This is a genomic window from Alistipes sp. CHKCI003 (assembly GCF_900021155.1).
In the GTDB taxonomy this organism is placed as follows: domain Bacteria; phylum Bacteroidota; class Bacteroidia; order Bacteroidales; family Rikenellaceae; genus Alistipes; species Alistipes excrementavium.
Window position 1 is genome coordinate 1 of sequence record NZ_FCNT01000075.1, and the last position, 57,671, is coordinate 57,671.

Annotated in this window: 40 protein-coding genes (1 of these 40 running past the window's edge); 19 read left to right on the forward strand and 21 right to left on the reverse strand. The window is 59.8% G+C overall.

All coding sequences use genetic code 11. The features are described 5' to 3' along the window. Positions 1-154 precede the first annotated feature (154 nt). The 4 genes from BN3659_RS13180 (at position 155) to BN3659_RS09640 (ending at position 4,684) form a co-directional block, all read left to right on the forward strand. Positions 155-1,933 (forward strand): BamA/TamA family outer membrane protein, encoded by a 1,779-nt coding sequence (locus BN3659_RS13180; RefSeq protein WP_253181075.1) that lies wholly within the window; start codon positions 155-157, stop codon positions 1,931-1,933. A gap of 348 nt (positions 1,934-2,281) precedes the next feature. Continuing rightward, a complete protein-coding gene (locus tag BN3659_RS13185) occupies positions 2,282-2,446 on the forward strand; it encodes a hypothetical protein (protein ID WP_171847745.1) in 165 nt (54 codons plus the stop codon). 33 nt (positions 2,447-2,479) lie between these two features. Continuing rightward, positions 2,480-3,856: a fimbrillin family protein gene (locus BN3659_RS09635; protein ID WP_141682552.1), complete on the forward strand. Its 1,377-nt coding sequence runs from the start codon at positions 2,480-2,482 to the stop codon at positions 3,854-3,856. A 120-nt stretch (positions 3,857-3,976) separates the two neighbouring features. Continuing rightward, the gene (locus tag BN3659_RS09640; RefSeq protein ID WP_091536546.1) at positions 3,977-4,684 is read left to right on the forward strand and encodes a DNA/RNA non-specific endonuclease; all 708 of its coding nucleotides are present in this window, start codon (positions 3,977-3,979) and stop codon (positions 4,682-4,684) included. Positions 4,685-5,352: 668 nt separating this feature from the next. Here the strand turns inward: BN3659_RS09640 and rpsU are convergent. Together rpsU and BN3659_RS09650 are read right to left on the reverse strand one after the other, a co-directional pair. Further along, positions 5,353-5,544: a 30S ribosomal protein S21 gene (gene rpsU / locus BN3659_RS09645; protein ID WP_091536547.1), complete on the reverse strand. Its 192-nt coding sequence runs from the start codon at positions 5,542-5,544 to the stop codon at positions 5,353-5,355. A 41-nt stretch (positions 5,545-5,585) separates the two neighbouring features. Next, positions 5,586-6,674, reverse strand: coding sequence for a helix-hairpin-helix domain-containing protein (locus tag BN3659_RS09650; RefSeq protein ID WP_091536549.1), 1,089 nt, complete (start codon positions 6,672-6,674; stop codon positions 5,586-5,588). A 168-nt stretch (positions 6,675-6,842) separates the two neighbouring features. Here BN3659_RS09650 and BN3659_RS09655 point away from each other — a divergent pair, with 168 nt between their 5' ends. Beyond that, positions 6,843-8,531 carry a SulP family inorganic anion transporter gene (locus BN3659_RS09655; RefSeq protein WP_091536550.1) on the forward strand — a complete coding sequence of 563 codons (1,689 nt, stop codon included), beginning with the start codon at positions 6,843-6,845 and terminating at the stop codon, positions 8,529-8,531. A 353-nt stretch (positions 8,532-8,884) separates the two neighbouring features. On the opposite strand, the gene BN3659_RS09660 is transcribed toward BN3659_RS09655, so the two are convergent. Further along, on the reverse strand, positions 8,885-11,065 hold the full coding sequence (locus BN3659_RS09660; protein ID WP_171847746.1) for a glutamine synthetase III family protein: 2,181 nt from the start codon (positions 11,063-11,065) through the stop codon (positions 8,885-8,887). Between the two features lie 502 nt (positions 11,066-11,567). Then, complete coding sequence (locus BN3659_RS09665) at positions 11,568-12,065, reverse strand: hypothetical protein (RefSeq protein WP_141682553.1); 498 nt, start codon at positions 12,063-12,065, stop codon at positions 11,568-11,570. 252 nt (positions 12,066-12,317) lie between these two features. Between BN3659_RS09665 and BN3659_RS09670 the strand changes: the two genes are divergently transcribed. Next, entirely contained in the window at positions 12,318-14,168 is a 1,851-nt protein-coding gene (locus BN3659_RS09670; RefSeq protein ID WP_091536555.1) for a methylmalonyl-CoA mutase family protein, read from the forward strand. A gap of 16 nt (positions 14,169-14,184) precedes the next feature. Then, positions 14,185-16,323: a methylmalonyl-CoA mutase gene (scpA, locus tag BN3659_RS09675; protein ID WP_091536557.1), complete on the forward strand. Its 2,139-nt coding sequence runs from the start codon at positions 14,185-14,187 to the stop codon at positions 16,321-16,323. An 830-nt stretch (positions 16,324-17,153) separates the two neighbouring features. Here scpA and BN3659_RS09690 read toward each other — a convergent pair. The 11 genes from BN3659_RS09690 to BN3659_RS12900 all read right to left on the reverse strand — a co-directional run bounded on the left by BN3659_RS09690 (position 17,154) and on the right by BN3659_RS12900 (position 32,775). After that, complete coding sequence (locus BN3659_RS09690; protein WP_091536561.1) at positions 17,154-18,296, reverse strand: iron-containing alcohol dehydrogenase; 1,143 nt, start codon at positions 18,294-18,296, stop codon at positions 17,154-17,156. Positions 18,297-18,586: 290 nt separating this feature from the next. Continuing rightward, a complete protein-coding gene (locus BN3659_RS09695; RefSeq protein WP_091536563.1) occupies positions 18,587-20,620 on the reverse strand; it encodes a peptidylprolyl isomerase in 2,034 nt (677 codons plus the stop codon). A gap of 90 nt (positions 20,621-20,710) precedes the next feature. Further along, positions 20,711-21,976, reverse strand: a complete 1,266-nt coding sequence (locus tag BN3659_RS09700) for a hemolysin family protein (protein ID WP_091536565.1) — start codon at positions 21,974-21,976, stop codon at positions 20,711-20,713. A gap of 12 nt (positions 21,977-21,988) precedes the next feature. Then, on the reverse strand, positions 21,989-22,984 hold the full coding sequence (gene lptC / locus BN3659_RS09705; protein WP_091536566.1) for an LPS export ABC transporter periplasmic protein LptC: 996 nt from the start codon (positions 22,982-22,984) through the stop codon (positions 21,989-21,991). A 4-nt stretch (positions 22,985-22,988) separates the two neighbouring features. Next, positions 22,989-24,326, reverse strand: a complete 1,338-nt coding sequence (locus BN3659_RS09710; protein WP_171847747.1) for a tetratricopeptide repeat protein — start codon at positions 24,324-24,326, stop codon at positions 22,989-22,991. Between the two features lie 33 nt (positions 24,327-24,359). Next, positions 24,360-25,703 (reverse strand): OmpP1/FadL family transporter, encoded by a 1,344-nt coding sequence (locus BN3659_RS09715; protein WP_171847748.1) that lies wholly within the window; start codon positions 25,701-25,703, stop codon positions 24,360-24,362. Further along, entirely contained in the window at positions 25,678-26,421 is a 744-nt protein-coding gene (locus BN3659_RS09720) for a type III pantothenate kinase (RefSeq protein WP_091536568.1), read from the reverse strand. Before BN3659_RS09720 ends, BN3659_RS09715 begins: the two co-directional genes overlap by 26 nt. A gap of 12 nt (positions 26,422-26,433) precedes the next feature. After that, on the reverse strand, positions 26,434-30,189 hold the full coding sequence (mfd, locus tag BN3659_RS09725) for a transcription-repair coupling factor (RefSeq protein WP_253181074.1): 3,756 nt from the start codon (positions 30,187-30,189) through the stop codon (positions 26,434-26,436). Then, positions 30,189-31,739, reverse strand: coding sequence for an Rne/Rng family ribonuclease (locus BN3659_RS09730; protein WP_091536569.1), 1,551 nt, complete (start codon positions 31,737-31,739; stop codon positions 30,189-30,191). The genes mfd and BN3659_RS09730 overlap by 1 nt, the downstream gene beginning before the upstream one ends. A 375-nt stretch (positions 31,740-32,114) precedes the next feature. Then, positions 32,115-32,387: an HU family DNA-binding protein gene (locus BN3659_RS09735; RefSeq protein ID WP_091536571.1), complete on the reverse strand. Its 273-nt coding sequence runs from the start codon at positions 32,385-32,387 to the stop codon at positions 32,115-32,117. A 49-nt stretch (positions 32,388-32,436) separates the two neighbouring features. After that, on the reverse strand, positions 32,437-32,775 hold the full coding sequence (locus tag BN3659_RS12900; protein WP_141682554.1) for a hypothetical protein: 339 nt from the start codon (positions 32,773-32,775) through the stop codon (positions 32,437-32,439). A 79-nt stretch (positions 32,776-32,854) separates the two neighbouring features. Here BN3659_RS12900 and porX point away from each other — a divergent pair, with 79 nt between their 5' ends. The 6 genes from porX (at position 32,855) to BN3659_RS09765 (ending at position 39,564) form a co-directional block, all read left to right on the forward strand. Beyond that, positions 32,855-34,405, forward strand: a complete 1,551-nt coding sequence (gene porX / locus BN3659_RS09740; protein WP_091536573.1) for a T9SS response regulator signal transducer PorX — start codon at positions 32,855-32,857, stop codon at positions 34,403-34,405. 2 nt (positions 34,406-34,407) lie between these two features. After that, positions 34,408-34,824 (forward strand): tRNA (adenosine(37)-N6)-threonylcarbamoyltransferase complex ATPase subunit type 1 TsaE, encoded by a 417-nt coding sequence (gene tsaE / locus BN3659_RS09745; RefSeq protein ID WP_091536574.1) that lies wholly within the window; start codon positions 34,408-34,410, stop codon positions 34,822-34,824. A 322-nt stretch (positions 34,825-35,146) separates the two neighbouring features. Next, positions 35,147-35,557 carry an SRPBCC domain-containing protein gene (locus tag BN3659_RS09750; protein WP_091536576.1) on the forward strand — a complete coding sequence of 137 codons (411 nt, stop codon included), beginning with the start codon at positions 35,147-35,149 and terminating at the stop codon, positions 35,555-35,557. A 638-nt stretch (positions 35,558-36,195) separates the two neighbouring features. Then, positions 36,196-37,623, forward strand: a complete 1,428-nt coding sequence (locus BN3659_RS09755; protein ID WP_091536577.1) for a C10 family peptidase — start codon at positions 36,196-36,198, stop codon at positions 37,621-37,623. A gap of 14 nt (positions 37,624-37,637) precedes the next feature. Next, a complete protein-coding gene (locus tag BN3659_RS09760; RefSeq protein ID WP_141682555.1) occupies positions 37,638-38,453 on the forward strand; it encodes a hypothetical protein in 816 nt (271 codons plus the stop codon). A 256-nt stretch (positions 38,454-38,709) separates the two neighbouring features. Then, a complete protein-coding gene (locus tag BN3659_RS09765; protein ID WP_141682556.1) occupies positions 38,710-39,564 on the forward strand; it encodes a hypothetical protein in 855 nt (284 codons plus the stop codon). Positions 39,565-40,363: 799 nt separating this feature from the next. On the opposite strand, the gene BN3659_RS09770 is transcribed toward BN3659_RS09765, so the two are convergent. Beyond that, positions 40,364-40,963, reverse strand: a complete 600-nt coding sequence (locus BN3659_RS09770) for an NUDIX hydrolase (RefSeq protein ID WP_091536662.1) — start codon at positions 40,961-40,963, stop codon at positions 40,364-40,366. Between the two features lie 126 nt (positions 40,964-41,089). On the opposite strand from BN3659_RS09770, the gene BN3659_RS09775 reads away from it, so the two are divergent. After that, positions 41,090-43,252 (forward strand): S9 family peptidase, encoded by a 2,163-nt coding sequence (locus BN3659_RS09775; RefSeq protein ID WP_091536582.1) that lies wholly within the window; start codon positions 41,090-41,092, stop codon positions 43,250-43,252. Between the two features lie 263 nt (positions 43,253-43,515). On the opposite strand, the gene BN3659_RS09780 is transcribed toward BN3659_RS09775, so the two are convergent. Continuing rightward, positions 43,516-44,403 (reverse strand): hypothetical protein, encoded by an 888-nt coding sequence (locus BN3659_RS09780; protein ID WP_091536584.1) that lies wholly within the window; start codon positions 44,401-44,403, stop codon positions 43,516-43,518. A 15-nt stretch (positions 44,404-44,418) separates the two neighbouring features. Beyond that, positions 44,419-45,210 carry a hypothetical protein gene (locus tag BN3659_RS09785; RefSeq protein ID WP_091536586.1) on the reverse strand — a complete coding sequence of 264 codons (792 nt, stop codon included), beginning with the start codon at positions 45,208-45,210 and terminating at the stop codon, positions 44,419-44,421. A 462-nt stretch (positions 45,211-45,672) separates the two neighbouring features. On the opposite strand from BN3659_RS09785, the gene BN3659_RS09790 reads away from it, so the two are divergent. Genes BN3659_RS09790 through BN3659_RS09810 form a run of 5 tightly spaced genes read left to right on the forward strand, consistent with a single transcriptional unit; the run spans position 45,673 to position 53,868 of the window. Continuing rightward, entirely contained in the window at positions 45,673-47,430 is a 1,758-nt protein-coding gene (locus BN3659_RS09790; RefSeq protein WP_091536587.1) for a fimbrillin family protein, read from the forward strand. A 28-nt stretch (positions 47,431-47,458) separates the two neighbouring features. After that, positions 47,459-48,271: a DUF4493 domain-containing protein gene (locus BN3659_RS09795; RefSeq protein ID WP_091536589.1), complete on the forward strand. Its 813-nt coding sequence runs from the start codon at positions 47,459-47,461 to the stop codon at positions 48,269-48,271. A gap of 12 nt (positions 48,272-48,283) precedes the next feature. Then, positions 48,284-50,071 carry a DUF4493 domain-containing protein gene (locus BN3659_RS09800; RefSeq protein WP_091536591.1) on the forward strand — a complete coding sequence of 596 codons (1,788 nt, stop codon included), beginning with the start codon at positions 48,284-48,286 and terminating at the stop codon, positions 50,069-50,071. Between the two features lie 13 nt (positions 50,072-50,084). Next, positions 50,085-52,220, forward strand: a complete 2,136-nt coding sequence (locus BN3659_RS09805; RefSeq protein WP_091536593.1) for a DUF4493 domain-containing protein — start codon at positions 50,085-50,087, stop codon at positions 52,218-52,220. Between the two features lie 16 nt (positions 52,221-52,236). Then, the gene (locus BN3659_RS09810) at positions 52,237-53,868 is read left to right on the forward strand and encodes a PCMD domain-containing protein (protein WP_091536594.1); all 1,632 of its coding nucleotides are present in this window, start codon (positions 52,237-52,239) and stop codon (positions 53,866-53,868) included. Between the two features lie 672 nt (positions 53,869-54,540). Here BN3659_RS09810 and BN3659_RS09815 read toward each other — a convergent pair. The 3 genes in view from BN3659_RS09815 to pssA are tightly spaced (at most 45 nt apart) and all read right to left on the reverse strand, a layout consistent with a single transcriptional unit that may run on beyond the window. Beyond that, complete coding sequence (locus tag BN3659_RS09815; protein ID WP_091536596.1) at positions 54,541-55,224, reverse strand: transglycosylase SLT domain-containing protein; 684 nt, start codon at positions 55,222-55,224, stop codon at positions 54,541-54,543. A 45-nt stretch (positions 55,225-55,269) separates the two neighbouring features. After that, on the reverse strand, positions 55,270-57,390 hold the full coding sequence (locus BN3659_RS09820; protein WP_317041654.1) for a putative porin: 2,121 nt from the start codon (positions 57,388-57,390) through the stop codon (positions 55,270-55,272). Between the two features lie 34 nt (positions 57,391-57,424). Further along, on the reverse strand, positions 57,425-57,671 hold the end of the coding sequence (gene pssA / locus BN3659_RS09825) for a CDP-diacylglycerol--serine O-phosphatidyltransferase (protein ID WP_091536598.1). 503 nt of this gene lie beyond the right edge of the window; only the last 247 of its 750 coding nucleotides appear in the window; the start codon falls outside the window, past its right edge; its stop codon occupies positions 57,425-57,427.

Sequence of the window (57,671 nt, forward strand, 5' to 3'; positions counted from 1 at the left end):
GGCAACCGCCCCGCCCGACCGGACATCCGCCGCCGCAACCCGCGAAGAGGCCGACACCCTCGACATCACCACTTGGGAATACCTCTGCCGCTACCGCGACAGCACGGGCGGCGGCATTTCACATCCCGATACGCTTTGCATCTCCGTTGCGGGCATCCGGCTCCACACGCTCGAAAGCGTACCCGCACTCGGCCGGTCCGGACGCTACGCGCCGGACACGACCATCCTCCAGCGGGCCGAGCGCAACCGGCGTCTCTACGACAGCATCGCCGCCAAAACGAGCCGCCGGGCCGTGCCGCGCCTGCTCTACAAGATGCTTTTCGTCCGCCCCGTACTCGACACGACGGACAACGGGCGCGTGCTCGACGAAGACCGCCTCTTCGAGCCCTATGCAGGCAAGACCATCGGCGAAATCGCCATTGCACGCGAACAGGTCTTCTCGCCCGACGGCAACTGGTTCGAACGCACGGGCAACAACGTCCACGTGCTCACGCGCGACCGCGTGATCCGCCGCGACCTCCTGTTCCGTCCGGGCGACAAGGTAGACCCGCAGATTCTGGTGCGCAACAAACAATTGCTCCGCTCGCGCGCCTACATCTCCGACGCCGAACTGGAAATAGTGCCCGATCCGCTGGACACGGCGATCGTCAACATCGTGGTCCACACCCGCGACAGCTGGACCATCAGTGCCGACGCCGGATTCCACAGCGAGGGCCGCACCATGTTCTCGGTGTACGACGCCAACATCCTCGGCACGGGCAACAAACTGAGCGTCAAGACCCACTTCGACCGCAACGACTTCGGCTACGGAGGCAACATCGTGGAATACGAAATTCCGAACCTCTTGGGGACCTTCTACACGGCCGCCTTCTCCGCGGGGCGCGATTTCTACAATTCGGAGCTCAAGCTCGGCCTCGGCAAAGAGTTCATCAAACCCACGGACTACGAAGTGGGCGCATCCTACGAAGAGGTGAAGGAGAAGTACTACCTCGTCGACCGCGACACCTCGGAGCTGGGCAAAATCCACGCGGTCGACATTTGGGGCGGCCGCTCGAAATACATCGCACCGATCCGTTCGAGCGTCTACGTTACGGGCCGTTACAGCCGGGCCCATTTCAGTCTGCGGCCCCAAGTCGGTCCGGAGTACAACCCCGCCTTCCACAATACGGACAACCTGCTGTTCGGCGTCGGCCTCTACCGCGAAAAATTCTATTCCGCCAATCTCGTCTACGGATACGGTACGCGCGAATACCTCGCCACGGGTTACAACGCCGAGCTGGTCGGCGGCTACTCGTGGGGCGAGTTCGACGAGCTGATGTACCTCGGCGCAGGGCTCAAGGCCGGCAGCTTCAGACCTTTGGGCTATGTGATGGGCGGCATCTCCTTCGGCAGCTACATCGACCTGAGCACCGGAGCATGGCGGCGCAGCGCCGTGGACATCGACCTGAGGTGGTTCTCGAACCTCTTCGTTTTCCGCCGCAACCGCATCCGCCAGTTCCTCTCGCTCAACTACACACAGGGTTGGAACCGCTACTCCGGAAGCGAGGAGGTGCTGCGTTTCACGCGCGAAAACGGGCTCCGCTCGCTGCGCGAAGACGTTACGGGCATCAACCGTGCAGTGCTCAACACCGAAACCGTCTTCTTCACCCCCTACCAGCCCCTCGGCTTCCGGATCGCTCTCTTCGGATTCGCCGATTTCGGTCTGCTGGGCTACCATGCCAACCCCTTCCGGAACGAATTCTTCGCGTCGTTCGGCATCGGCATGCGGATCAAGAACGAACGACTGATTTTCAACGCCATACAACTCGAACTCGGCTTTGCGGTCGGAAAACGGGGCTGGCTCGACAGCCGCTATGTGCGCGTCTCGAATCAGACCCGCATGGAGCAGTACCGCTATCTGCCGACCCGCCCCGAGATCGTCGGGTTCCGTTGAAAACGGCTTTCCACCCAACACCGCTGCTGCGGATCGCTTCGAGAGACTGTGCGGCCGCACAACTTCGTCCGGCGGGTCCGCCGCCGCAGGCTCTCCGGGCTCCGACAACATTTTCCGATAAAAAATCCGAATCGTATCATTTATGGATATACCCTTTGCAATTCGCGGAACTCTGTATATATTTGTATAATAATTAGGACATTCGCCGGAACAGTCAGGCACGATCGGCATCGGTACGGATCGATTTCACAGTATTTTAACGGGTTCGATTTGCAAGCCTCGCTGTCAACCGGTAATTTCGACGGACGGAACACGACGTATAACACACTTTTTACTAATAAATTACCCATGGAAAAATTCACCAAGCAAGGGGGGGGGAATAACGGTTATTCCGCTCCCGCGATCGAGGCCCTCGCAGTCTCGACGGAAAAAGGATTCGCAGCCAGCACGGGCGATCTGCCCATCACGGATTGGGGCACCGGAGAGGTAGACTGGTGGAGCAGCGAAGAGTAAACGGAGTATCGGACCTGAAAATCGTACATGAAAATGAAAAAATCGTTCATCGTGATGGGTCTGATGCTCGCCGCATCAGCCCTCACCAACTGCTCGAAAGACGACACGGCCGCCACGGATGCGTCCGATCTCCGGCAAGGATTCACGCTCCGCGCCGAGTACACGCCCATCGCATCCGACACGCGCACCACGCTCGATCCCGCGACGGGCAAAGTCGCATGGGACGCCGAGGACGAACTGCTCGTATTCTGCCGCGAAACGGGTACCGAACCCGCTTCATGGGAGCAGTACAAGTTCACGACGACAGAGGAGGCAGCCGCTCAGGGCATCTTTACCTGCCCCGACATCGCAATCGACCCTGCCAAGTCCTATGACTGGTATATCATGAGCCCGTACAGCAGCTACGTCAAAAATCCGCTCGGAGAATCGAACAGCGGAACATTCCAGATCGGCAACCAGACGCAGGACAATGCGGCTCCCACGGCCCATCTGACCAACGCAGATCTCATGACGGGTGTCATAACCGGCGTGGCGGGCGACCGGCAGCCCGTCGTAACGCTCGCACACCGAGCGACTCTGATGAAGTTCACCATCGTCAATAAGGAGACCGAAGCCATCACACCGGCAACGGTCGAGTTCGAGGCTCCCTCGAACGTTCTCGTCGGCGGCCGCTTCGCAGTAGATTTCGCAACCGGCGTCCTGACGGCAGACACTAAATGGACTTCGACCAAACTGACAATTGAAAACGCCCCTGCCATCGAACCGAACGGCACCTACGACATCTATATGATGATGCCGCCTTTCACGCTCGCCAGCGGCGACAAATTCAACATCACCGTAACGACGGACAAAGGCATCAGCGAACAATCCCGCACCATGATCCAAGAGGTGAAGTTCGAAGCCGGCAAGATGAACACCGCAACGATCGACGTTACGTTGCCGAAACCGGAAGAAGCTTCCTACACGCTTCTCACCGATATTTCGGAACTGACCGTCGGCAGCAAAATCATCATCGCCAATCTCGAAGCGGGCAAGGCTCTCGGCGCGCAGAGAAGCAACAACCGAGAAGGGGCGGCCGTTACCATCTCCGGAGGAAACCTCATCGAAAATCCTGCTGCTACGGTCAGTGTGCTGACCGTGGGCCAAGGTACGACCAACACCGGCTATTTCACGCTGAACGACGGCGACGGATATCTCTATGCGGCCGGCAGTTCAAAAAATTATCTGAAGATAGAAAATAAAGTAACTGTCAATTCCGAATGGGAGATCACGATCGCAGCCGATGGGATCGCCACCATCAAAGCGACAGGCAGCAACAACCGTAATTGGATGCGTTTCAACTCGGACAGCGATTTGTTCTCCTGCTACAGGAGTGGTCAGAAAGACGTCTATATCTTCAAGAAAAACTGAACTTCGGGCGGCGGTTCCGGAGAGGACGGCACTGAGGAGCCGCCCTTTCCGGACCCCGATCCCAACCCGGGAAGCGAAGCCGTATTCGGAAAATCGTGGGCCGAACTGCCGGCCGAAGCAGTGAAAGCGGGCGACTATTACTACGCCTACCACATGCGGGCCGATGCGGGCACGATCCGTAATTTCACCGTCTGTTACAGCAAGCAGAGAGGATGCCCCGTCTGGGTCGCCGCACCCATGCACAACTGCTACAAAGGCAGTTCGGGACGCAACGAATCCTACAAGCAGGATCCCGCGCTCGAAGCGCTCGGTTGCACGCAAATCGGCAAACGAAGCGGCTACACACGAGGCCACCTGCTCGGTTCGAGCGACCGCACCGTGAGTGCAGCCACCAACAAACAGGTATTCTATTATTCGAACATCGGACCGCAGCTCTCCGACGGCTTCAACACCGGAGGAGGTGCTTGGAACAACCTCGAAAGCCTCGTAGACGGTCAGTGGTGCGCCGATACGCTCTATCAGGTGATCGGCTGCCATTGGGCGAACGACGAGAAGGTGTCGAGCGGAACGGTGATTCCGACCCATTATTACAAAGTCCTGCTGCGGACCAAAACGGGCCGGACGGGCAAGGCGGTCGCCGACTGCCGGGCCGACGAACTCAAATGCGCAGCCTTTCTGCTGGAACACAAGGCACAGCCGGGGCTTAAACCGAATGCCTCGATGCTGATCGCAGTGAGCGAACTGGAACGCATGACGGGAATCACCTATTTCCCCAACGTGCCGAATGCTCCGAAAAACACCTGCGATCCCTCGGACTGGGGATTGTGATCCGGCGGATCGTACGAATCCGGAAAATCGTCCGCCCACTTACCCGAATGAAGATGGGGCTGTTTAACAAAGGTTCTTTTTCCCTCCGAGAATTGCGTATTCGGAAAATTCTCGAATAGCAGTACGAATAAAAAAGGGGCGTCTAAAACGTATTAGACAGCCCCTTTTTCGTAACAATAGGTCCATGCGCGCCCCTCCAAAAAACGAAAAACAGAGAAACGCAGCCGTTTGCACGACATGCGCCCTCCGTCCGAACCGGAAGCCTGTCGACTGCCCGGGTCCCGAACAGCGCCGCCGACAAGCCCTTCGCATGCAGGATCCGCAAGGTCTGCCAATAACCCCGTCGAAGAGTTCGGATCATCCCGCCGAATCACCGGATTTCCGCATACCCCCAGAGTTAGGCCCGATCCCGTAACGAAACACGGTCTCGACCGCCCCACCCCCGCAAAGCCAGAAATAATCCCGCAACAAAGCAAACTATTCCGGCCGTCCCCGCAAGGCCAGAGATGCGATGCGCCGCGATGCAAAACGACATGGAAAGGCAGTCCGACAAATCCGTGTCAACGATTTCGCCCCTGCCAGAATTTGTTCCGACAGGGGCGATTTGCCATATTCGAGACTCGTTGGCGGTCTCACCGTTCGTTCGGATGCAACACGTCTGCGAACGACTACTCCTCGTCGCGGTACATGTGCTCCACGTAAATGGCGTGCTGCAGGGCCTCGCGCTTCGCTACCGAAGGCTTGGTGAAGTACTGACGGCGGCGAAGCTCCTTCAGTACGCCCGTACGCTCGTATTTACGTTTGAATTTCTTCAGGGCGCGTTCGATGTTTTCGCCCTCCTTAACCGGCATGATAATCATACTATTCTGCTTTTAATTGTTTTCGATTCAAATCAGTCTGTCTATCGGGCGCCCTCCCCGTCCGGGAAAGGAGTCGCCGTATCGTTCTCAAGAGTGCCGCATGTGCCGAAACGAAGATAGGGAGTCAGTCTCGCTGCCTCCTCCGCGGTCAATATGTGATCTTCAACCAGCTCTCCGACGTTCGTCCAGCCCCCTTTCAATTGTCTTTGTTTAAGTAATTTCCTCAATACGCGCGGCGGCATGTAAGGATGTCCGGCCAGCGTATTCGGAGCCGCAAAGTTAATATCAATTTTTCGAATTTCACAACTATCGCACACAATTTGTTTCAAAATCTTCTCGTAGTTGCTCTCCGTAACCTGCGGAATCTCGGCCAGCTGTTCCACGCGGTAGAATCCGCCGAGCCGCTCGCGGTAGCGCAGAATGGCCCCTACGCTCTTCTCTCCGATGCCGTAGACGCTGCGCAACTCGGCCGAATCGGCCCGGTTCAGCTCGACGGGCCTCCGCATCGGATCGGGCCGCTCGGCGAACCGCACATAGGGCGCCAGCGCCCGAGCCACCGAATCGGAGATCACATAACATTCGCTCAGCTCCTCCATGTCGCGGATGCCGTGCAGGTCGCGCCAGCGGACGAATGCCTCGGCCTGACGTTTGGACAGAGCGCCGATCGCCCGCAGATAGAACGCCGAGACGGTATCCACCAGAAACGGCTCCGGCGCCAGCAACGGACGCACCACCCGCTCGCGCCGGTACTCGCGGGGTGCGATAGCATACTTGCGTCCTATATGGATATAAGGCGCCAGCCGCAGGTAGAGCGAATCCGTGAAGCCGTAACACGTGGCCACGTCCTCCGGTATGCGGAACACCTTGCCCGCGGCACGGTATTTCAGCAGGCTGACGGCCTCGTATTTCGAGAGGCCCAGCCTCCGCAGCTCTTCGTAGCCGACCGTGTTGGGGTCGAAGCGGAACAGTTCGATCGTATCCGCGCGCTCCTCCAGCTCCGCCGTCAGCGCTCCGGCCGCCTCCGGCGAGGGCTTCGGCCGGAGCAACAGGACGCCTAACACGAGCAGGCCGGCCAGCGGCAGAAACAGAACGAGACCGCGGATTTCGCGGTCGGAAAACAGAGGTGTCATCCCGAAAACAGTTTTTACAAAGATAATGCACGACAACCGTCCGTGCAATCTTTTTTACACGGAACATGCCGCAATGCCCATCCTCCGGTCGGACGGAGTACATCTTGCGATTATTTTACCTATTTTTGCAGCTTCGAAAAACATTGCGATCAAACACACACCCGACATATGAACACATTCCCCTTCAGGCCCAAACTGTTCGAGACCCTGAAAAACTACTCGCGCGCGGATTTCGCCGCCGATCTCATGGCCGGCATCATCGTCGGCATCGTCGCCCTGCCGCTGGCCATCGCCTTCGGCATCGCCTCGGGCGTCTCGCCCGAGAAGGGTATCATCACGGCCGTGATCGCCGGATTCGTCGTCTCGCTGCTGGGCGGCAGCCGCGTGCAGATCGGCGGCCCCACGGGCGCCTTCATCGTCATCGTCTACGGCATCATCCAGCAGTACGGCGAAACGGGTCTGCTGGTCGCCACGCTCATGGCGGGCGGACTGCTCGTCGCAATGGGCGCCTTCCGGCTGGGCACGGTCATCAAGTTCATCCCCTACCCGATCATCGTCGGATTCACGGCCGGAATCGCCGTTACGATCTTCACCACGCAGATCGCCGATCTCTTCGGGCTCGACTTCGGCGGCGAAACCGTCCCGGGAGACTTCATCGGCAAATGGGCGCTCTACTTCCGCCACTTCGGCACTCTCGGGCTCTGGAACACGGCCGTGGGCGTCGTCAGTATCCTCATCATCGTCCTCACGCCCAAGCTGATGCGCCGCATCCCGGGATCGCTCGCGGCCATCGTCTCGATGACCCTCGCCGTCTGGCTGCTCCGCACCTACGCCGGCGTCGAAGGCATCGACACCATCGGCGACCGCTTCACCATCCGTGCCGAGCTGCCGGCAGCGAGCCTGCCGCAGATCGACTGGGAGGCCGTGCGGAGCCTCTTCCCCGCGGCGTTCACGATCGCCGTCCTCGGTGCCATCGAATCGCTGCTCTCGGCCACCGTGGCCGACGGTGTGGTGGGCGACCGCCACGACTCGAACACGGAGCTCATCGCGCAGGGTGCCGCCAACCTCCTCACGCCGCTCTTCGGCGGCATTCCGGCCACGGGAGCCATCGCCCGCACCATGACCAACATCAACAACGGCGGCCGCACGCCCGTGGCGGGCATCGTCCATGCCGTCGTACTCCTGCTCATTCTGCTTCTGCTGATGCCGCTGGCGCAGTACATCCCGATGGCGTGCCTCGCAGGCGTACTGGTCGTCGTATCGTACAACATGAGCGGCTGGCGCACCTTCAAAGCGCTGCTGCGCAATCCGCGGGCCGACGTCGTGGTGCTGCTGCTGACCTTCTTCCTCACGATCGTATTCGACCTCACGATCGCCATCGAGGTCGGGCTGCTCATCGCCTGCGTCCTCTTCCTCAAGCGCGTCATGGAGACCACCGAAATCTCCGTGATCCGCGACGAGCTGGACCCCGCGGCCGGTCTCGACGTCCGCCTGAGCGAGGAACACCTCGCCGTGCCCAAGGGCGTCGAGGTCTACGAAATCAACGGTCCCTACTTCTTCGGCATCGCCACCAAATTCGAAGAGCTGATGGCCCGCATGGGCGACCGTCCGCGCGTGCGCATCATCCGCATGCGGCGCGTGCCGTTCATCGACTCCACGGGGCTCCACAACCTCCGGACCCTGTGCGTAATGTCGCAGCGCGAAAAGATCACGGTCGTGCTCTCGGGCGTGAACGACAAGGTCCGCGCAACGCTGGAGCACGACGGCATGGACGCTCTGCTCGGCCCGGAGAACATCTGCCCCGACATCCATGCGGCGCTCGCACGGGCCGGTGCGCTCGTCGGAACCGGGAAATAAACGGCCGGTCCGCCTGCTGCGCTCCCGCTCCGACCCGGTGCTCCGGCGCCCGGCTCACCGGCAGTCAGTCCGCCACACGTTCCGCCCGGGGATACTCCGCCGCGCAGCACGACGGCAGGGAAGCTGCAAGACGACCGAAGCACCGCCCCCCTCCCGGCTCCGATCGGGGACCGCCCCGAACGACAGAACCACAGGGACAACGCACGAGCGGTGCGGCGCTTTTCGGCGCCGCACCGCTCGCATCGTTTTCCTTGGGCAATACCGTCAGCGCAAAAAGCATCCCCGCCGACAAGCCGGGCTACTGAACGTGCCACTCCCGAACCGCCCCTTCCCGACACCGCATCGCCGTGCCGTCAGCGCAGGAAAAGCAGCTCGCGGTACTTGGGCAGTGGCCACATCTGGTCGTCCACGATCTCTTCGAGTTTGTCGATGCGACGGCGTATCTCGTCGAAGCACGATGCCACGGTGTCGTGGTAGACGATCGCCCGCTCGCGCGCATCGTCGATCCGGTTGGCCCGTTTGCGGGCCTCGATCATCCCGATCACGAGCCGCTGCATCTCGGCCGCATGATCCTGTATGCGCCTGATGAGCGCGATGTCGGGCCCCGTGTTCAGTCCGCCGCCGATCTGCTTCATCTTGTAGACCTTGTCGAGCAGTATCGCCTCGTATTTCGACGCGATGGGCACGATGTGGTTCATCGTCAGGTCGCCCAGCACGCGCCCCTCGATCTGTATCTTCTTCGTATAGGTCTCACGCTTCACCTCGGCCCGCGCCTCCAGCTCCACCTTCGACAGTACGCCCGTCTCTTCGAAAATCCGGATCGTCGCGGGATCGAGCAGCCGGTCGAAGACACGGGGTGTCGAAGTCTCGCAGTCGAGGCCGCGGCGCGCCGCCTCGGCCTTCCACTCCTCCGAATAGCCGTTGCCGTCGAAGCGGATCGGACGGGAAGCGCGGATCATCGTCTTCAGCACCTCGTAGACGGCCCGCTCCTTCTCCCGACCCGCCGCGATCTTCGCGTCCACGGCCTTGCGGAACTCCGTGAGCTCGGCCGCTACGGCCGCGTTGAGCGCGATCAGCGCTTCGGCGCAGTTGTCTGACGACCCCACGGCACGAAACTCGAAACGGTTGCCCGTGAAGGCGAAGGGCGACGTGCGGTTGCGGTCGGTGTTGTCGATCATCAGCGTCGGAATGTGCGAAATGCCGTTCATCCGGAAAAGGCTCTTGGCGTCGAAGCTGATCTCCCCCTCCTCGTCGCCGGCTTCGAGCCTGTCGAGCACGGCCGAGATCTGCGACCCCAGAAAGACCGAAACGATCGCAGGCGGCGCCTCGTTCGCCCCCAGACGGTGCGCATTGCCGGCGCTCATGATCGCGGCCTTCAGCAGACCGTTGTGTTTCCAAACCGCCGAGACGACATTCACCAGAAAGGTGATGAATCGCAGATTCTCCGCAGCCGTCCGCCCCGGTGCGAGCAAGTTCGCTCCCGTGTCCGTCCCGAGCGACCAATTGCAATGCTTGCCCGAACCGTTGATCCCTTTGAAGGGTTTCTCGTGCAGCAGCACGCGGAAGCGGTGGCGGCGGGCGATCCGATCCATCACACTCATCAGCAGTTGGTTGTGATCGTTGGCGAGATTTGCCTCCTCGTAGACCGGAGCCAACTCGAACTGATTGGGAGCCACTTCGTTGTGGCGTGTCTTGACGGGAATGCCCAGTTTGAGGCACTCGTACTCCAGATCCTTCATGAAGGCGATCACCCGCGCGGGAATCGCCCCGAAATAGTGGTCTTCCAACTGTTGGTTTTTGGCCGACTCGTGGCCCATCAGCGTGCGTCCCGTGAGCATCAGATCGGGCCGCACGGCCCACAGGCTCTCGTCCACGAGGAAATACTCCTGCTCCCACCCCAAATAGCAAAACACGCGCGACACGTTCCGGTCGAAATAGCGGCACACCTCCGCCGCAGCCTTGTCCACGGCGGTCAGTGAGCGCAGCAGCGGCGTCTTGTAGTCGAGCGCCTCGCCCGTATAGGCGATGAAGACCGTCGGGATGCAGAGCGTCGTATCGACGATGAACGCAGGCGACGCAGGGTCCCAAGCCGAATAGCCGCGGGACTCTAACGTATTGCGGATGCCGCCGCTCGGAAACGACGACGCATCGGGCTCCTGCTGCACAAGCAGCTTGCCTGCAAACTCCTCCAGCACGCCGCCCTCGCCGTCGGGTTCGGCAAAGGCGTCGTGCTTCTCGGCCGTGCCGCCCGTGAGGGGCTGGAACCAGTGTGTGTAATGGTCCGCACCGTGCTCCAGCGCCCACTGGCGCATGCCTGCCGCCACGCCGTCGGCCAGCTCGCGCGTCAGGGGCGCACGGGTCTGCATCGTGTCGAGCAGCGCCTCGTACGTCTTCCGGTCGAGATATTTGCGCATCGCCTCGCGGCCGAATACCTTGCTTCCGAAATAATCCGACGGACGTCCGTCGGGCACTTCAGGCTCGACGGCCGTGTGGCCGATCGCCGCATCGACCATGTTGAATCTGAGTAATGACATGAATTAAGGAATCTTTATCTGTTTAACCCAACCGCAGCCGAACGAAAGTGCACGGATGCCGCAGGACGCACTCCCGCACATCGCACGATCGTTCGACCGAGCACCTAACCTACCCCTATTTCGGTCGAACGGGTCGAACCCGGTCCGATCTATTCGACCGACCCGATCGAATCCATTCAGCCCGATCCGCCCGACATGTCCGAATCGCAGCGATCCGGCAACCTAACCTAACTTGCACGATCCTATCCGACCCGGCCGCTCCATCAGACGCGCCCGGCCCTCACCCGACCGCCCCCGAGCCGATGGAAAATCCCCATGCAAAACTCTCCGCTACAACGCCCGGGAACCGGCAGGCTCCGCCGCCTACGTGCAGCCGCACACGGCCACGAATCCGACCCTCCTGCCGAATCCGGGACCCGAAAAGCCGGGAGCGGAGCACAAAACCGAACCCGGCGGCACGCTCCGCCGATTCAGCGGCAGAAACGCCGCGATGCACCGCCCGCTATTTGACCAGACGAATCAGATAGGGCGTATCCTCCGTCTGTTCGCCGTCGAGATAGAGGCTCTTCCGCACCGCCGGCCTCTCCTCGGGCCCCGCGACATAACAGTCGAACGCTACCTCGTTCCGCGTACCGTCTCCCCAGTCGATCGTGAAAGTCTGTCTGTGGTGCTGATCTGCGGGCGAAAAGAGCCCGAAAGCGAGCACGTAGCGGTCCGCCTCCTCGTCGTACCCGTGCCGGAGTGCGAGACCACCGCGCTCCATGGCGCGGCTATCGTCCGCCGGCACATACACTTCGCCTCTGTAATAGACACGGATGTCGTTGCCGAGCACATTCTCTTCCACGGCGGGATCGAGCAGATCGCGGCCCGCGGCGTCCGTTACGGCGAACACCATATTATAATTCCAGAAATCCCAGACTATATCGCCGCCCTCCTCGTCCTTCGTGCAGGCCGAAAAAAGCAATATACCCAGAAACATCGTCCCTAAAAGTCTCTTCATCGCAAATCCGTATTTTGGTATCCGTACAATCCCACGGTTACAAAGATAGCGGTTCGCGGCATAAAATGCAAGGAATCGGACACCGAATGATCGGGTCCGAAGCGCAAAAATCGCCGCCCGGTCCGAGGCCGAAAGGGCCGAAAACTTCCACACTGTCATTTTAACGTCGATTTCTTGTTATTATTCGGTATTTATTTACTACCTTTACATGCAATTTCGAAGCACACTTTATATACTAATCTCAATATAGTTATGGCAAATACCAAACGTGAAAAGCTGTTCACCGAGTTCCCGCCCGTCCCGACGGAGAAATGGGAAGAGGTGATTACGGCCGACCTGAAAGGTGCTGACTACGAGCGCAAACTGGTATGGAAGACGGGCGAGGGATTCAACGTGCGCCCCTACTACCGCGCCGAGAACCTCGAGGGTATCCGCTTCATGGGCTCCCGGGCAGGGGAGTTCCCGTTCGTCCGCGGTACGCACGCGCACAACCGCTGGCACGTGCATCAGACCGTGAAGGTCGAGTGCCCGAAAGCGGCCAACGAAGAGGCGCTCAAACTCCTCAATGCCGGCGTCGACTCGCTCGGCTTCTGCATCGCCGCTGAGTCGTTCTCGGCAGCCGATCTGGACGAACTGCTCCGCGAGATCCGCATTCCGGCCGTAGAACTCGTCTTCTCGGGCAACCGTATGGCCGACGTGGCCGAGCTCGTACTGGCCAAACTCGAAAAAGAGGGCGTCGCCAAGGAAGAAGCGCACGTCTCGTTCTGCATCGACCCGCTCGTGAAGGGGCTCACCCAGAAGGGCACCTTCTGCTCGCCCAACGGCGAAAAGTGCTTCGGACGCATCGCCGACCTGATCCGCAGGACCGCCGGCTATAAACACATCCGCGTGGTAACCGTCTCGGGGCACATCTTCAGCAACGCCGGTTCGACGATCGTCGAAGAGCTCGCCTTCGCCCTCGCCGCCGGCCACGACTACCTCGTGCGTCTTCAGGACGCGGGACTGACCGTCGACGAAGCGGCCCGCAAGCTCCGCTTCTCGCTGAATATCACCTCCAACTATTTCATGGAGATGGCCAAGATCCGCGCCGCGCGCCTGCTGTGGGCCAACATCGTGAAAGGCTACAACCCTGCGAAGGAGTGCGCCGGCAAGATGTTCCTCCATGCCGTTACCTCGACGTGGAACCAGACCGTCTACGACCCCTATGTGAACATGCTCCGCGGCACGACCGAGGCCATGTCGGCGTCGATCGCCGGCGTGCATTCGCTGGAGGTTACTCCGTTCGACCGTTCGTTCGAGGATCCCGGCGAATTCTCGAAGCGCATCGCACGCAACGTCCAATTGCTGCTGAAACACGAAGCGCATTTCGATCAGGTGGTAGATCCCGCCGGCGGTTCGTACTACATCGAAAACCTCACGCAGTCGATCGCCGCCGAGGCATGGAAGCTCTTCCTCGAAATCGAGGAGAAGGGCGGCTATACCGAGGCCTACGAATCGGGCTTCATCACGGAGCGCGTGAAGGCGTCGGCCGCCGCCAAGGACAAGGCGATCGCCACGCGCCGGCAGATTCTGCTCGGCGCCAACCAATATCCCAACTTCAACGAAACCGCCGGCAGTGAAATCACCCGAGCCGTCGTCGAACGCCCCGCAGCCGAAGGCAACACGCTGGCACCCTACCGCGGCGCCATGGCTTTCGAAGAGATGCGTCTGCACGTCGACCGCAGCGGCAAGGCCCCCAAAGCCTTCATGCTCACCTGCGGCAGCCTCGCCATGGCCCGCGCCCGCGCCCAGTTCTCGTGCAACTTCTTCGCCTGCGCCGGCATCAAGGTGATGGACAACACGTTCTTCAAGTCGATCGAAGAGGGTGTCGAGGCCGCTCTGGCCTCCAAGGCCGAAATCGTGGTGGTCTGCGCGAGCGACGACGACTACGCCGAAGCCGCCCCCAAAGTGAAGGAACTGCTCGCCGGACGTGCGATCCTCGTGGTGGCCGGCGCTCCGGCCTGCACGCCCGAGCTGGAAGCTCAGGGCATCATGAACTTCATCAACGTGAAGTCCAACGTGCTCGAAACCCTCAAGTATTACCTCAAAGAGTTGGGCATCTAAAAGCGAAGAAACGATCATGAGAGCTAAATTTTCCGAATTGAAATACGAAGGCGCCGGCCAGAAGAGCTGCTGCGCCTCGAAAGGCTGCGGACAAGTCGAGCCGTGGCTGACGGCCGAGCAGATCCCCGTCAAGGGCACCTATACGGCCGAAGACCTCGAAGGCATGGAGCACCTGAACTATGCGGCGGGTATCGCCCCGTTCCTGCGCGGTCCCTATTCCACGATGTACGTGATGCGCCCGTGGACCATCCGCCAGTACGCCGGATTCTCGACCGCCGAAGAGTCCAACGCCTTCTACCGCCGCAACCTCGCCGCAGGCCAGAAGGGTCTGTCGGTGGCGTTCGACCTCGCCACGCACCGCGGCTACGACGCCGACCATCCGCGCGTAGTGGGCGACGTGGGCAAGGCCGGCGTGTCGATCTGCTCGGTGGAGGACATGAAGGTGCTCTTCAACGGCATTCCGCTCGACCGCATGTCGGTGTCGATGACCATGAACGGCGCCGTGCTGCCCGTTCTGGCGTTCTACATCGTTACGGGTCTCGAACAGGGATGCACCCTCGACCAACTGTCGGGTACGATCCAGAACGACATCCTCAAGGAGTTCATGGTGCGCAACACCTATATCTATCCGCCCGAGTTCTCGATGAAGATCATCGCCGACATCTTCGAATACACCTCGAAGAACATGCCCAAGTTCAACTCGATCTCCATTTCGGGCTACCACATGCAGGAGGCGGGCGCCACGGCCGACATCGAGCTCGCATACACGCTGGCCGACGGTCTGGAGTACCTCCGTGCGGGCGTGAACGCAGGCATGTCGATCGACGCCTTCGCACCCCGTCTGTCGTTCTTCTGGGCCATCGGCATGAATCATTTCATGGAGATCGCCAAGATGCGCGCCGCGCGTATGCTGTGGGCCAAGATCGTCAAGCGGTTCGAGCCGAAGAATCCCAAGTCGCTGGCGCTGCGCACCCACTCGCAGACCTCGGGCTGGTCGCTCACGGAGCAGGATCCGTTCAACAACGTGGCCCGCACGGCGATCGAAGCCATGGGCGCCGCTCTGGGACACACCCAGTCGCTGCACACCAACGCTCTGGACGAGGCGATCGCCCTGCCAACCGACTTCTCGGCGCGCATCGCCCGTAATACGCAGATCTACATTCAGGAGGAGACCAACGTCTGCCGCGAAGTAGACCCGTGGGCAGGTTCCTACTACGTGGAGACCCTCACCGACGAGATCGCCCACAAGGCATGGGCGCACATCGAAGAGATCGAGAAGCTGGGCGGCATGGCCAAGGCGATCGAAACCGGCATTCCGAAGATGCGCATCGAGGAGGCATCGGCCCGCAAGCAGGCCCGTATCGACTCCGGCGTCGAGAAGATCATCGGCGTGAACGAATACCGTCTGGAGAAAGAAGCGCCGATCGACATCCTCGCGGTGGACAACACGGCCGTGCGCGAAAGCCAGATCAAGCGTCTGAAGGAGCTGCGCGCCAACCGCGACGAGGCTGCCGTGCAGAAGGCGCTGGCTGCGATCACCGAATGCGTGAAGACCAAGAAGGGCAATCTGCTGGAGCTGGCCGTCGAAGCCGCCAAGGTGCGTGCGTCGCTGGGCGAGATTTCCGATGCCTGCGAGGTGGTCGTAGGCCGTTATAAGGCAGTCATCCGTTCCATTTCAGGTGTTTACAGTTCAGAAGTGAAAAACGACAAATCGTTCGCACGCGCCAAGGAGTTGTGTGCGGAATTCGCCAAGAAAGAGGGGCGTCAACCCCGTATCATGATTGCGAAATTGGGACAGGACGGCCACGACCGCGGTGCCAAAGTAGTCGCCACGGGTTATGCCGACATCGGCTTCGACGTCGACATGGGGCCGTTGTTCCAGACTCCGGAGGAGGCTGCGAAGCAGGCCGTGGAGAACGACGTGCATGTCGTCGGCGTCTCGTCGCTGGCTGCCGGCCATCTTACGCTGGTGCCGCAGATCATCGCCGAGCTGAAGAAGCTGGGCCGCGAAGACATCATCGTCATCGTCGGCGGCGTGATCCCCGCACAGGACTACGACGAACTCTACCGCGACGGCGCTGCCGCCATCTTCGGCCCGGGCACCCCGATCGCCACCGCCGCGATCAAGATCCTCGAAATCCTGATGGGCGAATAGACGAGCGTCCGCAACGATTTTCAACCCCTTTCGGAGCGACACCGGAAGGGGTTTTTCGTTGATCCAGTCTTGGAAAATAGAGGAAAAAGGTTCGGGACGGTGATAAACCGAGCATATGCGTTCGAAAACCATCGACCTGCGAAAAATTAGGTTCCCTTTTGTTCCTTCGTTCACATCGCGGAAGTGTTCCGGCCCAAATTTCCGAAACGTCCGAGCCGGATTTCATCGGAGAGGTCATAACGATCCTGTCCGACGATACCCTTGTCGAGTTGAAAAAGAAAACGATACGAATGCGCACACGCGCCAATGCGCCTATATCTCCGGAATCGGAGAAACCAAAACCAAATGGATCGCAGGCAGTCCTCAAGCCGCCCTACGGTTAAACGCAGACGCCCCGATTCGCTTCATCGAAAAAGCCGTCGATAACGCCACGAATTCCATGTTCATTATCGACATATTCCAGTTCGAGGCATCCGACAAGAGACGTCTCGCAGAAATAGCCTCCGCAAGCACTTTCGGCAGCATAAAAACGAACGAACCGGAACGTCTCGAACTTACACAACACGAAAATACGAAGCGGAATCAGACTTCATCCCCCTGTCCGAAACTGCTGCCGGAGAATAACGGCATCGCCGTAAAACCCCGATAATCCCGATGAAAGATCGGTCATCGCATCGACTTCCGCCATCGAAGGGAGGTTGTAAAGAGTAGACAGAAAATCCATTGAGCCCATAACAGAAACACGAACGGCAACCGGCCTCGAAGCGGCTCACCGGAACGGACCGGCTGAAAAATTTCAGCCGATCCGTTCCGGTGAGAAAACGCTCCGCTCAGAGCGAAGCTTCGAGAATGCGCCGCGCCACGGCCCCCGTAACGTTCTTCGCTTCGCCGAAGGCGGCACCCGAGGCATCGAACCGGCGCTCGATCTCCGCGATCGTCTCCTCGCCGATCCCCTCCTCCGAGAGGCGCGTCGAAAGCCCCAGCGAGCGGAAAAACTCCTCGGTCCGGGCAATCGTCCGGTCGATGCGCTCCTCCTCCGAGCCCTCGGCGATGCCCCACACCCTTGCGCCGTACTGAAGAATCTTGTCCCGTTTCTGGTCCCGCAGCACACGCAGCGTTCCATTGAATACGATGGCCAGCGTCGCACCGTGCGTCAACCCGTGCAGCGCCGTCAGCTCGTGCCCGATCATGTGCGTCGCCCAATCCTGCGCCACACCGAGCGCGATGAAGCCGTTGAGAGCCATCGTAGCCGTGAGCATGAAATCGGCCATCAGGTCGTAATCGTGCCGGTCCGCTCGTATCTTGGGCGCGATCTCGATCACGGTCTGCAACAATCCTTCGGCCCAGCGGTCCATGACACGGGATTGCCCCGTCGTAGTGAGATACTGTTCCATCACATGCACGAACGTATCGGACAGTCCGGCTGCGATCTGGTGCTCGGGAAGCGTGAAAGTCTTCTCGGGATCGAGGACCGAAAAGCGCGGATAGTTGCTGTAAAACGGATATTTTTCCTTCGTTTCACGGCGTGAAATGACGGCGCCGCTGTTCATCTCGGAACCCGTGGCGGGCAGCGTGAGCACCGTACCCAGCGGCAGCGTATCGAACCATGCCCCCTTGCGGACCAGCTCCCATGCATCGCCGTCGTAGCGCAAACCCGCCGAGATCAGTTTCGTGCCGTCGATCACCGAACCGCCGCCCACGGCCAACAGAAAATCGACCTCGTGCTTACGTCCCAATGCGATCGCCTCGCGCAGCGTCTCGATCGAAGGATTGGGTTCGATACCCCAGAATTCGACCCATTCACGGCCTGCGAGGGCTTTCGTTACCTCGTCGTAGACACCGTTGCGCCGGACGCTGCCGCCGCCGAAAGTAATCATGATGCGTTTACCGGCGGGAATCAGCTCCCCCAGCTCGGAAATCATCCCCTTGCCGAAAACCAGCTTCGTGGGATTCTGAAAAATAAAGTTATGCATAGCTCATCCGTTTATTGAATCCGTCGACAACAAATCTACTACTATTATTCCGATTCTCCAACACCCCGGCGATGTCTGAGGCGAATAATTGTCTGAGGAATAGGGCGGCGGGACCGACCGTTAATCCGTCGGGCCAACGGGCTGTCCGGCAAATTATCCCCAACCGCCGCCCCGCCTGACCGGAATCGTACCCGAACAAGAATGCGAGGAATGCGAACAAAAGAGGGTGTCCAACCCGTCGCAGACACCCTCGCGGCCGCAGAACGGCCCCCGTTTTCGGTACGGACCGCCTACAAATACGTAGGACGCATGTCCTCGATGTCGGCCATTTGCTGTACGACGGGAAGCGCCCACTGCTGCATGCTGTTCTCGATCAGGGCTTGCGCACGCACCTTCTCAGCCTCGCCGGTCTGTTTCTCCTGCGTCTCGATCTCGTCCACCACGAATACATAAGTGCCGAGCGAACCCTTCACCGGAGCCGACAGAACACCTTTTTCGGCGGTCGTCGTAATAGCTCCGACCACACGCGGCTCGACACCCACTCGGTCGATGTAATAGGCCGAACGATTGAGACCGTCGAATTCGGTGATCTGCGAATCGAGGCTGCGAGCCTGCTCTTCGAGTGTGGCGCCGGCAAGCTGTTTCACGATGTAATCGTGTTTTTTATCGCGCAGCAACAATCTGCGGATCTGAGGCGTGGCCTGCTTTACGGTCATATATTTGTTATCGTCGATATCCGTCAGGATGGCGATCACGTAGTTGCCGTTGTTGGTGAAAATTTCCGACACGTCGCCTTTCTCCGCATTATTGGCCCAACGGACGATATCGTGCGAATCCAGCAGATTGGTTACGCGCATCGCCCCCTGTGCAATGGACGCCGTACGGGGAATCTGGTTCGCAGCCGATGCCGCTTCGTTGAAACTCTCAAGAGAGCCTTTGGCATTGACCATGAACGTACCGGCTTCGTTGTGGATATTCCGGCGCGTCTCGGCCGAGGCCTCGACAGGATAGGAAATATCGGCCACGCGGACATGTTTCGAAGGTTTGTCGGCGCGGTAAACCTGAATGAGCTGGATGGCGTCGCCCGAAGCGACCTTCACGATGTCGCCCTCTTTGGCTCCGGCCAGCGCATCGGAGAATTCGCCCGTGAAGGCCGAGAAAGGCATCGCGCCCAGATCGCCGCCGTCGGCGGCCGTAGCGTCGTAGGCGGAATACTCCATGGCGGTCTTCGCAAAGTCGGCACCGCCGCGGAGGGCATTCAGCAGGCTGTCGGCCAGCTTCTCCTGCGTGTAAGGCAACACGATATGACGGATGCCGAGCGTATCGGGCGCCATTTTCCGATCGACCACGCGGGCCATGATCCACTCGTCGTTCTTGAGCACGGGACCGTACATCCTATCGTTGAAAAAGGCATCGGCCTCCTCTTCGGACAGCTGCGCCGCCGAAACGTAACGCTCGTTGATTCTGCCGTTGCGGTTGCCGCGCACGAAACCGCGGATGTCGTCGGCCGCGGCGAACTCTTCGCCGACCGCCTTCGCCTGCTTTTCGATTGCGAGCATGTCGTCGTCGGTCGGACGCACATAGAATACGACATAGGAGATGGTGCGCGAAGGCGTCTGCTTGAAACGGTCTTTGTGAGCCCGGTAAAAGGATTTGATCTCCGAAGACGATACCGTGAAGAGCGAGTCGGGAATCGCAGCGTACTTCCTACCGACCAACTTGCCACGATAGGTATGGTTCGCGGCCTCCACGCCCTGCGCCACTTCCAGCGCATTGACATAGGCGCCGCCGCGGACAAGACCGAGGTATTTGCCGAGCCGGCGTTCGAGCACGGCCTGTTCGTTCAGATAGTTCCATGCCCGCTGCGCCTGCACGTTGGTCTCGGCCTGTGCGAGAAAATCGGATACGGCAGCCACGTCATAAACGCCCGTACGGGGATCGGCGAAAACATTGTAAAGCGCCTGCGAAGGATGTTCGCCGCTAATCATCGAAAGCCGCTCCGCCTCGCCGACCGTGATCCCGGCCTCGTCGAAGCCGGGTTCGAGCACATGTTTGGCGAAAAGCCCCTGCCATGCGGCGTTCGAAAGCATCTCGGCCTGCTGCGGATCGCTCTCCGACGCCCCGCTCTGCATCTTCACACGTTCGTATTCCTCGATGTACTCGGAATATTTGATCTTATCGCCGTCGATCGAACCGACTTTCGGATCGTTCCCCGAGAATCCCATCTCGGTCTTCAAAGAGAGTACGAAAGCCAGCAGAGCGAACGCGATGACGACAGTCAGCACGATGCCGAAGCGGGTCCGTAAAGTGTTTAAACTTGCCATATGAATTCGTAATTATTTATTTAGATTTCGAATTAGCAGTCAAAGGTAGTAAATTTATTCCGATTGCGCCTATATTCCGGCCAAAAAAAGTCAGAGCTTCCTCACGCGCGCCAGTTCGATCCGCGACCGGCTCGTGCGCAGGATTTCCAGCTCCAGACCGCCGAACGCAAGCGTCTCGCCCGCAGCGGGAATGCCCTCGTAGTGGAAGATGATGAAACCGGCCAGCGTATCGTATTCGCGGCTCTCCGCGATCCCCAATCCGTACTTCTCGTTGAGGTACTTCACCTCCAGACGGCACGAGAAGACATACTCGCTCTCGCCGGTCTGTTTTTCGACGAGGTCGGGAATGTCGTGCTCGTCCTCGATTTCGCCGAAAATCTGCTCCAGCACGTCCTCGAGCGAGATGATGCCCGCCGTGCCTCCGAACTCGTCGATCACCACGGCGATGTTGCTCTTGTGCTTGATGAAGTTCTGCAACAGCAGTTGCAGCGGCATGGTCTCGGGCACGAAATTCACCGCCATGAGCACCTCTCCGATGGACGCCGGATGGCGGAAAAGACACTTCGAATTGACGTATCCGACGATATTGTCGATGCTGCCCTCCCAGACGAAAATGCGCGAATACATGGTTTCGACGAACCGCTGCGTGAGCCGTGCGATCGAAGTGTTCGATTCCACGGCTTCGATGTCGACCCTCGGTACCATGCAGTCGCGCACGCGAAGGTCGGCGAAGTCGAGCGCATTCTGAAACAGTTTGAACTCGTTGTTCTCGCTTTCGTGGGCATGGCTTTCCCCGTTGTTCGCATCGAGCAGCGAAGCCAGATCGGTCCGGTCGAAACGTTCGTCGGCGGAAACTTCTGCCGGCTTGCGGCCCGTAAGCCGCAGAATCCCGTGCGACACGAGCGTCGTGAGCCGTGCGACGGGATAGAGCACGATGTAGAAGAAGTAGATCGCCGGCGAGAAAAACCGGTAGTAGAAGTTGGGATTGTTGCGGAAAATCGACTTCGGCAGAAACTCCGCGGCGAAGAGGATGATGACGGTCGAAACCGCCGTTTCGAGCGCTACCGAACCGTTGCGGGCCACGCTCTCCCATCCTGCGAGCGCGGCGATCGAACGCAGCAGCAGAGACATGTAGAGCGAGTAGACGACCAGCGCGATGTTGTTGCCGACCAGAATCGTGGTGATGTATTGCCCCGGATGGCGGGCGAACACCTCGGCGATGAAATCGAACATACGGCTCTGCTTGCGGTCGATCTCCAGCTTGAGGCGGTTCTTACTCGTAAAGGCGATCTCCATGCCCGAGAAAAAGGCGGACAGGAGCAGCATCAGAAGAATCAGGATAATGGAAGTGGTCATGGCTCCGCTCGGTTATCGTCGGAAGGTATCGTTCCGGACGGAATCGGGGCTTTCATCGGCAGTCCGTTCGGGTGCCGCCGGCGTCGAACCCGCTCCGCCACGAGACGGACCGTCCGCCGACCGGGAGGATTCCTCCGGCCCGTCGGATGCGGCATTCGGAGCGGGGGCTCCCGCAGCAGCCTCAGCGCGCGTGGGAACGGCAACGGACGCCGCCGTTTCCGGCGAAGCCTTCGCCCCGGACGCCCCGGAGGCATCTCGTCCGTGCGGATCTCCGGCATCGGACAACGCCCCCGCTTCGGCCGGCCCTGCAACCGCGCGAGGAGCGGCGGTTCCCGCTCCGCCGGCAGCGACCGGCACGGACGCACGGTCGCCGGACGGAGCGTCGCTCCCGGTGCGGGTGCTCCCGGTGCGGGTGCTCCCGGCGGCGGTCGTATCGGCCGTCGGCTTCACCTCGACCTCCATGCGGCCCGTCATGCGGCGGAACCGCCAGTCGCGCAACGCATCGTCCGATTCGAGACCTTCGCCGTAGAAAACGCCGTCCGACTGCACGATCTTCGAATCGACGTTCGAATAGATGCGTTTGGTCTTGGCGTTCCAGAACAACTGCTCCGTATAGAGCGTACGGTCGCCCGCAGTCTCGGCCACGACGTTGCCGCGGGCTTCCCACAGCTCGCGGTTGGTGTAATAAATCGCGTAGTTGGCCGTGAGCGTCGCATCGACCGACGAAACGGAGTCGTCGTTGAACGTAACGATTTTCACTCCTTTGCGGAACTCGCGGTAGGGTTCGCGCGCCAGTCCGTACTCCTCCATCATCGGGGTGACGAAATGATAGGACTTGCGTCCGTTCTTCGACTCCACGACCGAAAGGTCTTCGCTGTACATGGTCATCATCGCCTCGTCCTGCGCCGAAGCGTCCGCCGCCTGCTTCCCCTCGCATGAAAACAGCAAGGCAGCACTCCCCGCAACGAGGAGTGCCACCTGTCTGAATCCGGAACGATGTCTCGACATGGGGTTATCGGGCACGCACGGTAGTTACGACACCCGAAGCGATGCCGCAATTCACCGTGTAGCGGTCGCCCTCCTTGAGTTCGTTGAAGAAACACTCCTCGGAAGTCGGGAAACGGCTGCGGAAAGCGGCGAGCGACGCGCGGGCGTTCTGGCCGTAGGACTGTTCGTCCTCCTCGGTCATGTAGTTGACCGCCTTGGACATCGTATCGTATGCGGCCCAGTAGACCGTCTGTCCGGCGAAACCGGCGCAGTTCGCGGCCGAAGAGGCATAAGCCTGTGCGAGCACGAAGTAAGCCAGACCGTTCTCGGGATCGAGCTCGATGGCCTGACGGGCCGCGGTCGCAGCCTGAGACATGCGGTTGGCCACCATCTCCACCACGCCGATGCGAACCAGAAGCGCCTCCTTTTCGGTCGCATCCGTCGTGATGTTGAGGGCTTCGGTCAGATATTTGACCGCTCTGTCGTAGTCATGTTCGTCCTGAAAGATCTGGGCCAGCATCAGGGCCGATTCGGCCGACGGCTTCACCTCGTAGAACTTCTCGGCCGTGTCGAAGAAAAATTCGCTGTTGCACTGGGCGCGGGCCATGAGGTTCACGGCCTGCGAAAGCACCTTCTCGTCCGTGGGGTTGGCGGCGAGCTTGGCAGCGAAGATCTTTTCGAGATTTTCGCACGTGGCGGCGCCGCTGAGCGTGAAGGCCGCATCGAACTGCTTGCGGTTCTCCTCGGCGTCGGGGTTGTTTTCGAAAACAGGAGCCAGACGTTCGTACTCCGCGATCACCTCTTCGGCATAGACCTCGTCGTTCTGGTAATCGTCGCATAGATTCTTGTAGTAGATGGCGACGATCTCGGGATTGGGATTCTCGGGATCGGCCGCGATGGCGGTCTTGAAAGCCTCGCGCACGGCCTCGCGGTCGCCGGAGCGGTACAGCAGCACCGCCTTGGCCTTTTCGCCCAGCACGTTGGCCCGTTCGGATGCCGGATCGCCGAAATACTCGGCCCTCAGATCGAAGATCCGCAGCAGCGAATCCACATAGGCGTTCTTCTCGTCGCGCGTCTTGGCCATGTTGATCTTCGCACGGTAGAGGATCGCACCGTACTTGAAGGTATTGACGCTGGCCTGCGGACGATTCTCCACCAGCTGACGCAGGTGTACGAGCGCCTCGTCGTAATTGCGGTTTTTGTAGGATTCGGCGAGGAAGTTGCTCGCACGGATGTTCGCCTCGCGGTCTTCGACCGTCTCGCCCCAACGGGCAAACTGCGGACCGCTGAAGTCCTGCTGGGCCATCGCCGCCGTACCCACGAACGCGAGAGCCGCAGCCCATAAAATCTGTACCTTTTTCATAGTTTTTAGCGTTATTTTTTCTTAATGTGTGCGTCAATCGAATTTAGGTCGGATGAACCAGTACTCCTGCGAACCGGGCGACGCGAAGAGCGAGAATCCGACCGAAAACTTGAAATACCGCTGGCGGATGAACCCCACCTCGGGAGCGATGTCGCCGCCGCGGCCGCGATAGCCGTACTCGAAGCCGACGTCCACGGCCGAAGCGGACAGAAACCGCACGGGGATGCCGATGCCTACCGTTACGGCGTACTGCGCGAGGCGCTTGCCTCCGAAGGTCTGGTTGTAGTCTCCGTAGCGGAAGCCTGCGCGGTAGGACCAGCGGTTAAGAAACCGGCGGGCATCCATGTAGTTGGGCGTATATTCCACACCGATCTTATAGGTGCTCGTATTGGTATAGGCCACCTCGTACCCGGCAGCCGTCGTTTCCGAGAGTCCCGAATTGACGCTGCGCCAGTCCTGATAGACGTAATCGAATCCGAGCGACAACTTGGGCGTCCGGTAGAAGACGCCCGCGGCGATCTGGCGGGGCAGCGCGAGGGCTATATGCTCCGTTTTATCGACGACCGTGGCCGAACTGTTGTTTCCCACATAAATCGTACTGGTGCGATCGGGCCGCAGATCGCCGCCGATGTCGTAGGTGGCGCCGACCGTCAGCATCCGCTTGTCGTCGAGCAGCGGCGTCCACTGCACGCCGAACTGCCCCTTGAACCGCGAAACGGTGTAGGTATCCTTGCCGACGGTGGAGGCGATGGTCGTATTGTCGACGATATTGGCGGGCGTCATCACGAACGTGCGGTTGATGTCGCCCCAATAATATTGCGCGGCCGCGCCGATCGAAAAGTTCTTGAAAATCTCCCAGCCGATGCCGAACTTCACCTCCGTCAGGTCGCCGTCGCCCTCGAAAAGATAGTTGGCATAACCGTACTCGTCTTTGATCTCGGAGCCGCGCGTGCGGTAGCCCACACTGCTGTAAGGCGTCAGGCCGAAAGCGGCGCCGATCTTCTTGGCCAGCGGGAACTGGAGAGCTATATCATGGAAATTGAAGGTGTTGTATGCCGACTTCTTCGTCGCGCCGTCCACCTTCTGCGCATTGTAGTAGTTCTGTCCCTCGATGCCGAAATCGAACAGGAAACTCTTCTGCTGCACGGTGCTGAAGGCCGCCGGATTGAGAAGGTTGATAAATCCCGGTTTGCGCATCGCAACGCCCGCGCCGCCCATCGAACGTGTCGGCAGCGTACCCGGCGTGTTGAGTTCGCCGATGCCGTACATCGTATAGGGCGAGAATGCGTTGATGCTGCTCGACTGCGCCGCTGCGGTCCGCGGAAGCAACGCCGCGACCGCGACGGCCAGACTAATCAGGATTTTTTTCAGTTGCATTATACTCCAAAATTCTATTCAATCCGCGAAAGACCAGATTACAGTCTGCAAATATCGTATTTTTAATTCGCTTCGCAAAGTATTTCGCATCTCCGCCGGTAAAAATCGTACACAAATCGCCGTACTCCGCCCCCATGCGCTCCATGTGTCCTCCGATCTCGTAGGCCACGCCTTGCATCACGCCCTGCATCACGGCCGTCTCGGTCGTTACGCCCAGCGGCAGCATCTCCTCCGTCGGCGCACAAAGGGGCAGCTTGGCCGTGTAGTCGTGCAGCGAGCGGAACCGGCTTCGCACCCCGGGCGAAATGAACCCGCCCCGAAACGTACCGTCGGCCGTTACGAGGTCTATCGTCAGCGCCGTCCCGAAGTCCACGACCAGCACGTTCCGTCCGGGAAAGCGCTCGGCGGCTCCCACGGCCGCGGCCAGCCGGTCGCGGCCCAGCGTTTCGGGCGTCCGGTAGGCATTGCGGAGCGGCACGGGCGTGCGGGGCGTGAATTCGAGGCACCAGCCCACCTTGCGCCGCACGGCGGCGGCCACCTCCTCCGCATCGCCCCGCGTCGAGCAGACCACGGCCTTGTCCACCGCGGGGCAGGCGGCCAACAGCTCGTCGACCGACGACGAACCGAACCGCTCCTCGCAGCGTTGCGCGACGATCCGTCCGCCGTCCGCGACGGCGAGCTTGACCATCGTGTTGCCTATGTCTACGATCAGGTTCAACGGATTCGTCTGCTACAACTCCCTCAGGGTCTTATACGCCTCTTCCACATCTTTTATCCTACGAACGGTCATCGCCAGCCGGTTATTGTGCTGCCGGAGCACAAAACGGTCGGGCTGCTGCGTTACGCGGCGCAGCAGTTCCATGAAGACGTCGCTCTTGTAATAGGGCGAGTTCTGCTCGCCCACGAAATGCACGATCAGCAGGCCGTTCTTCACCTTCACGCGCTCCATGCCCAGACGAATCGCCTCCCAGCGCAGGCGCACCACGTTCAGCAGCTCCTTCGCAGCCCGCGGCAGCGGTCCGAAACGGTCCGTGAGACGGGCTTCGAACGCCACGAGCGCCGCCTCGTCCTTCGTCGAATCGAGTTCGCGGTAGAGGCGCAGCTTCTCGGCGGTCTGGCGCACGTAACTGTCCGGCAGTTCGGCTTCGACGTCGATCTCCACCACCGCATCGTCGATGTATTGCATCCGTTCGACCGCCTGCTGTTCGGCCGCTCCGAGCCCCGCGACCTCCAGCCCCTCGGCGCGCAGCTCGGCGATGGCTTCGTTCATGATCTTCTGGTAGGTCTCGAAACCGATGTCGGCGATGAAGCCGCTCTGCTCGGCCCCCAGCAGGTTGCCCGCACCGCGGATGTCGAGGTCCTGCATGGCGATGTTGAAACCCGAACCGAGGTCCGAGAACTCCTCGATGGCCCGGAGACGACGGCGGGCATCGGAGGTAAGCAGTTCGTCGGGCGGCGAGAGCAGATAGCAGTAGGCCTTGCGGTCGGAGCGCCCCACCCTGCCGCGCAGCTGGTGCAGGTCGCTGAGGCCGAAGTTCTGCGCATCGTCGACGATGATCGTATTGGCATTGGGGATGTCGATGCCGTTCTCGACGATCGTCGTGGAAACCAGCACGTCGAACTCCCCGTAGATGAAATCCATCACGAGCCGTTCGAGCTGTTCGGCGGGCATCTTGCCGTGCCCCGAGCGCACCGCGGCCTTCGGACAGAGGCGCCGGATCATCGCCTCGATCGCCGGCAGATCGTCCACGCGGTTGTGGACGTAGTAGACCTGTCCGCCGCGTGCGAGTTCGGCCTCCACCGCATCGCGTATGACCTCCTCCGAGAAGACGTGCGACTCGGTAACGATCGGCTGCCGGTTGGGCGGCGGCGTGGAGATGACCGACAGATCGCGCGATCCCATCAGCGAGAACTGGAGCGTGCGCGGAATGGGCGTCGCCGTGAGGGTCAGCGTATCGACCGAAACGCTCATCTGCGTGAGCTTCTCCTTGGCCGCCACGCCGAACTTCTGCTCCTCGTCGATGATGAGCAGTCCCAGATCGCGGAACTTCACGTTCCGGCCCAGCATCTTGTGCGTGCCGATCAGGATGTCGACCCGCCCGGCGGCCAGATCGGCGAGAATCTGCGCCGTGTCGCGCGCGGATTTGGTGCGGTTGAGGTACTCGACCCGCACGGGAAAGTCGCGCAGACGGGTCGAGAAAGAGCGGTAGTGCTGCAGGGCGAGGATCGTCGTGGGAACCAGCACGGCCACCTGCTTGCCGTCGGTCGCAGCCTTGAACGCCGCACGGATCGCCACCTCGGTCTTGCCGAAGCCCACGTCGCCGCACACCAGACGATCCATCGGCTGATCCGACTCCATGTCCCGCTTGACGGCTGCGGTCGCCGCCTGCTGGTCGGGCGTATCCTCCCAAGCGAACGAAGCCTCCAGCTCGTGCTGGAGATAACCGTCCGGCGAAAAGGCGAACCCTCTGGAAGCCTTGCGCTTGGCATAGAGGGCGATCAGCTCGCGCGAGATGTCCTTCACGGCCTTCTTGGCGGCGCTCTTGAGCTTCTGCCATGCCCCCGTGCCGAGCTTGTAGATCTTGGGCGGCTCGCCGTCGCCCGATTTGTAGCGCGAAATGCGATGGAGCGAGTGGACGTTGACGAAGAGCACGTCGCCGTCCTTATAGACCAGCTTGATGGCCTCGTGCGTGCGACCGTTCTCCGCGATCTTCACCAGCCCGTCGAAACGCCCGACGCCGTGGTCGATGTGCACCACGTAATCGCCCGGACGGAGACGGTTGAGCTCCGCCACGGTCATCTGTTCGTCCCGCCGGATCTCGCCGTTGATGCGGTAGCGCTGGTAGCGGTCGAAAATCTGGTGATCGGTATAGAAGCACGCCTTGAGCCGATGGTCCACGAATCCCTCGTGCAGCGTCAGCGCGAGCGGTCGGAGCGCCGCCTGCCCGCGCCCGATCTGATGGAGGATATTTTCGAGGCGTTCGATCTGCGTCCTGTTCTCCGAAAGGATGAAAGTCTCGTAACCGCGCAGCGCGTTGCGGATCAGATCGTCGGCCAGCAGTTCGAAATTCTTGTTGAACTTGGGCTGCGGCGCCGTGCCGAAGACGATTTTCGCATCGGCGGGGCGATCAGCGAGGTTGTCGCGGAGCGCGAACAGACGGCTGTCCGCCATATCGGTCAGCAGGCTGTTGCGGCTGGCGACGTAGGCGTCGATCTCGGACGGGTCGTCCAAATCGCCCAGCAGTTTGCGGCGCACATCGTTCACGCGCCGCAGCACGTAATCCGCATCGTAGCACCAGTACGACGCCTCGCTGCCGGCGAAACGCGCGAAAGAGACCTTGCGGGCCTCGCGGGCATTGAGGTTGGGGATGATCTCCACGCCATCGAGCCTGTCGGCCGAGAGCTGGCTCGATATGTTGAACCGACGGATCGAATCCACCTCGTCGCCGAAGAAATCCACGCGGTAGGGTTTGCTCTCCGAGAAGGAGAAGACATCCACGATGCCGCCGCGCACGGAGTACTGCCCGGGCTCGTAGACGAAGTCGACCTGCGAGAACCCCGCATCGACGAGCGCCTGCTCCAACACCTCGGGGGTGATGCGGTCGCCGACCCGCACGGCGATGGTCTCGCGCTGCAATTCGTCGGCGTCGGCGACCCGCTCGGCGATCGCCTCGGGGAAGGTGCAGACGACCAGATAATCCGGCCCGTCCGCCCGCGCGGAACCGGATTCCGCCGTCCCGCCCGGTCCGCGTCCGGCCCCCGGCGCCGAAACGCGCGCCTCCGCCTTCGCCGCCGAAGCGCTCTTCGGAGCGGGGCGCCGCTCCGCACGCGCATCCGGGGCTGCGGCCCCGTCCGACGGAAAGCGCTTTCCCCTCCGTGCATCGGCCGCAACGGCTCCGGTCGGCGAAACGTCGCCTTTCGTCCGGGCATTTTTCCCGTCAAGCCCGGCGGCCGCCCGAGCCTCCTCCTGTCCGGCAACCGCCCCGGCCGGAGCATCAGCCCCCGTCCGGGAAGCAGCCGCAGTGCCGGCATGCGCCGCAGAGGCGCCGACCGATTCGTCCGAACGAGCGGAACAGGCTTCGCCCGAAGCGGCATTCGCAACACGCGCGGCCCCGGCCCTCCCCCCGGTGCCGAAACCGCGCAAGGCATGGAGCGCCGCCGTGCGTTGCACGACCCCCTGCGCATCCTCCGAACCGTAGGCAAGCGAACGTTTGTAGGAGGTCGGAAAGAAGTAGACGCGCCGCTCGTCCAAGAGGGCGTAGAAATCGTTGAGCAGATAGGCGGCGGCATCGCGGTCTTCGGCCACGAAGACATGCACGCCGCCCGCACGGGCGATCAACGCCGACGCATAAAACGACAGAGCCCCGCCGACCAGCTCTTCGAGGTGGACGGTGGAACTCCTCTTTACGTATTCGCGGTGCAGGTTGCGGAGGCTCTCCGAGCCTTCGGCCAACCGCATCGCCTGCTCGCGGGCCGACTCAGCCATTATTTTCGAATCAAATCGTTGTCCTTACGGTCGTGGTAATGCACATCGACGATGCCGACGCTCTGATCCGCCACGATGCGGATGCGGGCCTTATAGCGCCACTCCCAGCGGCGGCGCAGCGAAACGAGCCCCTTGCAGAGGTACGAAGCCACGTAGGGGCTGACCACCAGCTTGATGAATTTCTGCTTGCGGTCCTGCGTGAGGAACGAAATCTGGTTTTCGATCTTCTTCTCCAGCAGGATCGTGGGTTCGATCTTGCCCGTGCCGTTGCACGTGGGGCAGACGTCCGACACCTCGCCCACGGCCACGGGCCGCACCCGCTGCCGCGTGATCTGCATGAGGCCGAACTTCGTGAGAGGCAGCACCGTGTGCTTGGCTTTGTCGGTAGCCATCAGCTTCACCATCTCATCGTAGAGCGCCTGCTTGTTCTGCGCCTTGTGCAGGTCGATGAAGTCGATGATGACGATGCCGCCCAGATCGCGCAGACGGAGCTGGCGCGCGATCTCCTTCGCCGCAGCGAGGTTCACGTCCATCGCCGTCTGCTCCTGATTGTCCTCGGCCTTGGTGCGGTTGCCGGAGTTGACGTCGATGACGTTCATCGCCTCCGTGTGTTCGATGATCAGATAGGCGCCGCGCCGCAGCGAAACGTATTTGGCGAAAAGCGACTTGATCTGCTTCGAAATATCGAAGTTGTCGAAAATGGGCACGTTGCCCTTGTAGAGCCGCACGATCTTCACCATTTCGGGATTGATCGCCTTCACGTAGTTGCGGATCTCGTTGTAGGTCGCCTCGTCGTCGACGGCGATCAGCGAGAACGAACCGTTGAGCGTATCGCGGATGATCGTATTGGCACGGTTCATCTCGCTCATCAGCTGTGCGGGCGCGGTTTTCCTGCGGATGTTCTGCACCGTCTTGCGCCAGCGGTCGATCTGCGTCTGGATGTCGTGCTGAATGTCTTCGTCCCGGGCTTCGGTGGCCGCCGTGCGGATGATGACGCCGAAATTGGGCGGCAGGACCTCGGCGGCGATGCGCTTGAGGCGTTTCTTCTCTTCGGCCGAGCGGATTTTCTGCGACAGGAATACTTTCGACGAGAACGGCACCAGCACCACGTTGCGGCCCGCCAGCGAAATGTCGGCCGTCAGACGCGGCCCCTTGGTCGAGATGGCCTCCTTGGCCACCTGCACCATCACGGTCTGTCCCACTTCGAGGTAGGTGCCGATCTTGCCCTGCTTGTCGAGCGGCGCCTCCATCTTCATCGACTCCACGCGCAGGCCCCGCTTGTTGGGCTGATGCGAATCGACGAGTTTCTGCAGCGACACGAACTGCGTTCCGAGGTCGAGGTAGTGGATGAAGGCGTCTTTTTCGTGTCCTATGTTTACGAATGCCGCATTGAGGCCCGGCATGATCTTGCGCACCCGGCCCAGATAGATATCGCCCACGGCGAAACCGGTCCGGCACTGCTCCTTGTTGAGCTCGACGAGGACTTTGTCTTCGCACAGGGCGATCGAAATCTCCGTCGGGTTTACGTTTACGATGAGTTCTCTGTTCATGTATGTTTGTTCGCTTCCGAAGGCGGGGAAGCGCGATATATGCTGAAAGTTTTACGTTACCGCCTGTTCGTAGTGGAGTGGCGGACAACTCCAATGATTTTCGGACAGTTCCGTCGGACGGACTGCGGCTCCGTCCGCGAATTCCACGCCCCGCAAACGGAGCGTCCGGAATCGGGAATTCAAAAATAGGTAAAGCTAAAAGGGCGGGGCCCCTTTAGCTTTATCCATTGTTAGCACGGCAGTGCTACCCCGCTACTTTTTCTTATGGCGGTTCTTGCGAAGACGTTTCTTACGCTTGTGGGTAGCCATCTTATGGCGCTTATGCTTCTTTCCGTTCGGCATAGTTGAATGAATTTAGAGGTTCTTGGTACTCGGTTATTTCACTTTCGCGGCGAAGCTCTTCGCGGGCTTGAACGCCGGAATGTTGTGTTCGGGAATCGTAATGGTCGTATTTTTCGAAATGTTGCGGGCTACCTTCTTGGCGCGTTTCTTCACGATGAAACTGCCGAAACCGCGCAAGTAGACGTTGTTGTTCTGGATGAGAGAATCCTTCACGCTCTCCATGAACGCCTCGACGATGGTCTGCACCTGCATCTTCTCGACACCGGTGCTTTTAGCGATTTCGCTGACGATATCTGCCTTAGTCATATCTTTATGTTATTAAAATTAAGTTCCTTTAGGGACTGCAAATATACGCTTAATTTATATATCCGCCAATAAACCGCCGATTTTTTTTACTGTTTTCCCGCATGCGGATATCCCCCGCGACCGCAATGCGATAGCAAATACCGGGCAAAACACGACCCGAAATTAAAATATTATATTTCAACATTTTAAACTGCACCCGGCACATCCGTTTCAGCCTCCCGGGAAACGAGTGCCGGCGACACGCCGTCATCCGTTTGCAGAACAACGCATTGCGTGCACCGCCTTCGATCGCCGGAGCCGCACTGCCGCCGGCACTGCCGATCGTGCTGCGCACCCCGGCCGCGGCCCAGCCCGGACGGGAGCGGCGTCTTCGATTATTTTTCCGCACAGCACAATAATTTGCCCGGAATTCGCATTGATTAGGTAAGATAATACGTACATTTGCACCACCAAACAAGCGGAACACTATGGTAAAGATACTCTGGGTGGACGACGAAGTGGAGCTGCTCAAGCCCCATGTTCTCTTTCTGCAACGGAAAGGATACGAGGTAGACACCTGCAACAACGGTTACGACGCCATCGACATGGCCTCGGAGACGGCCTACGACCTGATTATCCTCGACGAGATGATGCCCGGCATGACGGGGCTCGAAACGCTTCCGAAAATCAAAGAGATACGCCCCACGACGCCCGTAATCATGGTAACGAAGAGCGAAGAGGAGAACATCATGAACAAGGCCGTCGGATCGAAGATCGCCGACTACCTCATCAAACCCGTGAACCCCAATCAGGTGCTCCTGTCGATCAAAAAGAACGTCCACCAGCAGCAGCTCGTAACCGAGCAGACGACGGCCGACTACCGTTCGGAATTCGGACGCATCTCCGCCTCGCTGCAAATGGCCGACACCTTCGCCGACTGGTGTTCGATCTACCGCCGTCTGACAGGCTGGGAGATCGAACTGGAGGACTCCACCGACCAGAGCATCAAGGAGGTGCTCGCCTACCAGAAGACCGAGGCCAATCAGGAATTCTGCAAATTCGTGCGCCGCAACTACTACGACTGGATCAACCGCCGCACGGAGTCGTCGCCCGTGATGTCGCACATGCTCATGCGCAACAAGATCTTCCCCGTAGCGGACGCAAACCCCAAGACGACGCTTCTGCTGATCGACAACTTCCGCTACGACCAGTGGCGGTCGATCTCCTCGCTGCTGCGCGGCTACTACGACGTGGCTGCCGACGACTTCTACTGCGCCATCCTCCCCACGGCCACCCAATACGCCCGCAACGCCATCTTCGCAGGGCTGATGCCGCTGGCCATCGACAAACTGATGCCCGACAAGTGGCTCAACGACAACGAAGAAGGCGGCAAAAACCAATACGAAGAGGAGTTCCTGCGCCGTCTGCTCGCCCAGAACGGCAAGCCGTGGAAATGGAGTTTCGACAAGCTCGTGCGGCCCGAGCAGGGACGCAAACTGCTGGACAACATCCAACGCATCTACGACACCGACTTCTCGGTGATCGTCTACAATTTCCTCGACATTCTCTCGCACGCACGCACCGAGACCGACATCATCCGCGAACTCACCGAAGACGAAGCGGCCTTCCGTTCGCTCACCCGCTCGTGGTTCGAGCACTCGGACCTTTTCACGCTGCTCAAGCTGCTCTCCGAGCGGGGCCACACCGTCGTCATCACCTCGGACCACGGCACCATCCGGGTGGACAATCCCGTGAAGGTTACGGGCGACCGTGAGACCTCGTCGAACCTGCGCTACAAAACGGGGCGCAACCTTGCCTACAACTCGCGCGAAGTGTACGAAGTGCTGCGCCCCGAAGACGTGCAGCTCCCGTCGGGCAACCTCACGTCGACCTATATCTTCGCCTACAACTCCGACTTTCTCGTCTACAATAACGATGCGAACCGCCACATCCGCTACTATCGGAACACGTTCCAGCACGGCGGAATCTCCATGGAGGAGATGATCGTTCCGTTCATCGTTCTCAACCCCAAACGATAGCCATGAAAACCCTGCATATCGACTCCCTCGCAGAACTCCCCGAAGCGGCCGAAGCCGTGATCGAAGCGCTCGGCACGCGGACGGTCGTCGCCTTTCGCGGAGCGATGGGCGCCGGCAAGACCACACTGATCCGCGAAATAGCCGCGCAGCTGGGTTCCGCCGACAACGTTACGAGTCCCACGTTCGCCATCGTCAACCAATACTCCGGCCGGGACGGGCGGCCCGTCTACCATTTCGACTTCTACCGGATCGACAGACCCGAAGAGGCCTACGACTTCGGATACGAAGAGTACTTCTATTCGGGCGACCTGTGTCTGGTGGAGTGGCCCGAGAAGATCGAAACGCTGCTGCCCGACGACACGATGACCGTGCGCATCACGGCCGACTCGGAGCAGGGACGGACCGTCGAAATCGACTGACCGCCGTCTCCGCCCGCGGCGAACGGACCTTCGCGCCGCCCCGCCGGCATGCACCGCATCGTTCCGGCGACGACGCCCTTGCCGGCCAGCCGGAGCTCCGTGCTCCCGTCGCCGGCACCGACAGGGAGCCGTATCGTTCCGGCAGCGCCTACGGCAGGCAGGCAAGCAGCCGTCCGTCTGCCGCAACAAAGCCTACGCCCCTCCCCAAAACGACCGGCATACGACACCGCCCCGCCGCTGCCTCCTTCGCGCCGTCCGATTCATGCGCAGTCTTGCATTTGCGCGGCGCTTGTGTTATCTTTGCGCCGCAAAACCACACGACATGCAAGAATACATCTCCAAACAACACCGGATCCTGCGGCCCGCGGAGCAGATTTATGCGCTCGTCAGCCGCTTCGACAACCTCACGCCCGCCGTCGCCGACCGGGTCGAAGCGTGGCAGGCCGATGCGGACACCTGCTCGTTCAAGGCCAAAGGCTTCACGGTGAAGCTGCGCATGGACGAAAAGGTCGCTCCGAAGCACGTGAAGATCGTGGGCGACGGTATCCCGATGGATTTCGCGTTCTGGATCCAGCTCCATAAGGTATCGGACACGGACACCCGGCTCCGTCTGGTACTGCACACGGAACTGAACATGATGATGAAGATGATGATCGGCGGCAAACTCCAAGGCGCAGTCGATCAGATCGCCGAGGGCATCGCCCGGGCGATGAATGCCGCACCGCAGTACTGATGCGGCACCGCCGGCCCGGCGGATGCGGACTTGCGGGGCCTTCAAAAGGGGATAGTCCGCAAGGCTCAATGCCGGCGTTCCGTATTTTCCGACCGCCGGACTTCGGAACCGAACGGATTCCGGGGCGGCGAGACGCAGGAGAGGGCCTCGGAGATGCATCAACGCAATACCGAATGGCATGATTCAATTTTTCCGGAGCCGTCCGCAAGTTTTTCAACCCTTCGAGAACGGCCCGTTCGGGCAAACTGCCGAATGGCCGTGCCAATAGCAAAAGGCTGATTTAAGACTTCTCAGACAGACTTTTCGGCGGTTCGGCCCGCAGCCCGCAGCGGCGAACAACCTACGGTCGCATTTGCGGCACGCGATACCGCCGAAATCCGCTGAATGTATCAGACGGCCGATCCGCGAGCGGCAGATCGTACGTTCGGGCGACCAAATTTTCCCCATTTCGCATCGACACGTTCCAAGTCTTGCATAACTCGATACGAATGAAATGTTTACACAAAACATTGCATAAAGTTCCATTCGTGTTTCATAAAGTTTATACTAAAAAATCGGGGATCGAAATAGTTGGATCGGCCGTTTTTTTGTGTTAACTTGCGGAAAAGAGCAGAATTTCCACCTAAAAAACAAAGCCTATGAAAACACTGTTCTTCTCGCTGGTTTCTTTTTCAATGCTGCTTATCGGTTGCAGCCATGACTTCGAAGAGCCTCTGCCGGCACGGCCCGACATGCCTGTCGCTCAATCCCGCACCAGTGTCGTACCCATAGAAGAGGCTCTCGGAGAGCTCGACGCCGTGCTGAACGCCATCGCGCAGGATACCCGTTCGAACGGGGCGTTCGACTGCACCCGATCCATCGGTGAAATCCAAGTCAGCGGCGGTGCGCTCGCAACCCGCAGCGGCGAAAACGACCTGCCGGATACGATGGCCTACGTAGTGAATTTCACCGACGGCAGAGGATTCGCCGTACTGGGCGCACAGCGGACGCTGGAGCCCGTGTACGCGATCACCGAATCGGGTTCGTTCGACGCCGCCAAACTCGACGAAGCGATCGCACGCGCCGAAAAGCGCCGGCAGCTTCCCACGCCCGACACCCGTGCGGACGAGGCGGACGCACGACCGCTGACCGACATCGGAACGGATTTTGCATACGAACTATTAGCCGAGGCGATGGTCGCGCAGCCGAGAATCGTTGGACCGGAAATTTTGGAAGAGACTCATGGCGACTGGATTCCGGACAAAATGTCAACGATTGGGCCGTTAGTGAAAGTAAAATGGAGTAACGGTTACCCATTTAACATGAGCACTCCCATAACGGACAACGGTAAAAACTGTTCTTTAAATATCAGCAGTGTCATAATTGCACAAATGATGTCTTGCACTCGAAAACCCAATTACGCCCCTTCAGCCGAAGGATCATATGCATGGAACTTATTTACAAATATTTCCAACTATATGACTCTTGCCAATTATACGTATACGAACTATTCCAAAAACGTGAGTGCTCTTGACCAAAGCCGCACCAAAATGCTGGCCAACTTCCTTGCGTATTTAGATGTATGTTTTCAAACCAAATACGATACGTCCACTGGAAAAGGTTCTGCACCGGTAGGATATATCGTAAACGGACTTAAAAATTTGGATCCTGTCTATTATGCAAATGCTAAATTGGTAAATTTAGCAAACAGTACGATAAAACAGCTTTATCAAAGCCTCGATCAACAAAAACCCGTTTTTACAATGGGATCGGTAGGATCTTTATTTACTACGGTTTGGGTTACTGACGGATATGTAAAATGTTCCCGTAAAGTTACACAAAAAGTACTCTATCCATCGACCGGACAAACTTCAATAAACCATTTTGAAGAACAGAACAGAATGCTCCATTTGAATTGGGGACAACATGGAATTTACGATGGTTATTATATCGAACGGATATTCGATTATTCTAAACGGCAATATACAGACGACGTAATCGACGCCAATATTCCCGAACGGGATGAACAATATCCTGATTGGGGTATCAACGCTTTCAACGACAGTAATAAAATGATTTTATATTAAACTAACTTATCGCCATGAAACGGTTAACCATATTTCTCATGTTCATTGCGTTCGCATCGATGTATGCATGCGATAAAGACGACACTTCGCCTCAACCCGTCAAAACTGACAACCAAGAAAAAAACGACGACATAGGCGACATACCGGATAACACGATACCGGTAGACATCCCCCACTACATCATGGGCGTCGTGGAGACGAACAGCTACAAGGCTTTGGTCAGCGACGACGATCTTACGGTCCATATCGTCTACGACACTTCGGATAACCGGAAATACAGTTTCTGGTATGAAATAAAAGAGCCTGACTCCGAAGAAGCCAACGCCTATGTTGCGTTTTGCGAACGATACGGAGACACGACCTATGACAAAGAACGGTACTACAACACAGCCGAACCCTATGTCAATTTTTATCCGATGGACAATATTGTTTCGATCCGGATCGAAAGTATCGCGAATTACGATGCCGAACATCCGGCCGGAACCTCGCTCAACGACCTGTGCACCCTCTACTCCGCAACTCCGCGGCAATACATCGCCGACGGATATACCGGAGAGTTCGACTGGACCGAAGCGTCCGACGAATTCGTCAAATACTCTCGAATTTTCCGGCACGACGATATCGAAGGAAGTCTCCCCTTTGCAAAACCGCTGACGGAGTGCACCCCGGAAGACCTTGAGCTGATCGGAAGCGGTTACATGAAGCTCTGCATGCTCAGTTTCGAACGAAAACCCGAGACGAAAAATTCGCGTCAAGCATTCAAGATCACTCTTACCGACGAGAAAGGAAAAACCTACATCGCTCAGACCGATCTCTGCGAGTGGAAATAGTCCGGGAAAACTCATACGAAAGGGGCTGTCTAATAAGTTTTTTATCCTCTGAGAATTGCGTATTCGGAAAATTCCCGAATAGCAGTACGAATAAAAAGGGGTGTCTAAAACTTGTTAGACAGCCCCTTTTCTTATTTCTTTACTGCAACCTCGACAGCGATCCCGACATCGTTTTTCCTCCCGAAGTTTTGACAATTCGACTTTTATCGCTATATTAGGGTCTGAATGAAGTGTTCAATTCTAAAAAATGCGCCTTATGAAAACCAACTATCTTTCACAAGCAGCTATGTTCCTGCTGCTTCTCGGATGCAGCGAAGGAAGCGCCGAGATTCCGGATAAACCGAATACGAATACCAAGCAAGAGGAGTCTCAGCAATCGGGGCCGGATACACCGGACGGATTCGAACTCGAGATCATCGACGCACCGCACTATCTGCTGCGTTTCATCGCCCCCGAATCGTTTTCGGCCGGCACCATATACGGCGAACCGCTGACACTTCAGGTCCGTATCTCCAGTTCCGCACCACGGGAATATGCAGCTTATTACGATGCACAAAACCCGGACGAGCGTCCTCAGAAAGCGGCAGCCTACAAAGCGCTGTGCGAACGGTACGGGGATACGGGCTATTCGGGAATACGCGAATTTTTTCCGTTGTACACCGGCGGTTTCGACGCTCTGTGGCACAACCTCGTATCGATCGACGTAACGAGTACTGCCGATTACGATGCCGGCCACCCGGCCGGAACGTCGCTCAACGACCTGTGCGAACTGATCTCATGGACCCCGCGCGATTATCTCGAAAGCGGATATACCGACCGATACGACTGGTCGGCTCCGCCCGCATATATTCCGGAAAAATATCGGCATATCACGTTCTACTACAACGGGCAGGTAAACGACGGACTTCATCCGTTCAGAATCCCCCTCTCGGAATGTACAGCAGAAGACCTGCTCCTCATGGGGAGCGGACAGCTTGAGGACGGACCTCTGTTCCTGCTGCGTTTCGCACACGCGCCCGAAGCCGGCAACAGCCTCCAGCAGTTCGAGCTCAAACTCACGGACGAACGCGGAGGCACCTACACCGTCCGGACCGACGTTTGCAAATGGTAAAATACGATCGATTGTTCCATTCGAAAGGCAGGATTTCTTCCTGCCTTTCGAATGGAACAATTAAATCTCTTAATAATAACTCTCCGATCGATTTTTCGTGCGAAAGTTCGGATTCTCTATCTAATTTCGGCACTGGAACAGCAAGTCCGTCGTTCGCTCTTAGGCAGCCGATTTCGCGCCCGGCAATCTCCCGGGCGAACCCGGACCGCACACCCGGCTTAGCGAAAACGTTCGCCTTGCGGGCAGTCGTTCTCCCGTCTCGGAGGAGCCCGAACCGAAATGCGGCTCTGCGTTTGGCTTAGCGAACAGGCGGAATTTCTCTTTCGTCCATCTCCCTCTCCGGCGCAGTCCCGTCCGAAGAGGTTCGGCGCTGCGCCCGGCCTAACGCTACGGGGCCGCTCATCGAAACCTTCTCCGAAGAGGCAATTCTCAAAAAGACGAAAAAACTCTTCTGACGGCCCCCTTTCGTCTCGGTCGGGCACAGAGCTTTTCACTCGATCGGGGGGGGGCGACGTTCCCCGGCATTTCCGAACCATATCCGAAAAATCCCGATCATTCACCTTTTCGCAGGGTATACCGAAACCCGGCCCGATAACAAGACCTTGCGAAAAAACGGCCGACAGTTCCTTTCGCCGAAGATCGCTCGGCCGCCATACCCTTCCCGCGAAAATCACGGATCGTTTTCCCCCGGAACGGCCCGTGATTTTCAAAGCGAATCCCCGCCCACGGTTCCCCACCTCGAAAAACGTAAACCGGCGGCCTCACTCGGGAAGAGGCGGCAATACCCGGACTCTACCGGTCATTCGCCCATGCAGGCGGCCACGCGGCGAATCGTGGGAAAGGTGCCCTCCAGATTGTTGCGCACCTGCTCCGGAGTACACCACCGCGCACGGTCGATACCCTCTTCGCGCTGCGGAGCCGGCTGCGTGCAGCCGACGATGCGCATGCGGAACCAGTGCGTCCGTTTGAGCTCCCAGCTGCCGTAGAGGTTGTAGGCATGGAGCGTGTCGCAAAGCGGACGTTCCACACGAGCGCCCGTAACACCGGTCTCCTCGCCCACTTCGCGCACGGCGCACTCTTCGAGCGTCTCGCACTCTTCGAGATGGCCTTTCGGAAGATCCCAACGGCCGTTCCGGTGGATCATCAGCCACTCGCCGCGGTTGTTGACCACGATGCCTCCCGCCGCCTCCACCGGCGTGAATTCGGCAGCGAAAGCGGCGAAAACCGCATCCGGCTCGGGCGTAAATACCGCGACGAAATTTTGTTTTTCGAGAATTTTGAGTATCTTCGCTCTGCCGACCCGCTCGCCCGCCCCGAGGCGGAGCAAAAAATGCGGTCCGACAGGCTTCTCGTCCACGAAAGCGACGGCTTTATCGGCAAAATAGATTGTACGGTTCATGTCGAAACTTTGTAACAAAGATACGGATAAGCAGAGCGTAAATGCAAATTTATTTTCATTTGCCGAGCGGGAGTATCCGAGGCGGAGCCCGATACGCGGAACAAGTGAAGTAAACCGATACGAACGATGAAAAAAATCCTACGACTGATGGCTTTTGCAGCTCTGGGGCTCACGGGATGCACCGGGCGTCCGCAGCCTCTCGAAACCGACCATGCACTCACCGCCGCCGAGATCGAGGCGGGAATCCTCACCCCCGAGGTGATGTGGAAAATGGGACGTGCGGGCTCGTCGTCGCTTTCGCCCGACGGGTCCCGGCTCCTCTATACGGTAACGAACTACGACGTCGCCGAAAACCGCGGCGTTACGCAGATTTTCGTGCAGGAAATGGCGACGAAATCCGTGCGCGCACTCACGGATGCCGCGTCCAACAACGCCGATCCGAAGTGGAGCGCCGACGGCCGGACGATCTACTTCCTCTCGGACCGCAGCGGCTCGCAGCAGTTGTGGCGGATGGACGCTGCCGGCGGCGACGCCCGTCAGCTCACCCACTTCGACAAGGATGTCGAAGGCTACGGCATCAGCCCCCGCGGCGACAAGGCGTGGTACGTGCAGACGGTCCACGTCGCCGACCGCCGCTCGTCCGATCTCTACAAGGATATGGACAAGTCGAAGGCCCGCATCTACGACGACCTGATGGTCCGCCACTGGGACTATTGGGACGAAGGCGATTACCGCCACCTGTTCGTGGCCGACTTCGACGGCCGCGAAGTGAAGAAAGGCGTGGACATAATCGGCGCGGAAGCCGCCTACGACGTACCTCTGGCCCCCTATTTCGACATGGGGGAGATCGCGTGGAACCATGCCGGCACGATGCTGGCCTACACCTGCAAGCCCCTCGCCGGCAAGACCTATGCGGAGTCCACCGACTCGGACATCTTCGTCTATACGCTCGAAAGCGGGCTGACGCAGAACATCTGCAAACCCCGCAACTTCGGCCGTGAGGGCGCGCCGGTCATCGAACCGGCCGCCATGCCGGGCTACGACAAATACCCCGTCTGGTCGCCCGACGATACGAAGATCGCCTTCCGCTCGATGCGACAGGCCGGTTACGAAGCCGACAAGGAGCGTCTCTTCGTCTACGACTGCCGCACGGGCGACCTGCAGGACTGCACGCCCCACTTCGACTACAACGCCATGAACGTCGTCTGGGACGGCAACGAAACGCTGTGGTTCATCGCACCGATCGAAGCCACGCACCAAATCTGCCGGCTCCGTCTGCCGGAGGCGGGAGCCGCCTGCGGGACCCCCGATCCGGTGGAGGTCGTAACGAAAGGCGACCACGACATCACGGCCTTCTCGAAAGCCGGCGACCGCATCGTCGCGGAGCTTGCGACGATCTCGTCGGCCACGGAGTTCTACGAAGTAAATCCCGCCGACGGTGCGCTCACGCAAATCTCGGAAATCAACAAACCCGTATACGACCACATCCGCATGGGCGAAGTGCAGAAACGCTGGGTGAAGACCACCGACGGCAAGCAGATGCTCACGTGGGTGATTCTGCCGCCCGATTTCGATCCCGCAAAGAAATACCCCCTCCTGCTCTACTGTCAGGGCGGCCCCCAGAGCGTCGTTTCGAACGGCTGGAGCTACCGCTGGAACTATCAGCTGATGGCCGCGCAGGGCTATGTGGTCGTGGCGCCCAACCGCCGCGGACTGCCCTCGTTCGGACAGGAGTGGCTCGAACAGATCTCGGGCGACTACTCCGGACAGAACATCCGCGACTACCTCTCGGCCATCGACGACGTGGCCCGCGAACCGTGGGCCGACCGGACGCGCATGGGCTGTGTCGGCGCCTCCTACGGCGGGTATTCGGTCTATTACCTCGCCGGGCACCACGAAGGACGCTTCAAGGCGTTCATCGCCCACTGCGGCATCTTCGATTTCGAGTCGATGTACGGCGAGACCGAGGAGCTTTTCTTCATCAACCACGATTACGGCGGCCCCTACTGGGACGAGCGCAATGCCGTGGCGCAGCGCTCCTACGCCCACTCGCCGCACAAGTTCGTCGCGCGTTGGGACACCCCGATCCTGATCTTCACGGGCGAACGGGACTTCCGCATCCCCTACACGCAGTCGCTCGAAGCCTTCACCGCCGCCCGCGTGCGGGGCATTCCGGCCCGTCTGGTCGAGTTCGAAAACGAAGCGCACCAAGTCTTCCAACCGCAAAATTCGCTGGTCTGGAACCGCGAGTTCTTCGCGTGGCTCGACAAATACGTGAAGCAGCGGTAGAGCCCCGACCGACGGGACGGCCCCGTGCCGTCTCACGCATGAGAATCACCCCTGCCGGAGCTGTTCCGGCAGGGGTGAAATCATCTCTATCCAACGAACTTTCCGGGTCCGCGCTCGGGTATTCGGCTCTTCCGGAACGACGCACCGGCCCGCATCGGAATCGGACGACCGCCCCGGGACCTGACAGTCCGGACCGGCCGGGCAGCCCCCCTGCCTCGGACGGACTATTCCGGCTTGCCGGGGTGTCCGTCCGAGGCAGCGCCTCAGCGCTTGCTCTTGTCCCAGAAGTGGACCACCATGCCGAAGTTGATGTCGGCGATATTGAGCCGAAAACGCATCTTCGATGCCGAGCGCGAACCCGTCTTGTTCCCCTCGGCGTCGCGCTGCGTAACCGAATTGTACTGTATGCCGCCCAGTCCCAGCGAAACCGTCGCGCAGACATTGGGGAAAATGTAGACCGCGACCCCCGGATTGAAGGCCAGTTTGAGTTTCAGATTATCGCTGTAAGTCGCCTTGGGCGTATCGCCCGAATTGTTGAGGAAGCTGCCCGAACCGATCACGGCCGACGCCTCCACCTCGGCGAAGAGCCCGAAGCGGCCTTTTTGATCGAGCCCCACGTAGGAGCGATGGAACAGGGCGAACGAATAGTTGTCGTTGTCGAGCGACATATCGGCGATGTTGAGCGATATGTCGTTCTGTTCGCCCAGATCGAGGTCCACGTTGCCGAGGCGTCCGTCCATGTGCTCGTATCCGAACCGCACGCCCACGCAGCGGTTGTCGCGGTAGAAATAGCCGATAAACGGTTTCACGGTGGCGATCGTCCCGTCGAGGTTGATGTTTTCGAGGATCACCATGAAGTCGGTGTCGTCGCTCGACATCGTACCGTAGGAAGCCGTGAGACCGATGATAAGTTCGCCTTTGTAGGCGAAGCGCCCGCGGTTGACCTCGCGGTCGATCCGCCTGCGCATCGGCAGGAAGTGCCGGGGAGGCTTGCCGCCGGACGACGGTTCCGCGATCTGCACGGCGGATCCAACGGTTGCGGCGGCTTCGGCTTCCGACGGCGGGAATGCCGCATCTCCGCCCGGCGCTTCCTGCGCCGCAGCGCACAGCATCCCGAGAAGCCCTAATGTCGAAAGTATCGTCTTTTTCATCGTCGAATCCTTAGTTTAGAGGTAGAACGCCACGCCCACACCGATCGAGAAGATGTTGACCTTGAAATTCATGTTGCTCATCCGGCGGTGCCCCACCGCAACCTGATTGTGCACCTGCTTCACGCTGGAATAGGAGATGCCCATCACGCCGACGTTCACCTCGATGGCGACGTTGTTCGTGGCGAAGGCCACCAGCCCGGGCGACACGCCGAGCGAGAGCGTATAGCCCGTCTCGTACGTACCTTTGACCGGCTGTCCGCCGGCGAACTTCGACTGCGTGCCTCCGGCGCCGAGCTGCATTTCGTTGAAAAGGGCAAAGCGTTTGCTTTTGCCCAGCGGGATGTACTGCCGCCACGAAAAGGCGACCGTATAGGAGTGTTTGACCGATTTGTAGTCATCGACCCGGATCTCCGTACCGGAACTGTCGTCGCCGAAGACCAGATCGGCCTCGTCGATCGTGAGGTTCGTGCGCGAATAGACGGCCCGCACGCCCAGCGCCATATTGTCGCGGACGGCGTAAGCCAACACGGGACTCACGCGAAACGTATATCCGTCGGATTCGATCCCCTCGATCACCAGAAAGTTGTACGATTCGTTTTCGTGCGTCGAATAGGAGGCATTGGCGCCCAGAATCCACTGTCCCTTCGGGACGAAGACGCTGCCCATCTCCGTGAGCCCGCGCTGCGCTCGCATCTCGTTCACGGTCAGCGGCTCCTGCCATGCGCCGTCCGACTGTTGCGCCCGCACCTCCGCGGCCGCGACCGCCAGCCACAGCCCAAGGATCGTTTTCACTATTTTTTTATCCATATCGTCGGATCTGCTGCAACCCGTTTTACACAATTCCGGAACAAAGGTAAATAAATTAAAAACGGATTTCCAACAAATTCCACAGACATCCGGATTTTCATCACGAACACCCCGTCCAGAGACACCGGACCGAAAAGCGGGCGAGGAGCGGGAAATGCGGCGTTTGTGATGAAAATCCCCTATTTCGTTGAATTTATTTTATATAAAGGAGAAGCGAAACTATTTTTGCAGAACGATTATACACCTTTCCGTTCCGGCACCCGCCCGCTCCGCCTTGCCGATCCGGCACGCCCGGCGCCTCGTGCGCAAGGGAGATTCGGGAGGAACTCGGAATCGTGAACGCGCTCTGAAGCCGCGGACAGCGACGATCCGGTCCCGTCCGCCGGAATCCGGAGCTCCGGCAACAGCCGGGTGGTGTATGATTATTTGCAACATTCGCAAACCACACGAACGAACGATCGCATGAATCTACGGTTTCTGTCTGCCGCATTTCTATTTCTCCTCGCCGCATCCTGCACGGCGACGGACGAAGCGGCTTCCTGCGGAGCGTCCGCCGGCGGACGCTCCGAGGTGGTGATCGGCGCCAGCCGGCTCGCCGACACCCGCACGTCGCTCGATCCCGACGGACACACGACCCGCTGGGCGGCCGGCGACCGGATTGCGGTCTGGGCCCGCGACGACGCGGGTTTCGCGCTCGACGCCCAAACCTTCGCCCTGCATACGTTCAAAAGCGAATACGGAGCGGCGAACTTCTCGGCGACGATCGGGCCGATGCCCGAAGGCACCTACACCTACTATGCGGTCTACCCTCTTCCCGCACAACACAGCGGCACCGAAGTCAGCTTCACGCTCCCCGCCGTGCAAAGCGGCACCTACGACGGCGCGGCCGACATCATGGTCGCCGCTCCGACCGCGGGCCCCGCTCTGGAGCAGGCTCCGCAGGAGGAGCTCACTTTGGCGTTCCGCCACCTCTGCCATGCCGTGCGGATCGAAATCCCCTCCGGGCGCAACCGCCTCGGCACGCCGGTCAAACGGCTGGAGATCGTTTTCCCCACGGCCGTGGCGGGAACGCTCACGTTCGACGCCGCACGACCCGACAGCACGCCCGTACTGACCGACGGCACGAATACCGTGGCGATCGACTTCCCGGACGAAGGGCTCACCGATGCGGCCGGCGCCTACGCTTGGATCTTCATCGCACCGACCGACATCGAGGGCGAGGTCGCCTTCCGCGCCTACGACAGCTCCGGCTATCAGGCCGCGGCAGTCCGCACGTCCGTTTCGAAACGCTTCGAAGCAGGCCACACGACTCCGATCGCGCTGACCGTCCCCGAAGCGCGTCCGCTCACATGGCTCGACTTCACCGTCGCCACGAACAACCTCGGCGAGGAGCTCACGCAGATTCGGATCGAGGCCGACGAGGAGCTGTTCGCCGTTCCGTTCGCCGCCGAAAACGCGGAAGCCCTCGCCGTCGCGGCCGATGCCGAAGGCCGTTTCCGCGCAGCCGTCTATGCCGACGCCGTCCCCGCTTCGACGCTCGGCGGCCGTTCGCTCGGGATCGACTACGAATCGGAAAACGCCCTGCTCCGGGGACACACGGTCGCCCTTCCCGCCGATATTGCCGACGGCGGCGAGGCGAACGTGCCGATGAACGTACCCTACCTGTTCGAGGAGGATTTCAGCGGCGTAACCGGAGAATACGGCAGTAACGACAACAAAGGGCTCCTCGATTACGACGCCGACGATTTGAAGGATTACGGAGTTCCCGGGTGGTCAATCTCACGAGCCCGTGTGAACAAATATGCTCTGGCCCTTCGACACTATGTCGCTTGGAGCAAGGACTATTACTCCTGTATAAACAGCGCCCCTCTTTCGCAGATCAAGCCGGAAAAAAGCGTGCAAATCTTAGTAACGTTCAACGCTGCCTCGGAAAGCGACGATATTCCATGCATATTGGGCGGTTACAACACCGAGACCAAACGTTACCCGGGTACCGGCGATGGCGTCGAAATCTACGGAAGCGAAGTAACGATTCTCAAAAATCCGATATATGCCGGTTATGATAAGGTAACGCTCGATGCTCCGGTCTACCAATTCCAGATAGCCGCCACTCACACGACATGCCTCAGATGGAAGACAAGCGCCGATCTGTCCGGCGGTCCAACGGGCAAATATTCCAATACATACATCGACAACATCCGTGTCAATATCGTCAAATAAATAAACCAACCCCACATTACCGCGCATTATGAGAACATACATTTACGCACTGACGATCGCCGCGGCCTCATGCGCCGCCGGCTGTTCGTCCGATAAGGAACCCCTCGGGGGGGGGACGGCCGACACAGGCACCGTCCGTCTCACGGTGGCCGCCTCGGCTGAAGTGGCGTCGGAAACCCGTGCCGAGACCGTCGAGCTGCCTGCGGCTTCGGTGCCCGACGCAGACGATTTCTCGCTGCGGATCACAGGCTCCTACTACGACGATGCGGGCACCATGCACTCCTACGACCGGACATGGCCCACGGTCGGCGCGTTCGATGCTCCCAAGATGGTACACGGCGATTACACGGCGTCGGTCTCTTTCGGCGACATGCAGAACGAAGGGACCGATGCGGCCTGCTTCGCCGGTACGCAGGATTTCACGATTCTCGCCCGCCGGACCGTAGAGGCCGCCATCACCGCTTCGCTCCAGAACGCCGCCTTCAGGCTCGCGTTCGGCGAGTGGTTCTCGCGCTATTACACTCAGGCGAAAATCACGGTCCGGACCGAATCGGACCACAGTTTCACCTTCACGCAGGCCAATACATCGCTCGTCTTCGTGAAACCAGCGACGAAACTCTTCCTCAAAGGCACGGCCGTCAAGGCGCAGAACGGTGCGGAAGTGGAGTTCCCCGAGGCGGAGATCGGCACGACAAAGGCCCGCACGCTGCATACGATCCGTGTGGATGCGTCGGAGGCCGGCGGCGGGAAGCTGGTCATCGACCTCGACGACACGTTCACCGAACTCGAAGAGCAGGTGATCGAACTGAATCCCGAAGCGCAAACCGACCTAAGAAAATAACAGAGACCGGATATGAAAAATTCGTACAAAACCGCATTGCTGGCTTTCGCGGCGCTCCTCTTCGCCGCAGGCTGCGGCAAGGACAAGATCGTTTTCCCCGAAACGCCCACCGGCGGCGAAGAGACCGGCTACCTCGTTCTTTCGGGAATGAACCTCGGCGTCTCGGCCGATGTCGAAACGCTCGTCAGCGGGCCGGACGCATCGAAGGCGCCGGCCACCCGCACGACCGTGGACGCCGATGCGGACTTCGAGCTCTCGATCACGAGCAACACCACGCAGGCGACCGTCTGGGAGGGCACCTACGGAGACATCAAGGCCATGGACGCTCCGATGGAGCTGCAACCCGACCGTTACACCCTCAGAGCCGCCTCGCCCGATGCCATCCAGCCCGTAGCATGGGAGACGCCCGAATACGCCGGGTCGACCGAGTTCACCATCGTCAAGAAGACCACGACGACGGTGAGCGACCTCGTGTGTACGCTCTCGAACATCAAGACGACCGTCGAGCTTTCGGCCGACCTCAAGGAGCTGTTCCTCGACGACGGCACCGACGACCTGAAAACCACCGTCTCGCTCGGCGAGGCTTCGTGCGTCTTCGCCCGCGACGAAACGCGCGCGGCCTACTTCGGCGCGGCCGCCGCGTCGAACACCCTGACGGTCGTCCTCACGGGGCGGTACAACGTGAAAGGCGAAGGCGAAACGCCCGAATACCAGCCGATCACCATGACGCAAAAGATACCGAACGTCAAAGCCGGCCAATGGCGTAAAATCGCCATATCCGTCGAACATGCCGACGAGGGCAACGTGCAGCTCGTCATCACGGTCGAGACATGGGTCTACGACGAGAAGATCGACGTGGACGTGATGTCGTCGTCCTACTCCTACGGCGAAGAGGAGATTCCGGACATCGACGACGAGACCAGCGACCCCGACGGCCCGCAGGTGTCGCTCGACGGCGATCATCTGATCGCAGATCCGTTCCGCATCTCGGCGGCCATCTTCGATTTCGACTTCGATCCCGTGCGCTGCAACGACCTCATAAGCCTCATCGCCGCCCCGCAGGGGGATGCGACGATCGCCGAAGCCTACTGCGTCTTCGACTCGGACAACGCGGCGCTGCTCGCAGCCCTCGACGGCGCGGGTTACACCGAACGCAAGGTACCCCTCTACCCCGACAACGGAGCGGCCGACTATGCGGTCGTTCGCACGGACAACGCCGACCGGCTGCTCGTCAAGGTCAACGACGCCGGCATGTACGGTCTCTACGGCTACGAAGGCACGCATACGGCCAAAATCGTCGTAACGGACAGCCGGAACCGACGCACCTACACGCCGCTGACGCTCTCGGTGGCCAAGGGCGGCGGCAGCGAGACCGGGCCTGCGATCACGGGGCTCGACGGCTTCGATCTGGATACGCGCCATACGATCGCCCCGACGGACAATCCGCCTCTGAAAGTGGCCCTCGACGTAACGTCGGCCACCGGAATCACCGGATTCCGAATCGAAATACTGGGCGGCGACGTGCTGCCGGCGAACGAACTGGCGAGCCTCTCGCTCGCCCCCGACATGGACCTGCTCCATCCTGCGACCGATGCGATGAAATCCCGCCTGCAGGAGTTGGGCTTCCTGCCCAAAGACGGCAGCAGCATCGAAGGCGCCACCAGCATGCGCTTCGACATCTCGGAGTTCGTTCCGGCGATGACCGTGCTCGACGGGACCGGAAACTGCGACTTCCGCCTGACCGTATCCGACGCTGCGGGTACGACCGTCAAGACGCTTATGTTCAACGTCGTCCACTAAACCGTATACCGCCATGAAAAAAATACTGCCATACGTTCTTTCATGCCTGATGCTGCTCGGCGCGTCGTGCGCCGAGGACGACGCACCGGTCGGCGGCGAAGGCGTCGTGAACTTCCGGATCGAAACGACATCCGCCGCAACCCGTGGGGAGTACGATCCGCTGGACGATCTGCTGATCCGCATCTACAAGGCGGACGGCGGTCTGATCCGCCGCTACACGTCGCTCGACGACATGCCCGAGAACCTCTATCTGGTGGCCGGAGGCTACAAAATCACGGTCGAAGCGGGCAACTGGAACCCTGCGACACGGACCGAAAAGAGCTACCGCGGCGAAAAGGACTTCACCGTTCTCGCACAGCAGGTCATCACGGAACGGGTCGTTTGCCCGACGGTGAATACGGGTGTTCGGGTTTCGTTCGATCAGTCCGTGGCGGATAAGTTCGATCTGTCCGCATGCGTCTACGTAAGCGCCAGCGACCGGTTCGAACTGGCTGCGATCAACGAGGTGCCGACCCTGCGGTTCGACCTCGCCGATCCGTCCGCCGCGACGGGTTACTTCATTCTGCCCGAAGGGGTTTCCAACCTCAGTTGGGGATTCTACGGAGAGGGGACGAATCTGGGCGAGGTCAAACAGCTCGGCGTAATCGAAAACGCGCAGAGCGCCACGATCTACAAGCTCAAATTCCAATATTCGAAGACGCCCGCGGGCTCCGCGGACATCACCGTTCAGATCGAAACGGCTCCCGAAGAGCACAACGACAACTTCATCTTCAACCCCCAGCCCTCGATCAAGGGCGACGGCTTCTCGATGGACGAAACGATCGGCTACAACGGCAGCGACATCCGGTTCGAGGTCTCCTCGGTGAAAAAACTCGCCACGGTAACGCTCACCGCGAACGACACGACCTATCCCGTCTACGACGCATCGACGGCTTCCGCAGCCCTTCAGGACGGCATCTCCTACGTCAAGACCGACGACAACAACCTGACGGTCGTGTTGGGTGCCGCCTTCTTCGCCGAATACGGCACCGGGCTGCACGAGCTGCGGTTCGATATGACCGACAACGACGGCGGCACGGGCACGGGCAGCGCGAAGTTCGCCATGCCGGGCCTCATGGAGCTGACGGCTTCGGATTACGACCTGTGGACCAATACGGCGACCTTCCGGGCGATCGTAACCGATCCCGCCGTTACGGACGTCGTGTTCAGCTACCGCACGCCCTCGGGCGAATGGATCCGCATCCCGGGCGTGAAAGGCGCGGACTACACCTACACGGCGACGGCGGCTCCCGGATGGACCGAAGGCACCGACACCGCACACGCAACCTATCTCATCGACACCTCGACGGGCATATTCGCCAACCGCGATTACGAGTACAAGGTCTCGACCGGCAGCACCGAAAGTCCGGCCAAGCGCCTCTCGACCGCGGTTTCGCAGACGATCCCCTACGGCGACATGGAGGACACCGGGCTTTCGTGCTTTACGACAGACAATGCCTCGGCCCCCGTATGGGCAAGCGGCAACAACTCGGTTGCCGACCAACTCTGTACTCCGGGGACCTTCAACGGCATGGAGGGCGCGCATTGCGCCAGACTTGCGGCCGCCGCTCCCTTTAGTATTCTCGCGGCAGGCAATCTCTTCACGGGACTCTTCTACAAGGACGGTCTCACGAAAGGAGTAGTCGAATTCGGCCAGCCTTACACGTGGAAAGCCCGCCCGACGGCGATGCGCGTGAAGTACTATGCCGAAAAGATCGGGACGATAGACATAGACAAAAAATACGGCGCCCCGCTCAAGGAGGGCGATCAGGACAAAGCGCGCATTTTCGTGGCGATCGTGGACTGGAACGCCCGCCACAAAGTCTCGTCCGGCACATCGAAGCCCACCGGCACATGGGACCCGATGAACGGACCCGACGCCGTCCCAGAAGGCCGAATCATCGGCTACGGCTCGATGTTCATCGAAGGGCCCTCCGCCGGCGGCACCATGATCGAGGCGACCCTTCCGCTCTATTTCTACGACAAGCAGGCCAAGCCGTCGGGCGCCTATTCGCTCGTGATCTCCTGCTCGACGAGCGCCTACGGCGACTTCATGGCGGGCTGCAGTTCGAACGTGATGTACGTCGACGACTTCGAGTGGGTATACTGACACAGAACCTAACTTTATGAAACTCCGTAACCGTTTCTGGACTCTCCTGTTCGCGCTCGGTGCATCGTGCATCGACAACAACCTGCCCTACCCCGTCGTGGCGATCGACATCCTCGGCGTGGAAGGCGAAGGGTTCACCGTTACGAGCAGCGACATCGACCCGAAAGAGCGCGTCGTAACCCTCAGACTCGACGAGACGACGGACATCAGCCGCGTGAAGATCACCGACGTGAAGATCACCGAAGGCGGTAAATCGTCCGTGCCCCTCACCGGCACGTTCGACCTGAGGAGCCCGCTGCGGGTAACGCTCTCGCTCTATCAGGATTACGAATGGGAGATTCGCGCCGAGCAGGAGATCGAACGGATCTTCACGGTCGAAGGCCAGATCGGTTCGTCGGTTTTCGACGTTTCGCAGCGTACGGCCACGGCGCAGGTCAGTCTCGATACGGATCTTTCGAACATCACGGTTACGGAGCTCAAGCTCGGGCCGCGCGACATCACCGCGATGGACCCCGAGCCGGAAGCGCTGACGGACTTCAGTTCCGTGCGCTATGTAGACATCGCCTACCACGACTTCACCGAACGCTGGCGGCTCTACGTAGTCCGCACGAACGAGGCTGCGGCGCTGGCCGCAGCCGACCTGTGGAACTGCACGGCGACGCTGAGCATCGCCCCGCAGCCGGAGGCGGAGACGGTGGCGCTCGAATACAAACGGCAGGACAGCGACGAGTGGCGCCCGACGGAGGTCGCTCCCCGAGAGGGCGGCGGCTACACGGCGAGCATCGCCCCCGACTGGAGCGAAAGCAAAAACGCTTCGGGGCTCACCGTTTACACGATCGACCCGGCCTCGGGCGTATTCGCGGGTACGACTTACGACTATCGGCTCCTCGTCGACGGCCAAACGGCCGCCGAAGGAACCTTCTCGACCGCGACCGGCGACACGATTCCGCTGGGCGGCATGGAGGAGAGCGGCATGTCGTGTTTCACCACGGAAAACAAGACTTCGGACAGCTGGGCCAGCGGCAATAACACCTTCACCAAAGGGCTTTGCACACAGAGCGCCTTCGAGGGGATGGAGGGCGCCCACTGCGCCAGACTCGCGGGTACGACCGCCGTAGGCATCCTTGCGGCGGGCAACCTCTTCACGGGTATCTTCTACAAAGACGGCCTCACCACCGGCGTCGTTGAGTTCGGACAACCCTACACGTGGACGGCGCGCCCCTCGGCCCTCAAGGTGAAATACTATGCCGAAAAGATCGGAACGGTGGACGTCGCCAAGCACGCCGGCGCCCCGATCGGCATGGGCGATCAGGACCGCGGCCGCATCTTCGTGGCGATCGTGGACTGGAGCGGCCGACACAAGGTAACGTCCGGCACGGCGGCGCCGACGGGGACGTGGGACCCCGAACAGCAGTCCTCGACCGACGAGGGCCGAATCATCGGCTACGGCTCGATGTTCATCGACGAATCCTCCGCCGGCGGAGCGATGATCGAGACGAGCGTTCCGCTCAGCTTCTACGACCGGCAGGCCAAGCCGTCGGGCGCCTATACCCTCGTGATCTCCTGTTCGACGAGCGCCTACGGCGATTTCATGGTCGGCTGCAAGACGAACGTGCTCTACGTCGACGACTTCCGTTGGGAATATTGATCCCGACGGACCGAACCGGCGAAGCGGCGGACCGTCCGGCGCATCCCGAAATTCGGAAATCACCCCTGCCCGAACAGACTCCGGCAGGGGTGAAACCGTTAAAAAATGCGTTGTCAGACGTGTCCCCCTTTTTCGCCCCCCCAGATTCCCGACACGGACGCCGCTTCGCCACACGAACGACACGATCGAAGCCGTTCCCCGCCCTTCCCGAAGAAGGTTCGCCCCGGCACGCGGTCGAGCACCGTGCACAGTACCGTGCCCGATTTTACGGAGGATCGTCTTCGCTTTTTCTTCCGGCCGCCTTTCGAAAGTTTCGACATCCCGGAACCAATCCCGTCAGGCCGTCGCAGCGGCGGCCCCTGCCCTCGCAGCGTACCGTGCGATCCAGCCGCCGGCGAACAACGGCAAATACGCCCGCGACCGGCTGCAAAAGAATGCAGCCCATCAAAATTATCGTCCCGTACCGACACGGCTCGCAGAGCGTTCGGCACGGCACTCCGCCTTACGAACCGGGCGAACTGCTTTCGTCCATTTCCCGCCCCGGTACGCTTCCGCCCCGGCACAGCTGCCCCGGCTCACGGTCCGAACGAAAGGCGTTCGCATGAAACGAATACGAAAAAAGCCGTCCGCGATCCATTCGCAGACGGCTTTTTCATAAAAAATTGCGCCGCATTACCGTCGGGCGATCCGGCAATATTTGTCGTAACGCCCCATCACATCCCTGACATAGGCGATCGTCTGACGGCTTCCGGTAAACTTACCGTATTTCACCGCTTCGTTTTCATAGTAGGCCGAATCGGCTTTCAGCTCCAGATAGCGCGCCACGACCTCCCACGAATCGGGGTTTTCGCCGTACAGTCCGGCAAGCCGGCGGGCATCGCTCACATGACCGATCCCTCCGTTGTAACTCGCAAGCACGATGCTCATGCGGTCCCGCTCCGGCACGTTCCGCGCGAAGCGGAGGGTCGTGTCGATTTTCTTGAGCAATCGATTGGCCAGCCACACGTTGGTCGCCGGATCGGCCACCGCATCGGCCGGCACTTCGAACTGCCGCGCCACGACAGGCATGATCTGCATCAGCCCGCGGGCGCCCCGTCCCGATACGGCGTCGGGCGTGAAACGCGATTCGTGGTAGGCGATGGCACTCAGGAGGCGCCAGTCGTTGCCCTCGCGTTCCGACACGCTGCGGATGATGTTGTCGTAGGCCGAAATGACATATTCCCCCTCCGACAGCAGCGAATGATCGTCGGCCTCCACGGCAAAAGCGTCGGCCGGAGCCGCGAAATCGGCATTGAAGCTGTGAAAAGCGGTAAAAACGGTTAAGAACGCAAAAATCAACGCGGTCTTCTTCAGCATAAAAGTTTGTTTTGCGGGCAGCTCACACCGCGCAGAACAGCACGTCTAATCATAGAATCCCCACGAAATACCCATCTTGAACATGCCCGGATTGAGCGGATAGCGGGCGACGGCGAAATATTCGCCGTTGCCGAACAGCCCCATGTTGACATGCTGGTACTTCAAGAAAATACGCATTCTCTTCCACTTGGCCGTAACGAAAAGGTCGACGTAGGGATAGTTCCCCACCTCGACTTCCCGCTGGTTGTAGAACTGCGAGATGGCGGGATTGTACCCGGGGGCATAGTACCTCGTATTGTACCTGCCGTCCAAACCGGCCTGCAACCGCAGCACGTCGCGCACCACCCAGAACTCATAATAGTAGGAGAGATACGCGCTCAAAAGCGGAACGGGGACAACCTCCTGATCCGTGCTCCACTGCAACAATACCCGGTTGTCCAGATGGAATCCGCCGAAACGGAAATCCTTTCGTGCATACACGCTCGTGAGGCTCACGCTTCCGTTCTTCTGGGCGACATTGCTGTCGTTGTCGTAGTAGATTTTTCGGGAGATCACCCCCTCGGTAAATCCGGCTTCGAAAGCCATCGACGGAACCGAAAACTTCACCTCGAAACGAGTCTCATCCTCCTTGTCCAAAGGAGTCGACCATATGAAATGGTTGGAGTAGAGATGCTCCTGCCAGTAAGTCGGCGAACGGCGCTCCTGCAAGAAGCTGCCTTGGAGTATCAAAGGTCTTTGGCGGATGTACCCCGTGAGCGCGATGTGCGCGCCCAACGAAAGATCACCGCTCCGGTATCCCGAAGGATAGAATTTGAAATCGGCGCCCCAATCGACATACCTGCGGATCTTGCCCTCGACCGAACCGTAGGCGAAAATACTGGTTTTGTTCTCCTTCGTCGACTTGCCCGTGAGGTAGTCGCCCAGCGAAAACTGGGAGTAGGTGTGCACGTCGATGCCGATGCCGCCGTCGATGGTGCCGACCACGCCGTTGCGGTCCCACGGCTGGGCCTGCACGAAGAACCGGTTCGAGATCACCCGTTCGTAAGTCGAGTCGCGGGTTTCGAGCGGGTTGATGAACCAGTTCTTGTAGTAGGAAATCGTGTCGGGCACGAAATTCCCCGCGTCGTCCTTGTGTCCGCGTTCGTTGACATAGGGCACATTGTAGTCGGTGTAAACGCGGCTCCACGCATTGTATTCGAACGAATGGCCGATAAAGACGGCCGGCAGTCCCGCGATGGAGAAGTCGCGTTCGGTTACGGGAGCCAGCGGAATACCGTACGACTGCTCGATGAAGAATGCGTTGTTGCGGTAGACGTTCTTCGCCTGCGCCTCCGACAGACGCATCGGCACGCCGGTCGCCATATCGAAGGTGGTATCGACGATGGCCCACTCGCCCACCACGCCGCCGTTCTCCTGCCGTTCGATGTGGTTGTTGATGTAGCCCGCATGGACCGAGTAGCGTTTGCCCGTATGGTTGAACCCGACGGCGAGGTTGTGATTCTTGGTGCGCGACCAGTCGTACTTGCCTCGGGTGCTGCGCGACTTGTAGTTGACGTTGAATCCGGTCGAAGGCGAAATGTTCTGTGCGACCATGACGTGAAAGTTCTCCTCGCGGTAACGTTTCTGCCCCGACTCCAGATAGGTGAAGCGGATCATCGGCTTCTTGAGGTTGTAGAACGGCACGTTCTCCATCCGGTAGAGATAGACATGGTAGGGGTCGGCGAAGCCGAAATCGAAGGAAGCGGGGCGCTCGAAATAGTCGAGCGGGATCGACGCCTGCCCCAGACCGCCGATCGGAGCGTCGCCCACGCCCTTCTCGTAAAACGGATAGTCGATCCGAAAGTCGGTGAGCGCCGTATCGATCGGCCCGATCTTCACACGGTTGTACTCGCGGTCCACGTGGTAGACGAAATTGGGAAGCGCCCGGATGGAATCGTTGAAAAAATAGGATTCGAGCGGTTTGCGGATGCGGCGCTCCTTTTTGGTCGTATCCTGCAACTCGCCCTCTTCGTCCTGCGTCTCGAAAGGATTGGTCCCGTAGAGGTTGGTGTTCTCGCCCCGTTGCTGGGCACGCAGCAGAGCCGCAGCGTCGAGCTGCGCGTGCGCCGCCAGAGGCGCCGACACGGCCAGCAGACCGGCCAGCACTGCGGGAATGATTCTTTTCAAGGATTCGAACATACGGATTCCGCCGCAAAGATAATCAAAAAATTCGACGTTCGGCATCCGCTCCGCCTACCCGCCGTTTCCGCATGGCGAGCCACCGCACGGCCGAAACGACTGCATACGACACCACGACGACCGGCACGGCGCCCAGCCGCAGCAGGGCGACCGCCACGGCGCAAGCCGCCAGAAAGAGGTAGCGGAGTTCGTTGCCGCGCCAGCCGAAACCGTGGAACTTGAGGGTGAACATGCGGATCGGCGACACGAGCAGCCACGACAACGCCGCG

What these genes read in the sequence shown, in the direction of transcription:
- BN3659_RS13185 (WP_171847745.1), top strand. Translation starts at nt 2,282, where the DNA reads ATGGAAAAATTCACCAAGCAAGGGGGGGGGAATAACGGTTATTCCGCT.
- BN3659_RS09635 (WP_141682552.1), top strand. Translation starts at nt 2,480, where the DNA reads ATGAAAAAATCGTTCATCGTGATGGGTCTGATGCTCGCCGCATCAGCC.
- rpsU (WP_091536547.1), bottom strand. Translation starts at nt 5,544, where the DNA reads ATGATTATCATGCCGGTTAAGGAGGGCGAAAACATCGAACGCGCCCTG.
- BN3659_RS09650 (WP_091536549.1), bottom strand. Translation starts at nt 6,674, where the DNA reads ATGACACCTCTGTTTTCCGACCGCGAAATCCGCGGTCTCGTTCTGTTT.
- BN3659_RS09655 (WP_091536550.1), top strand. Translation starts at nt 6,843, where the DNA reads ATGAACACATTCCCCTTCAGGCCCAAACTGTTCGAGACCCTGAAAAAC.
- BN3659_RS09660 (WP_171847746.1), bottom strand. Translation starts at nt 11,065, where the DNA reads ATGTCATTACTCAGATTCAACATGGTCGATGCGGCGATCGGCCACACG.
- BN3659_RS09665 (WP_141682553.1), bottom strand. Translation starts at nt 12,065, where the DNA reads ATGAAGAGACTTTTAGGGACGATGTTTCTGGGTATATTGCTTTTTTCG.
- BN3659_RS09670 (WP_091536555.1), top strand. Translation starts at nt 12,318, where the DNA reads ATGGCAAATACCAAACGTGAAAAGCTGTTCACCGAGTTCCCGCCCGTC.
- scpA (WP_091536557.1), top strand. Translation starts at nt 14,185, where the DNA reads ATGAGAGCTAAATTTTCCGAATTGAAATACGAAGGCGCCGGCCAGAAG.
- BN3659_RS09690 (WP_091536561.1), bottom strand. Translation starts at nt 18,296, where the DNA reads ATGCATAACTTTATTTTTCAGAATCCCACGAAGCTGGTTTTCGGCAAG.
- BN3659_RS09695 (WP_091536563.1), bottom strand. Translation starts at nt 20,620, where the DNA reads ATGGCAAGTTTAAACACTTTACGGACCCGCTTCGGCATCGTGCTGACT.
- BN3659_RS09700 (WP_091536565.1), bottom strand. Translation starts at nt 21,976, where the DNA reads ATGACCACTTCCATTATCCTGATTCTTCTGATGCTGCTCCTGTCCGCC.
- lptC (WP_091536566.1), bottom strand. Translation starts at nt 22,984, where the DNA reads ATGTCGAGACATCGTTCCGGATTCAGACAGGTGGCACTCCTCGTTGCG.
- BN3659_RS09710 (WP_171847747.1), bottom strand. Translation starts at nt 24,326, where the DNA reads ATGAAAAAGGTACAGATTTTATGGGCTGCGGCTCTCGCGTTCGTGGGT.
- BN3659_RS09715 (WP_171847748.1), bottom strand. Translation starts at nt 25,703, where the DNA reads ATGCAACTGAAAAAAATCCTGATTAGTCTGGCCGTCGCGGTCGCGGCG.
- mfd (WP_253181074.1), bottom strand. Translation starts at nt 30,189, where the DNA reads ATGGCTGAGTCGGCCCGCGAGCAGGCGATGCGGTTGGCCGAAGGCTCG.
- BN3659_RS09730 (WP_091536569.1), bottom strand. Translation starts at nt 31,739, where the DNA reads ATGAACAGAGAACTCATCGTAAACGTAAACCCGACGGAGATTTCGATC.
- BN3659_RS09735 (WP_091536571.1), bottom strand. Translation starts at nt 32,387, where the DNA reads ATGACTAAGGCAGATATCGTCAGCGAAATCGCTAAAAGCACCGGTGTC.
- porX (WP_091536573.1), top strand. Translation starts at nt 32,855, where the DNA reads ATGGTAAAGATACTCTGGGTGGACGACGAAGTGGAGCTGCTCAAGCCC.
- tsaE (WP_091536574.1), top strand. Translation starts at nt 34,408, where the DNA reads ATGAAAACCCTGCATATCGACTCCCTCGCAGAACTCCCCGAAGCGGCC.
- BN3659_RS09750 (WP_091536576.1), top strand. Translation starts at nt 35,147, where the DNA reads ATGCAAGAATACATCTCCAAACAACACCGGATCCTGCGGCCCGCGGAG.
- BN3659_RS09755 (WP_091536577.1), top strand. Translation starts at nt 36,196, where the DNA reads ATGAAAACACTGTTCTTCTCGCTGGTTTCTTTTTCAATGCTGCTTATC.
- BN3659_RS09760 (WP_141682555.1), top strand. Translation starts at nt 37,638, where the DNA reads ATGAAACGGTTAACCATATTTCTCATGTTCATTGCGTTCGCATCGATG.
- BN3659_RS09765 (WP_141682556.1), top strand. Translation starts at nt 38,710, where the DNA reads ATGAAAACCAACTATCTTTCACAAGCAGCTATGTTCCTGCTGCTTCTC.
- BN3659_RS09770 (WP_091536662.1), bottom strand. Translation starts at nt 40,963, where the DNA reads ATGAACCGTACAATCTATTTTGCCGATAAAGCCGTCGCTTTCGTGGAC.
- BN3659_RS09775 (WP_091536582.1), top strand. Translation starts at nt 41,090, where the DNA reads ATGAAAAAAATCCTACGACTGATGGCTTTTGCAGCTCTGGGGCTCACG.
- BN3659_RS09780 (WP_091536584.1), bottom strand. Translation starts at nt 44,403, where the DNA reads ATGAAAAAGACGATACTTTCGACATTAGGGCTTCTCGGGATGCTGTGC.
- BN3659_RS09785 (WP_091536586.1), bottom strand. Translation starts at nt 45,210, where the DNA reads ATGGATAAAAAAATAGTGAAAACGATCCTTGGGCTGTGGCTGGCGGTC.
- BN3659_RS09790 (WP_091536587.1), top strand. Translation starts at nt 45,673, where the DNA reads ATGAATCTACGGTTTCTGTCTGCCGCATTTCTATTTCTCCTCGCCGCA.
- BN3659_RS09795 (WP_091536589.1), top strand. Translation starts at nt 47,459, where the DNA reads ATGAGAACATACATTTACGCACTGACGATCGCCGCGGCCTCATGCGCC.
- BN3659_RS09800 (WP_091536591.1), top strand. Translation starts at nt 48,284, where the DNA reads ATGAAAAATTCGTACAAAACCGCATTGCTGGCTTTCGCGGCGCTCCTC.
- BN3659_RS09805 (WP_091536593.1), top strand. Translation starts at nt 50,085, where the DNA reads ATGAAAAAAATACTGCCATACGTTCTTTCATGCCTGATGCTGCTCGGC.
- BN3659_RS09810 (WP_091536594.1), top strand. Translation starts at nt 52,237, where the DNA reads ATGAAACTCCGTAACCGTTTCTGGACTCTCCTGTTCGCGCTCGGTGCA.
- BN3659_RS09815 (WP_091536596.1), bottom strand. Translation starts at nt 55,224, where the DNA reads ATGCTGAAGAAGACCGCGTTGATTTTTGCGTTCTTAACCGTTTTTACC.